The sequence below is a fragment of the Arthrobacter sp. 10T44 genome (assembly GCF_056393885.1).
In genome coordinates, this window is sequence record NZ_JBFTGT010000001.1 from 510,078 (window position 1) to 566,009 (window position 55,932).

The window sequence follows — 55,932 nt, forward strand, 5'->3', positions numbered from 1 at the left end:
TGCTTTCCAGCCGCTCCCGCACCGGGCCGGCCGGCAGGGTCGACCCGTCCAGGTCCTTGTAGCTGAACCCGCTCCCGGCGGGAACCCGGCGGTAGCCGCGGCCGGACGCGTTGCTGTGACGGAGCCTCATCGGCCGGATCCTGGGTGCCTGGCAGTGTCCATGACGGTAAGCCTACTGACTACCCGCAGGGAATGCGCCGTTAACAACCAACGCGGGGTCACTTCGCGCCCGTCCCGGAGGGGATTTTGGGCGCGATGTGACCCCGCGTTGCAGTTGTGAGGCGGCCGCTCAGACCTCCGCAGCGACTCCGCCGCGGGAGATCTCCACCATGTCCTCGCGCGGGACCACCTTGATGCGTTCGCGCTGGACGCTGCCCGCGCCGGCGCTTGCCTTTTCGCCGAGGGACCGCTCGTGCGCGTCCAGGGCCAGCCAGCCCTCCCAGCTGGTGTACTGCACGCCCCGGTCTTCCAGCAGTCCGACGATCGCCTCCGGCGCGGGTGCCGCCGCCGGCGGCAGGCTGCCGCGGTCCTCCAGCAGGTAGGTCACGGTTTCCAGGGCGTCACCCTTGGTGTGCCCGATCAGGCCCACCGGGCCGCGCTTGATCCAGCCGGTCGCGTAGATGCCGGGCACGTGGGCTCCGGAGGCGTCCAGCACGCGGCCGCCGTCGTTCGGGACAACGCCCTTGCTGTGGTCGAACTCGACCTCGGGCAGGGCCGAACCGAAGTAGCCGATGGCGCGGTAGACGGCCTGGACCGGGTAGTCGATGAACTCGCCGGTGCCGCGGGCGTTGCCCGTGCCGTCCAGTTCGGTGCGCTCAAACTTGATGCCGGCGACGCGGCCGGGGGCGGCGGCGTCGTCGAAGATCTCGACCGGGCTGTGCAGGAAGTGCAAGTGCAGGCAGCGGGACGCGGTGAGCTCGGAGAGATCCTCCGGCTGCTCGGCGATCCAGTTGGTGAGCGTGCCCACCATGGTCTTGGTCTGGTTGTTGCTTTGGATCTGGCGGTCAGATTCGGCGTCGAACTCGAAGTCCTCCGGGTAGAGGACAATATCGACGTCCTTAGAGTGGGAGAGTTCGCGCAATTCCAGCGGGGTGAACTTCACCTGCGCCGGGCCGCGGCGGCCGAAGACGTGGACGTCGGTGACCGGGGAGTCCTTCAGCGCTCGGTAGACGTTGTCCGGGATCTCGGAGACCAGCAGGTCATCGGCGTGCTTGGAGAGCATCCGGGCGACGTCCAGGGCCACGTTGCCGTTGCCGATCACGGCGATTTCCTTGGCCTCCAGCGGCCAGTCGCGGGACACGTCCGGGTGCCCGTCGTACCAGGAGACGAAGTCGGCCCCGCCGTAGGATCCCTCAAGCTCGATGCCCGGGATGTTCAGGTCCGCGTCCTTGATGGCGCCGGTGGCGAAGATGACGGCGTCGTAGTGGGTCCGGAGGTCCTCGAGCGTGAGGTCCGTGCCGTAGTCCACGTTGCCGAAGAATCGGATGTCGCCGCGGTCCAGGACCTTGTGCAGGGCGTTCACGATCCCCTTGATCCGCGGGTGGTCCGGCGCCACACCGTAGCGGATGAGCCCGTAGGGCGCCGGGTAGCGGTCGAAGAGGTCGATGCTGACGGTGAGCTCGCCGCTCTTGACGGCCTCGCTTTTGGTCAGGATGTCCGCGGCGTAGACGCCGGCGGGGCCGGAGCCGACGACGGCGACGCGCAGCGGGCGGGCGGCGGTTCCTACAGGGGTGTTCGTTGACACGGCTGTGTTCCTTTGGTTCGATCCGGGTGCTGCGGGTGAAACTAGCGGGCGGCGACGCGCGGGGCGTTCGGGGAGGTGGTGCTGTAGTCCGCGGTCTTAAAGTGCGACGGCGCGAACGGGCTGACGCGGACCACGTCGCCGATCACGATCACGGCAGGATTCGCGACGCCTGCTGCCTCCGCCTGGTCCGCGATGGTTTCGAGCGTTCCGATGGTCACCCGCTGGTTGGGCAGGTATCCATTCTCTACGATGCCAACAGGCGTCCCGGCTGGCAAACCGGCGCGTCCCAGCGAGGCCGCGGAATCGCGCAGTTGTGCTACGCCCATGAGCAGAATCACGGTGTGGTCGGAGCGGGCGGGCACCTCGGAAAGCTCCTCGTGGCCGGTGACTACGCTGAAGCCCTTGGCGAGTCCCCGGTGGGTGACCGGGATGCCGGCGGCGGCGGGGACGGAGATCGCCGAGGTGACGCCGGGCACCACTTCAACCTCGACGCCGTGCTGCCGGCAGAATTCGGCTTCCTCGCCGCCGCGGCCGAGGACATAGGGGTCGCCGCCCTTGAGCCGGACCACCCGGTGGCCGGCGAGGGCTTCGTCGACGAGGATCCGGTTGATTTCGGACTGCGGGACCGGGTGGTGGCCGGGGGTCTTGCCGACCTCGATCACGCGGACGTCGGGGGCCAGTTCGGCCAGGAGCTCACGCGGGCCGAGCCGGTCGGCGACGACGACGTCGGCCTGGCCCAGGAGCCGCCGGCCGCGGACGGTGATGAGTCCGGGTTCGCCCGGCCCGCCGCCCACGAGCGCCACCGTGCCGTCCCCGGCGCCTGGGCCCGTGCCCGAAGCGCGGTGTCGGCGCAGCGGCAGGTCTCCCGCGGCCAGGGCGGTGGCGACGGCGTCGCGCAGGGCCATCGCCCGGCGCGGGTCTCCCCCGGCGTTGACGGCGATCTTGACGTCATCCACGACGGCGACGGCCGGCGTCCAGGCGGCGGAGGCCTCGTGGTCGGAGGCGTTGACGCACCAGATCCGCTGCGCCTCGGCGTCGGCGGCGACCTGCGCGTCCACGTCGGCGTCACCGGTGGCGGTCTGGACGAACCAGACGCCGTCGACGTCGGAGCTGCGGTAAGGGCGGGGCTGCCAGCTGAGGAGCCCGGCGTCGACCAGGTCGTTTAGGGCCGGGCAGGCAAGCGGCGCCACGACGGTGACTCGGGCGCCGGCGTCGAGCAGTCCCCTGGCGCGGCGTGCGGCGACGGGTCCGCCGCCTACGACCAGCACGGGCCGGCCGAGCAGGCGCAGCGCGGTGGGGTAAATGTCCTGAATTGCCATGCATCGACGATAGGGCGGCGTCCGAGAGCGGAACAACGGTGCGGAAACACCCGTTCACGCAGGGTAACGGGGCGTAACCTGGGGCTCCGCCGGCTGGCAGTCCGGCCGATGTTTGGGTGAGGCGACGAGTTCTGAATAGCCCTCGTCCCTACTTCACCGCAATGACTTCGACCAGTTTGATGTCAGGATCCTTGGCCAGCAGCTCCGGGCCGTGTTGGCCGAGGGCAGCAGGAATGGCCCCGTTGAGGTGGGCCTGCCGGTCCTCCTCGGTGTCAAAAGTGTCGAAAATGCCGAAGGTGTTCTCGTTGACCCGGAACGCGTACCAGGTCCTAGTGCCCGGCTCGGTGAGCACGATCTCCCTGCCGCCGTTGAGGAAGTCCCAGACTTCCTGTTCCTTCCCCGCTTTCGCTTCGACCAGTGCCAGCACTCCAAATTTCGGTGCCACGGCTACCTCCTTGGAATTGGGATGGTTTGGCCGGCAGCCCGGCCTATAGCCGTGAGTGTAGGCACGCGGTCGGGGCGGAGCAAGGGGGTGGCGGCGTTAGAGCGATGTATCGGTCCAGGGCAGGCAGTGGCTGCCCTCTGCGGGTGCATCCGCTCATTGTCGCCACTCCCCAATACAATTGCTCCGACCGGGCTAGCCGGTCCCGAAATGGGGGAAGGGGACTTAGTTGTCTCTGCGCGAAAACGTCCGTACTCGGACGCGCCCTGGCCGAATGACCAGGGCAGTAGCCACAGCCGGGAGCATCGCACTGCTTGCCGGTCTTCTGATGGCTCCGGCAGCGCAGGCGCTGCCGATGGAAACTGACATCATCGCCGAACAGCCGACACCCGCACCGGCACCAGCGGACACGCCTGCCGAAACACCGCCGGCGGAAATAACACCCGTCGAAACACCGCCGGCGGAAGTAACGCCCGCCGCTCCGCAAAACGTCAGCCCGCCGGTTATCGAGGGTGACCCTGTCGCGGGAGGCACACTCACCTCGACAGGCGGCCAGTGGAACGGCGCCGGCTGGATCAAGTACAGCTGGATCGTCGAAGGTGTCACAGTTCAAGCCGCCGACCACGCGGTTGGTGAAGCTGACGTGCTGCACCTTGATCCGTCCATGGCAGGCAAATCGGTCCAACTGACGGTGCTGGCCTCACTGGAGGCCCAGGGACCCGGCACCGAGCTGGCGGCGACGCCGGTAACGGTTCGTCCGGGAGCTTTCGCGGGGGTCAGCTGGAACAACGCCGTAGCCGGCAAACCCGTCGTCGGGCAAGCGCTGTCGCTGAGCGCACCGACGTGGAGCGACGCCGTCCAAGGTGCAGCAATCGGCTACCAGTGGTACCGCGGACTTGACCCCATCACTGGTGCGACGGGGCCGAGCTACACTGTCGCGGCCGCCGATGTCGCACAGAAGCTGTGGGCCAAGGTGATGCTCTCCGCACCGGGCCTCACCTCAGTGGAACTCACTTCCGCCCAAGTCACCGCCGGCAAGGGAAGCTTTGTGGCCGCGCCGGTTCCGACAGTCAGCGGTGTAGCGAAAGTGGGCCAGTTGCAGAGCGCCAATGCCGGCACGTGGGCGCCGACCGGGGCCACGCTGTCCTATCAGTGGTATCGCGGAACGGGAGCCATCGTTGGCGCAGTCGGCCGCACCTACGCCACAACTGCACTCGACTACAGGAAGACGCTCAAGGTCAGGGTGCGTGCAGCCAAGCCTGGCTTCACAACGCTGGACCGCTACTCCGCCGCCCGGTCGATTGCTGCCGGAACCATCGCGGCCACCCGGTCGCTCACGGTAACCGGAACCCACCGCTATGGGCAGACGGTGAGAGTTTCTCAGGGTTGGACTGCCGGTTCGACCATCCGATACCAGTGGTACCGGAACGGCGTCGCTCTCAGGGGAGCTACGGGGTCCGCCCTGCGACTCGGCGGCGGCCACGTCGGCGCTCGGGTCGCTGTGAAGGTGACCGTCACGAAACCGGGCTATGCCGCCCGCGCCGCCGTCACCAAATCCGTGGTGGTTGGTAAGGCGCTCATGACGGTCAGGTCCGTCCCGAGAATCAGTGGCGGGCGCGGGCTGGGCGGCACGCTGACAGCGGCGCCTGGTAGCTTTGCTCCGGCTCCGACGTCCTTCGCATACCAGTGGTACCGCAATGGAGCTTCCATCCCCGGCGCCAGGTACCGCACCTACAGGGTGGCTGCAGCGGACAACGGTCGGTCCATTTCCGTGAAAGTCTGGGCGGCCAGGCCTTATTACGAAACCCGGGCCGCCTCTAGTGCAGCAATAAAGCTTCCCGTCTGGGCTGTCACCGTGCTTCGCGGCGACGGCACGTACCGTGTCGGAGTCAACATCAGGCCAGGCCTGTACAAAGCTACGGGGACGGGCAGTGGATGCTACTGGGAGAGGCTCAGCGGCTTCTCCGGAAAACTCAGCCAGATCAAGGCCAACAACTATGGATCGGCGCGGACTTACGTCCAGATCGTTCCAGGAGATGTTGGATTCAGCTCGGACGGCTGCGGCTCCTGGACGACCGTCCCGTCCACCGGCGCCAGGTCCAGCCGGATCACTACCGACGGCACCTACCGCGTCGGCATCGATATCCTGCCGGGCACCTACTACGGCTACGGGGCAGGGAAGTCCTGCTACTGGGCCACGCTCCGCGGTTTCCGGGGTACGTTGAGCGATATCATCGACAATTACTACGGTGCGGCCAGAACGATCGTCACCGTCCCCGCCGGAACTAGTGGCTTCGAAGTCAGCGGCTGCGGCACGTTGACGCGCGGCTGACAAACGGAAACCAGAAAGCCCGACGGCGATAATCGCCGTCGGGCTTTCTTGTTCAGTCTGGGGCGCCAGAGACCTAACGGGTGCTACCGGCGAGGAGGCCGCGGCGGCGGAGCAGGCGCTTCTCGATCGGGGCGAACACCAGCAGTTCGATCAGGATCCCGACGCCGAGGATCAGCAGGATGGCGGACATGACGATGGTCATGTCGGAGAGAACGCGGCCCTGGTCCAGCATCGAGCCGAGGCCGAAGCCGATGGTGCCGCCAACGGCGATGATTTCCGCGGCCATGAGCGAGCGCCAGGAGAACGCCCATCCCTGTTTGAGGCCGCCGAGGTAGCCCGGCAGGGCCGCCGGCAGGATGATCTGCAGGGCCAACTGGAGTCGGGAAGCGCCCAGTACTTTTCCGACGCTGCGGTACTGCGGTGGAATCTGGTCGACGCCCGAGACCAGCCCGTTGATGATCGACGGGATGGCACCCATGAACACCACGAAATACACTGTGGCATCAGTGATCCCAAACCAAAGAATGGCGGCCGGCACCCAGGCCACAGACGGCAGGACTTGCAGGCCCGAGATCAGCGGCCCGAAGGCGCGCCGCAAGGGTGCCACCTGCGCCAGCACGAGCCCCACCGGCGTGGCAATGACCACGCTGATCAGGAAGCCCAGCACGCCGCGCTGCAGCGAGGTCCAGACAGCCTCCTGCAGCTTGCCTTCGCTCCAGAGGGTGCCGACCTGGCCGATGACATCCAGCGGCCCGGGCACGACGTCGCGCCGCTTGAAACCGAGGGATACGTACAACTGCCAGAGGATCACCAGCACCGCGAGCGCAGCCACCGGCAGCAGGATCCGGCCCCAGTCGATGCGGGCCCTGCGGAGGGCGTCGGACTGCAGGGAATCGAGGCCTGCTTCGAGCTCGCGCAGGTCTTCCTTTCCGCTGGAGGAACGGGTCAGGGCGGCGGTGACCTTGCGGGTCTCGGCCGGAGCTACCGCCACGGGAAGTTGGCTATTTGGCATGGCGACGGATTTCCTCTCGCAGCCGGGCGGTGATTTCGCCGGTGAGCTGGCCGGCCAGGCCGGCGTCGGTGCGGTGTTCCTCGCTGACCTGCCATTCGCGCACCACGCGGCCAGGCCGGGAGGAGAGCAGCAGCACGCGCTGGCCCAGGCGGACGGCTTCCCGGACGTTGTGCGTGACAAAGACGATGGTGCGGCCGGTTTCCTTCCAGATCCGTTCCAGTTCGTCGTGGAGCAGGTCGCGGGTTATCGCGTCCAGGGCCGCAAAGGGCTCGTCCATGAGGAGCAATTGCCGGTCTTGGGCCAGGGAACGGGCCAGGGATACCCGCTGGCGCATCCCGCCGGAGAGTTCGTGGGGCCGTTTGTCGCCGGCGCCGCCCAGGTGCACCAGGTCCAGCAGCTCCCCCGCCCGGATCCTGCGCTCGGCTTTCCCGATGCCTCGCAGCTTCAGGGCCAGCTCGATGTTTTCCCGGGCGGTCAGCCACGGGAAGAGTGCCGCGTCCTGGAACATGAACGCCGCGCCGTCGCTGGGCACTTCGAGCGCGCCCGACGTCGGGGCTTCCAGTCCCGCCATGATGTTGAGCAGGGTGGACTTGCCGCAGCCGGACGCACCGAGCAGGGCGACGAATTCGCCCTGCCCGATGGCGGCATTGACGTCGTCCAGTACCGGGGCGCCGTCGCCGAAGCGCTTGCCCAGGTTTTCCAGTACGACTGGCATGGTCGGGTCCTTACTGTTGTGGCGGGTGGCTGGAGGCTAGGGAGCTAGTCCTTGCCTAGCCCTCCGGCGGAGATCTTTTTGCCGGCCGCAGTCTCGCCCAGGACACTGTTGAGCGACGTGAGGTCGAAGATGCCGTTGATGTCGGCCTGCTTGGTGGTTCCGGCGTCGACGCCGTCCTGGAGCAGTTTCTTGTAGGTCCCGGCGAGCGGGTCGGTGGTGAAGACGATGTTTTTCAGGGACCGGTCGATGACGTCGGCCGGCAGCGCCTTGCCGGCGGCTGCCTTGAGTGCGTCGTTGAGGACGGTGGCTTTCTCGGCGGCGGGAGCCGCGTTCAGCCAGTCGACGGATTCAACATGGCCCTTGAGGAGCGCCTGCACGGTGGCCGGGTGCTCGGCCGCGAACGTCTTGTTGACGATCAGGACGGTGGTGACGAACTCGCCCTTCTCCCACAGGTCCTTCTCATCGACCAGGACCTTCGCGCCGGCCTGGAGCACCAGGCGTGACGCCCACGGCTCCGGCAGCCAGGCGCCGTCGAGCTTGCCGTCCTGGAAGAGTTTGAGGGTCTGGGCGTTCTCGGTTGGGTTGATCGTGACGTCGCCGCTGCCGTCTGTGGAGGTCTTGAACCCCTGATGGCCGAGCCAGGCGCGCAGGGCCACGTCCTGGGTGCCGCCGAGCTGCGGCGAGGCGAGCGTCTTGCCTTTGAGGTCGGCGGCCGAGTTGATGCCGGGTTTGACCACCAGTTGCGCACCGCCGGCCGTGGCGCCGGCGATGATGCTGATGGATTCGCCTTTGCTCTTCACGTAGGAGTTGATCGCCGGGTTGGGGCCGATGTAGGTCGCGTCGATCGCGCCGGCGTTGAGCGCTTCGATCGCGGCGGGGCCGGCGTTGAAGACCTGTGTGCTGAGTTTGGTTTGGCCCAGTTCCTTGGCGATGAACCCCTTGGTGACGCCAATCAGGGCCGGGCCGTGGGTGATGTTGCCGAAGTAGCCGAGCCGCAGTTCCGCCGCCGGGGCGGTGCCGGCGGCCGGTGCTGCACCGGCGTCGTTGGTGCGGGACACCGTCGAGGCGACGGCTGCGCCGGCGCCGATCAGCAGGGCGAGGCCGACGGCGACGCCGATTTCGACTGTGCGCCGGCGTTTCGGCTTGGCCGATTCGCCGGCGACGATCCGGGTGGTGCCGGGGGTGGGGTTCTTGGGCGTGGATGACATGGGAGGATCCTGTTCGTGGGGTGCGGGTGGGCCGGGCGGGTGGTCAGCGCCGGCGACATCGCCCCTGGAGTGCCCTGAGGGAGGGGCTGTTGAACCGTTCCGGAGTAGTCATGGACTCACCCTAGGGAGGGTCACGAACCGGGTTCAATGGTGCGGAAACCCGGGGTCACGCAAGTTCATGCAGCGTCATATGCGGACCCTGCATTCGCACCCGGCCGGGGGCTCAGTCGCCTTTGATGTTCACGAGCTGCCGGAGCTTGTGCCGCACGCTGACCAGGTCAGCAGAGTCGCGCATCACCAGGTCGATGGGCTTGTATGCGGCCGGGATCTCGTCGATGAAGGCCTCGCGGGGCCGGAATTCGATGCCCTGCATGGCGGTCTTCAGCTGCGCGAGCGAAAACGCTTTCCGCGCGGCGGTGCGGGAATACTCCCGGCCGGCGCCGTGCGGTGCGGAGTTCAGCGACGCCTGGTTCCCCCGCCCGACGACGATGTAGGACGCCGTGCCCATGGACCCGGGAATCAGCCCGGGATCCCCGGCCTGGGCCCTGATCGCGCCCTTGCGCGAGACCCAGACGGACTTACCGTAATGCATTTCCTGCGCGGTGAAGTTGTGGTGGCAGTTGATCCGTTCGAGTTCCCGGACCGGGCCGCCGACCCAGGACTCGAATTGCTGGACCACCCGGTCCATCATTTCCTCACGGTTCAGCAAGGCGAAGTGCTGCGCCCAACGCAGTTCCCGGAGGTACCGGAGGAATTCGGGGGTGCCTTCCTCGAGGTAGGCCAGGTCCCGGTCCGGCAGGGCGATGTGCCGGCGCAGGGCCATGCTCCGGGCTTCGGCGATGTGCCGCTGCGCGATCTTGTTGCCCACCCCGCGGGAGCCCGAATGCAGGAACAGCCACACCGCGGCGTTCTCATCCACGCACACCTCGATGAAGTGGTTGCCCGAGCCCAGCGAGCCAAGCTGCAGCTCCCAGTTCGCCGCGTACTTGGCCGGGTCAAAGCCCGCTTTCGCCGCCAGCCGCCGCAACTCGGCGAGCCGGGGTCCGGCGGTGGCAGAGATCCTGCGGTTGAAGTGGCCGGCGGACAAGGGAATGGCGCGCTCGATTGCCTCGCGCAGCCGCTGCAGGTCCCGGGGCAGCTCCTTGTGCGCGTACTGGGTGCGGACGGCGATCATGCCGCAACCGATGTCCACGCCCACGGCGGCCGGGATGATCGCGCCCACGGTGGGGATGACGGAGCCCACAGTGGCCCCCTTGCCCAGGTGGGCGTCCGGCATCAGCGCCAGGTGCGGGTAGATGATGGGCAACTGGGCCGTGGCGAGGGCCTGCCTGCGGGTCTCGTCGTCCAGGATCGATGCCCAGCTGAAGAGACGGCTGTTGATGGCTTCCAACGCTCTGCCCTCCCACGACGATGATGGTCCGCCGGGGGCCGGGTGGCAAGGGACGACCGTTGCGGCGACTTGGCCGGCTTTGACGAGCCCCGCGGCCATTGCTGGCCACGCAGCCGACTGCCATTCTTACTGAACCGGGACACGCAGGAAAGGACGAGACGATGCCCCTCTATCTGTCGAAGTTCAGCTACACACCCGAGACGTGGGCGAGACTGATCAGCAAACCGGAGGACCGCAGGAAGGCCGCCCAGGCCTACATCGAATCGGTGGGCGGGAAGCTCCACGGCTTCTGGTATGCCTTTGGCTCCCACGACGGCTACAACCTGTGGGAGGCGCCGGACAACGTATCCATGGCTGCCGTTGCACTCGCAATCAGCGGAGGCGGCGCACTTAGCTCCTTCGAGACGACCGTGCTCCTGACGGTCGACGAAACAATGGAAGCACTGGCCAAGGCCGAGCAGATCAAGTACCGGCCGCCGGGCACCTGATTGTTTCGGGTGCGGCAGGCTCAGTCCTGCATCCGCTCCAGCCGGTACGTCAGCTTCGCCTCCCGTTTGGGGTCGCCGCCCAGGGACTTGGTCCGCGCAATGTAGTCCGTTCCCCACGTCTTGAGCAGGAAGTCGTCGGCAATCCGGACGTGGCCGGCGGGGAATTTATAGTCCATCCGCTTCGCCACGACGGACCAGTCGGCGGCACCGAACAGCTTCTCGGCGTCGGCCACGGTCCGCACACCGTTGGCCGCCAGCACGTCCCCCAGCCAGCCGTACTGCCGGGCCTGGCTTCGGGGGTGTTCGGGGAGCAGCCGCGCAAGCATGTCATGGAGGATGTCCCCGGTGAGCTCGGTGGCGGGATTCGCGGCGAACTCGGCCGTGCTTTCGGCCTGGCGGCGTTTGACGATGTCGTTGATTGCCGAGAACTGGGCGTCGGCGAGTTCGATCAGGGTCGACGCCATGGTGAACGCCCGGTCCACTTCCGCGTTGGCCTCCGCGAGTCCCTTGTACCGGATGTCATGCTCGAAGGCCGCCCAGGCGTGCTGCAGCACCGTCCGGATCTGGACTTCGAAGCGCTCCCCGATGAACGTGTGGCAGCCCACCGGCACGTTGCCGGCAGGGACTTCGAGGATGAGGTGCCGGCCGGCGTAACCGATCTGGCCGTTCCGCCGCTGGGAGCTGGTCTTGTCGTCGTCCTCGCGGCAGTCGAATTGCCCCTTCAGCGCCGTGGCAACGTCCGCGATGTCGGGTTCCAGGAACATGATGATCCGGACACCGATGAGGTCATCGAGCTGCTCGAGCCCGCGCTCGTATTTGAATCTGCCGTCGGCGGTGAGGCGGTCCAGCTTTTCCTTGACCGAGCCTGGGTCCTTGACCCGGGCCTGCACGGTGTGGTGGTTGAGACCATCGTCGCGGAGCCGGGCGCGGATGGCATCCCCGATCGCGTCCGAAGCCGCATTCAGCCGGGGCAGCAGAACACTGTATTGCTCCAGGGACCTGGCAACAACGGAATCATGGTCTTCCAACCGCTCCCCCTCGGATCAACGCGCAGCGCCTCTACTCAGCAGGGTATCCAAGGGCGCCGGTTTGAGCTATCGCAAAGCCTAGGACAGCAGGACGGCGTCCCGGACCGGTGCGCGCCTCAGATCGAGTAGCGCTCGTCCTCGTGGTCGCCCGGGTAGTCCTTGACGAGGCCGGCGGCAAGCGTGTTGCCGTCCTGCGGGTCGATCACCAGGAAGGCCCCGGTCCGCCGGTGGTGCAGATAGTTTTCCAGCGGCAGCGGCGCTGCGAGCCGGAGCTGGGCGTGGCCGATGTCATTGAGCTCCAGCGTGCTGGTGGGCTCAAGCTGGAAGTTGGCGAGGTCCAGCTTGCCCGTCACGTTGCGGACCAAGGCCTGGACCGTGCGGGTTCCGTGCTTCACCAAGACCTTCGCGCCCTCGCGGAGCGGCTTGGGCGAGAGCCAGCACAGCGCCGCGTACAGGTCGGCGGAGGAGCCCGGTATTTCGCCCCCGGCGGGCCCCGCGGCCGCGATCGTGTCGCCGCGGGCGACGTCGAACTCGTCCGCGAGCCGGAGCGCTACGGACTGCGGTGCCACGGCCTCGGTAAGTCCGCGGCCCGCAAAGTCGATCCCGGTGACGGTGGTGGTGCGCGGCGCCTGGCCCGGGGTCAGGACACTGACCTGATCCCCCACCTGTACCGAGCCTTCGGTGACTTGTCCGGCGTAGGCCCGGTAGTCACGGTAATTCTCGACGTCGAGTCCGCCGGCGACGGCGTCGGGCGCCAGTGCACCCTGCGGCCGAATGACCAGCTGGACCGGGAAACGGAAGCTCTCCAGGTGGCTTTCGAGTTCGTCGGCGGCGGGCAGCGTCTCGAGGACCTCCAGCAGCGCCGGGCCCCGGTACCAGGGGGTGCGGTCCGAGCGGTCGACGACGTTGTCGCCGTCGAGCGCGGAAACGGGGATGACCAGGAGGTCGGTGATGCCATCGGCGCCGAGCCCCAGTTCGCGGCCGACCATCTGCACGTCGGCCTCGATCCCGCGGAACACGTCCTCGCTGAAATCCACCAGGTCGATCTTGTTCACGGCCACGACCACGTGGGCCACACGCAGCAGTTGCAGCACTGACAGATGCCGCCGGGTCTGCTCCAGGACACCCTTGCGGGCGTCGATGAGCACGACGACGGCGTCCGCGGTGGACGCGCCCGTGACGGTGTTCTTGGTGTACTGCACGTGCCCGGGGCAGTCCGCGAGGATAAAGCTGCGCCGGTCTGTGGCGAAATAGCGGTAGGCGACGTCGATGGTGATGCCCTGTTCCCGTTCGGCACGCAGGCCGTCGGTCAGGAGCGCGAGGTCAATCGCTTGAACACCGGCTGCGCCGGCCCCGCCGAAGCCACGGTCCGCGGAGGTGCGGGCAACGGCGTCGAGCTGGTCGGAAAGGATCGCCTTCGAGTCGTGCAGCAGCCGGCCCACCAGGGTGGACTTGCCGTCGTCGACCGAGCCGGCAGTCGCGAACCTGAACAGTGAAGCGGATGAGAGCCCGAGGCTTGCTGCGGCGGATTCAGGCACAGTTGCGGTGGTGCTCATTAGAAATAGCCGTCCTTCTTGCGGTCTTCCATGGCGGCCTCGGAGATCCGGTCATCGGCCCGGGTGGCCCCACGTTCGGTGATGGTGGAGGCTGCGACTTCAATGACGACGTCGCGAACGGTGGCGGCCGCGGATTCCACGGCGCCGGTGCAGGACATGTCGCCGACGGTCCGGTAGCGGACCGTCTTGGTGATGACTTGCTCATTCTCGCGCGGCCGGGAGACCTCACCGACCGCGCGCCACATGCCGTCTCGGGCGAAGACCTCGCGCTGGTGGGCATAGTACAGGCCCGGCAGCTCGATGTTCTCGCGCTCGATGTAGCGCCACACATCCAGTTCGGTCCAGTTGCTGATCGGGAACGCGCGGACGTGCTGGCCCACGGTGTGCCGGCCGTTATAGAGGTTCCACAGCTCGGGGCGCTGGTTGCGGGGGTCCCACTGGCCGAACTCGTCGCGCAGGCTCAGGATCCGTTCCTTGGCCCGGGCCTTGTCCTCGTCCCGGCGGCCGCCGCCGAAGACGGCGTCGAACTTGTTGCGCTGGATCGCGTCCAGCAGCGGCACGGTCTGCAGCGGGTTGCGGGTTCCGTCCGCGCGTTCGGCCAGCTCGCCCGAGTCGATGAACTCCTGGACACTGCCGACGACGAGCCTGAGGCCCAGCCGTTCCACCGTCCGGTCACGGAACGCGATCACCTCCGGGAAGTTATGCCCGGTGTCCACATGCAGCACCGGGAACGGCACCTTCCCGGGCCAAAACGCCTTCGTAGCCAGGTGCAGCATCACCACAGAATCCTTGCCGCCGGAGAAAAGCAGCGCCGGCTTCTCAAACTCGGCAACCACCTCGCGGATGATGTGAATGGCCTCGGACTCGAGCGTGTCCAGGGACGAGAGGCGGGCCGGCGCTGCGACGCCGATTGCCGCCCCCGCCCCTGCGCCGCGCGGCTGATCTTCGATCAGCCCAGCGCGCGGCTCCGACAGGCCCGATGCCACTCCCGGGGCGGCAATCGGCGTCTCAGTAGCGTCATGGTCCGTCCCGGACAGCTCCAGGTCCTCGTTGGTGATTTGAGTGCTCATACGTGTAGTCCGCATTCTGTCTTGTCGGTTCCTGCCCAGCGTCCGGCGCGGGGGTCCTCGCCGGGCGCCACCTTGCGGGTGCAGGGCCGGCAGCCAATGGACGGGTAGCCCTGGGTAAGCAGCGGGTTGACGGGCAGGAGATTGTCATCGGAGTACTGCACCAGCTGGTCGAAGCTCCAGGCCGCCACCGGGTTGACCTTGACCAGGCCGTTGGCTTCGTCCCAGGTGACCAGCGGGGTGTTGGTGCGGGTGGGGGCCTCGTCGCGGCGGACTCCGGTGAACCAGAGCTCGTAGCCGGCGAGGGTGCGGCGCAGCGGCGCCACCTTGCGCAGGGCGCAGCACTGGGCGGGGTCGCGGGCGAAGAGGTCCTTGCCCAGGAGCCGGTCCTGCTGCTCCACGGTGGTCTCCGGCAGCACGTCGACGACGTTGACGCGCAGGCTCGCGGCCACTTCGTCGCGGGTGGCGTGGGTTTCCGGGAAGTGGTAGCCGGTTTCGAGGAACAGTACGTCGACGCCGGGGAGCTGGTCCGCGACCAGCGCCGGGAGGACCGCGTCCGCCATGGAGCAGGCGACGGCGACAGCTGGCAGCTCGAAGTTGCGGGCCACCCAGGCGATGACCTCGCCGGCCGGGGCGTCCCAGCCGAGCTCGGCGGCGCCGGTCTTGGCGAGGGCCTTGAGCTCGTCGCGGGAACGGAGGGCGGCCGTCATTGCAGATCACCTTCATCGGCGGCGAAGGCCCACTCGGCGAAGGTCTGGCCCTCGACGTGGTCGGCCACGAATTTGCGGACCACACGTTCCACATAGTCGGGCAGCTCTTCGGCTGTGACCTTGAGACCGCGCACCGTGCGTCCCAGACCCGCTTCCTCGCGGCTGTCCGAAGCCAGCCCGCCGCCCAGGTGGACCTGGAAACCCGGGGTGGGGTCGCCGTCGGGCGTGGGAAGCATCATGCCCTTGAGGCCGATGTCCGCGGTCTGGATCCGGGCGCAGGAGTTGGGGCAGCCGTTGATGTGGAGCGACAGGGCCTGCGGAAGCTGCTTAGTCTCAACCAGGTCGGCGAGGCGGTGTTCCAGCTCGGCCACGGCGGTGGCGGCGGTGACCTTGGTTTCCACGATGGCGAGCTTGCAGAACTCGATGCCGGTGCAGGCGATGGTGCCACGGCGGAACACCGACGGCCGGGCGGAGAGGCCGAGGGCGTCTAGTTCGGCCACGAGCGGTTCCACCTCGTCCTTGGGCACGTCGAGGACCACGAGCTTCTGGTGCGGCGTGGTGCGCAGCCGCTGCGAGCCGCGGGCCTCCAGGGTGTCGGCGAGTCTCACAAGCTGGCTGCCGGAGAGCCGGCCGGCCACCGGGGTGGCACCGATGAAGAACTTGCCGTCCTTCTGCTCGTGCACACCGACGTGGTCGCCGGGGGTGGCGGGCTTAGGCGCCGCGGGACCGTCGGAGAGTTTGTAGCCGAGGTATTCGTCTTCGAGGACCCGGCGGAACTTCTCCGTCCCCCAGTCGGCCAGCAGGAACTTCAGCCGGGCCTTGGTGCGCATCCGCCGGTACCCGTAGTCGCGGAAGATGCTGGTGACTCCGAGCCAGACGTCGGCGGCCTGGTCCGGCCGGACGAAGGCGCCGAGCCGCTTGCCCAGCATCGGATTGGTGGAGAGGGCGCCGCCCACCCAGAGGTCGTAGCCGGCACCGAGCTCGGGGTGGACCAGTCCCACCAGGGCGACGTCGTTGATCTCATGGACGACGTCCTGGCTGGGGTGGCCGGTGATGGCGGTTTTGAATTTGCGCGGCAGGTTGGCGAGCTCCGGGTCGCCAATGAACCGTTCGGCGAGCTCGTGGATCAGCGGCGTCGGGTCGATGATCTCGTCCTTGGCGATGCCGGCGACCGGGGAGCCAAGGATGACGCGGGGCACGTCACCGCAGGCCTCCGTGGTGGACAGACCCACGGATTCGAGGCGGCGCCAGATTTCCGGCACGTCCTCGACCCGGATCCAGTGCAGCTGGATGTTCTGCCGGTCGGTGAGGTCGGCCGAGCCGCGGGCGAAGTCCACGGAGATCTGGCCGATAACGCGCAGCTGTTCGGTGCTGAGGGCGCCGCCGTCGATCCTGACGCGGAGCATGAAGTACTTGTCCTCGAGCTCGTGCGGCTCGAGCGTGGCGGTCTTGCCGCCGTCGATCCCGGGTTTGCGCTGGGTGTAGAGGCCCCACCAGCGGAAGCGCCCGTGCAGGTCGGTGCCGTCGATCGAGTCGAAGCCGTGCTTGGCGTAGACGGACTCGATACGCTCGCGGACGTTGAGGCCGTTGTCTTCCTGTTTCCAGGTTTCGTTGGCATTCAGTGGGGCGGTGCCGTCCACTTTCCACTGCCCGTGCGGCTTGGCCGCGGGGCGGGCGGGTCGTCTGGCGCGGCCTGCGTCAGCCTGGTCCGGGGACGCTCCGGCTAGAGCTGTATCAGTCATGGATCGACTGTAGGGGTGGCCGCAATGGCGTCACAAAGGGTCAGAAACGCGGGGTCACCTAGGGCAACATTTCGTCATGAAGCGCTGCCGGCGACCGCCGCGTCATAACGCGCCAGAGCAATCTCGGCGAGCACCGGGGAGGGCAGCAGCGGTGCGGTGATCAGGTCGGCACCGGCCTTGGCGAGCTGGTCGTGGAAGAACCCCGGGGCGAGCAGGTAGGAGGCGATGACCACGCGGCCGCCCAGGTCCACCGCTCCGGCGGACAGCCCCGCGCCGGCGCCTCCCGCCGCCTCCTCGCGGAGCATGGCGACGGCGTCCGGCACCGACGGCGTCGCCGAGGCGCCGTATGCGGCCACGATCCGGTTGGAACGGAGCGAGCGCAGTTGGCCCGCGAGTTCCTCGACGTTTTCCGCGGCGGTGGCGTCGGAAGATCCCGCGGCAGCGAGGATCACGGCGTCGTTGTCGGTCACTCCGGCCTCGCGCAGCCGCTGGTCCAGTAGCGCCGCGAGCCTCGGGTCGGGGCCCAGCGGCGCCGCGGCGAGGGTGCCCGGCCGGCTCTTCACGGCCCGGGCGATGTCCACCTTGACGTGGTACCCCACGCTCAGCAGCAGCGGCACGACGACGGCGGCTTCCCCCGCCGGGAGCCCCGCCACCACGGCCGGCAGCTCGGGGTCCTGAACATCGACGTAGGCTTCGCGGACGTCGAGCCCGGGGCGCAGCGCGGCGATCCCGGCCCGCAGGGCATTGACCTCCGCGGCCCCCTGGGTGCTGGAGGTGCCGTGGGCGCAGGCGATCATGATGGGGCTATTCATAGCCGTTAGCGTAACCTTGGAGCCGCCCCATCCGCCCCCTGCAACCGACCGGGACGCTCCATGACCTTCTCCTTTAGCCTCGTTATGGTCTGGCTGGACCTGGCCGGCGTCTTCTTCTTCGCGGTCTCCGGTTCGCTGCTCGCGGCGCGGAAGCAGTTCGACATTGTCGGGTCCCTGCTGCTGGCCTCCGTGGTGAGCCTGGGCGGCGGCGTCATCCGCGACATCATCATCAACGCAGGCCCGCCGGCCGCCTTTACCAACCCGGCGTACCTCGCTCCCCCGCTGCTGGCCACGGTGCTGGTGTATTTCCTGTTCTCCAGTGTCCAGCGCTTCACCTCGCTGCTGGTCCTGTTCGACGCCGGCGGGCTGGCCCTGTTCTGCATCACCGGAAGCCTGAAGGCCCTCGCCGCGGGCATGCACCCGGTGGCGGCGGTGCTCCTGGGGGTCACGACGGCGGTTGGCGGAGGCTTGCTGCGGGACATCACCGCCAACGAAGTGCCGCAGCTCTTCGACCCCAAGGACATCTACGCCCTGCCGGCGTTTGCGGGGGCCGCGCTTACGGTGGCGTTGTCCGTCTCCGGGGTGTTCACCGCGGTGACGGCGAGTGCGGTGGCGGCCGTGGTTTTCGCCTTCCGCGTAACCGCCTGGCGGCGCCACTGGTACGTGCCGCTGGCGGTCCGCGGCTGGCACCGTCTGGGCCTGGACGCGGCCGAAAGTGGACCCCGGGATTAGCTAGGATAAGAGCATGACTGACATGTTCCTCGAGAAGTTCCGCGCGCTTGTTCCGAAGTATCTCGAAGACGAATGGCAGGAAGAGGACGGGCTGCCGGCAGACGAGCTGGATGCGGCCCTGGCCGAGCACCAGTTCCAGGTCCCGCTGGTCCTCCGGGAGTTCTACCTGGCCCTCGGCGGCTGCGAGGACCTGATGGAGGCCTACCACTACTTCTGGGACCCCGAGGAACTTGAGGTCGACGACGAGGGCTTCCTGATGTTCCTCGAGGATGAGGAAGAACAATTCACCTGGGGCTTCCGTGTGGGCGATCTCAGCGTCCCGGACCCGATCGTGTACCGCCGCAACAACGCCCGCGGCCAGTGGAAGAGCGAGGAAGGCACCTTCTCCGAGTTTGTCTTCGACATGTTCGAGTGGGCCTTCAACGAAGAGGACGAGGACTAGACACCCCCTCCCGGCTGCCCCGACCTTCCGGGGCGCCGAGTTTCCCCAGGTTTGAGCCGGCCGGCCGGCGTGTTGCGCAGAACCGCCGGTCCATTGCGGCCCTTGCTGATCAAACATGGGGAGATTCAGCGGACGACCCTGCCGCGCAGCACCTGCCACACTTCCGCGACGATCTTCTCCGGGTTGAAAACGACGTCCTGGTAGCCATACCTCAACACCGCGTACCCGGTAAGGGTGCTGGCGTTGTTGCGCCGACGGTCTTTCTTGACCTGTGCCGGCTCCAAATGCGTGCCGCCATCGATCTCCACAATGAGGAACCCTTCCAGCAGGAAGTCCACGATCCCGATCCCCGGGAGATCGACCTGGGTCTGCGTGAAGATCCCTTCGCTCCGGAACAGGAGCCTGGCTACAACTTCGATCGCGGATCCTGCCGAACCGTCCACCAATTCCAGCGCCGCCCGGGCCGAACCGTTGCGGTTGCCGGGAAGATGCCCTCTGAGATATTCGAGAGTGGTTCGACCCTGCAGGAGGGCGCTTTCCACCATGACCACGGATTCCATGGGCGGCCGACATCGCAGGGCGTGCAGCAGAGTATCCGTCAGCCCAGCCACGGGCCGCGGGAACTCCGGCGGGACCACACTGCCCCGGTGGACAACCACCCCGAAGGCCGAACCATGGCGGCAGAAAAGGTGCAGCTGCGCCGGTTCGTGGAGTCTCCAGATCCTGTGGTGTCCCGCCGCCGAGACACAGGACAGCAAGCCATTGGCCAAGACTGCGGCCACCAGGTCCGGCGCCGCACCCGGCAACGCAACGACACCATGGCGCAACCGCAGTATTTCCCCGGAGGTAAGCGAGTTGCGGATACTCCGTTCCGAGAACCCAGCCTGAAGCAGCGTTCCGGTCCGTGCGACCGAGCCGGCAAATTTCATGTAGGTCGTGACATCCATGCGTCCAGCAGACCTGCCCACACCCACAGCGGGGAGGCTGCCCGGCTGCTATGTGGACAACTGGCGGGCTGCTTCTCCCCAACTTCGGAGACGCCCGACGGCGGGTCGTCGCGACTTGCCGGTAATCCGACGTCCGCGGCGACCAAAACCGGGGAGAGTCCCCCGCCCCGGCCGCCCAGCAAATCCGTGACAGGCAATTTACAGAATCACTAGACAACATGACACGACTGTCATAAGGTTGTTCATGGGTTCACCAAATGCCTCCGGTGAATCTGATGCGAACGGAGAAATGGCCCCGGTTCCGCACAACGGACGACTCGTAACGTTGTGAGGAACCGGGGCCATTCCGGTTTAAGACTCAGGCGGGATACCGCTAGCTGCTGCGGTCCACCACGGCGTGCGCGAAGCTGGTCAGCGAATCCTTGACCACGCCCGCGGGCAGCGGCGTCAGGGCGGCAATGGCCTCGTCGGCCCAGGACCGCGCCACTACCCAGGACTCGGCGGTGACGGGGTGTTCGCGCAGCCCGGCGACGGCGGCGGCGAGGGCCTCGTCGGAGCTGAGGTCGCCATCGATGAGCTGCAGCAGCTCCACGGCGGACTGGTCGCCGTCGGCCGCGGCCTTGCGCAGCAGCAGGACCGGCAGAGTCGGCACGCCCTCGCGCAGGTCAGTACCCGGGGACTTGCCGGACTTGACCTTGACGCCGGTGACGTCGATGACGTCGTCGGCGAGCTGGAAGGCGACGCCGACCTTTTCGCCATACTCCACCAGCAGCGCCTCGTAGGCAGGATCGGCGTTGGCGAAGATCGCACCGAGCTGGCCGGAGGCCGCCACCAGCGAACCGGTCTTGTCCGCGATCACGGAGAGGTAGTGCGCCACCGGGTCCTCGTCCGGGCGCGGCCCCACGGTCTCGTGCAACTGGCCCAGGCAGAGCCGCTCGAAGGTGCGGGCCTGGATGCCGAGCGCCCGCGAACCGAGCTCGGAGACCAGGATGGAGGCCCGGGCGAAGATGAGGTCGCCGGTCAGCACGGCAACGGAGTTGCCCCAGACCTCGTGCGCGGTGGGGGCGCCGCGGCGGAACGGGGCGGAGTCCATCACGTCGTCGTGGTACAGGGTGGCCAGGTGCGTCAGTTCGACGACGACGGCGGCCTGCACCACGGCCGGCAGCGAGGCATCACCCAGGTGGGCGCAGAGCAGGGTCAGCAGCGGCCGGATGCGTTTGCCGCCGGCTTCCACGAGGTGGCGCGACGTTGCGTCAGCCAGCGGATCCGAGTTGGCGATGGCCTCGCGCAGTTTCTTCTCCACGCGCGCGAGGTTCGTGGTGATGGCCGGGCCGAGTTCCGGGTCCCCGGCGATGGCCGCAAAACCGGCCGGCAGCTGCAGTCCGGTGGCGATGGCGGTGGTGTTAAGGCTGGGTTCGGAGCCCGGCAGGCCGTGTCCGGCGTGCGTCCAGCTTTGGTCTGCAGAGTTGGTCACGGGTTAACCCTAACTTTTTGTTGCGGAATCCGCGGATTTGAGTCTGGAACGGGCCGGGTATTGGAGGTGGCCGGGACCAGGGCTTCCAGGACCCGGATCATCCGGTCCTCGATCCCCTTGGCCGAGGGGTCGGTCAGGTTGGCCAGCAGCCGGACGACGAACTTCATCAGCACCGGAAGGGGCATGCCCGTCCGGAGCGCCAGTTTCATCACGGCCGGCCTGCCGATCACGGCAGCAAAGGCCCGGCCCAGGGTGAAGTGCGAACCCCACTGATCCCTTACGAAGTCGGCGTAGCCGGCGAGGTGGGCGTCGGCGTCGGCCCCGTTCCAGGCCGCCGAGGCGGAGCGCGCCGCGGTGTCGATGATGAACTCGGCCGCGAAACGGGCCGATTCCATGGCGTAGGAGATGCCCTCGCCGTTGAACGGGGAGACCATGCCGCCTGCGTCGCCCAACAGCAGCAGGCCCGGCGAATAGTGCGGGGTGCGGTTGAAGCCCATCGGCAGCGCGGCGCCGCGGATCTCGCCCACCTGGTTCTCCGGCGTGAAACCCCAGTCCGCGGGCATCGCGGCGGTCCACTCGCGCAGCACCTGCTTGTAGTCCAGCTTGCCGAATTCCTTGGACGAGTTCAGGATGCCCAGGCCCACGTTGGAGGTGCCGTCGCCGACGCCGAACACCCAGCCGTAGCCGGGCAGCAGCTCGCCGTCGCGGCCCGGAAGCTCCAGCCAGCCTTCCATCCAGTCGTCGTCGTGCCGCGGGCTCGTAAAGTAGGTGCGGACGGCCACACCCAGGGGCCGGTCATCGCGCTTGTGGATGCCGAGCGAGACGGCGGTGCGGGTCGAGTTCCCGTCCGCGGCGAGGACGACGTCCGCGGTAAAGTCCCGCTTTTCGCCGGTCTTGCGGCCAGCGTCGTCAAGCAGCGCGGCGCGGACGCCGGTGACCCGGCCGTCCTCGGAGCGCAGCGCCTCCGTGACGCTGTGGCGTTCCAGCACGACGGCGCCGGCCGACTGCGCGTGCCGGGCCAGCTCCTCGTCGAAGCCGAGGCGGGTGCGGATCAGGCCGTACTGCGGGAAGTCGGAGACCTCGGGCCAGGGAAGTTCGATGGTGCGGCCGCCGGCAATGAGCCGCAGGCCCTTGTTCCGCCGCCAGCCCTCGCTTTCGGGGTGCGGCAGGCCAAGCTTCTGGATCTCCCGGACCGCGCGTGGGGTCAGCCCGTCGCCGCAGACTTTTTCCCGCGGAAAGCTCGTCTTCTCCAGCACCGTGACGTCGAGGCCGGCCTGGGCAAGGTAGAACGCGGCGGTGGATCCTGCCGGACCAGCGCCGACGATCAGTACTTTCACGGCAGCTGTCGGCTAACGTTCGGGCCGGGTGATGTTGCGGCGCAGCTTGGCCACGGGGCCGGTGTGGTTGGCAAGCGCGGCGGCGCCCGCAGCGGGTCCGGCAGCCGGGCCCGCGGGCTTCTGGGCGCGGTGGACGGCGACGATGCCGCCGCTGAGGTTGCGGTACGTGACGGACTCCCAGCCGGCTTCCTGCAGCCAGGCGGCGAGGTGGTCCTGGTCCGGCCAGGCGCGGATGGATTCGGCAAGGTAGACGTAGGCGTCCGGGTTGGAGGAGACCTTGACGGCGATCGCGGGCAGCGCGCGCATCAGGTACTCGGTGTACATGGTGCGCCAGAGCGGCACCACCGGCTGGGAGAACTCGGCGATGACCAGGCGGCCGCCGGGCTTGGTGACCCGGAGCATCTCGGCAAGGGCCTTCTTGGGCTCGTTGACGTTGCGCAGGCCGAAGGAGATGGTGCTGGCGTCGAAGGTGTTGTCCGCGAACGGCAGTCGGGTGGCATCACCGGCGATGAAATCGATGTCCGGGCGGCGGCGCTTGCCGACCTTGAGCATGCCGAGGGAGAAATCGCAGGCGATCACGTCGATGCCGGCGTCGGCGTACGGCTCGCTGGACGTGCCGGTTCCGGCGGCCAGGTCCAGCACGCGCTGGCCGGGCTTCACATCCATGGCTTCAACGACGACCCGGCGCCAACGGCGCGTCTGTCCCATGGACAGGACGTCATTGACGACGTCGTATTTGGGGGCGACGTCGTCAAACATCGTGGCTACTTCGTCCGGACGCTTATCCAAGGATGCTCGGTTCACCCCGTTATTGTCTCAAATCTTCGACGCACCCCCTAACCACGGGCCGGGCCGGGGCGCGGCGCGAGGCGGGAGTAGTGTTATCTCATCATGACGAGCGCGTTCCATACCAGAATTATCAGGACCCTGACAGTCCCCCTCGATGCCGATTCGTTCCCCGGGGGGCTGCCGTCGTTTCTGGTCCGTGACGACGTACTCTGCTGGACGCGACGCGAGGCCGGCCTGGTCGGCTTCGGCGAGGTGGCCCGGTTCAGCGCCACCGGACCCGAGCGGTTCCTCGAGGCGGACATCTGGTGGCGGCACCTGGTCCTCGAGGCGGACATCACCGACGCCGTCGGCTGCCCCGGCACCGGCCCGGTCGCCTTCGGCTCCTTCGCCTTCTCCAAAGTTTCCGAACACGCCTCCCGGCTGATCGTCCCCGAAATCGTGGTGGGCCTGCGCGACGGGAAAGCCTGGCTCACCCAGCTCACGTTCGACGACGGCGAGCTCACCGAGGCGGGCGCCCGCGCCGCCCTGCGGCGCTGGCTCGACGTGGACGGCGCAGCGGCGCCGGGGCAGACGCCGTCGCGGGAAGCCAAGCTCAGCACCGGGTCCCTCACCGAGGCCGACTGGATGGCCGCCGTTGCCGAGGGCGTCGCCGAAATCCGCACCGGGGCGCTGGAGAAGCTGGTCCTGGCGAGGGACATTGTGGCCACCCTGCCCGACGGCGTGGACGCCGCCGAGATCCTGCGCCAGCTCGCGGTCCGGTACCGCGAATGCTGGACCTATGGCGTGGACGGGCTGGTGGGATCCACCCCCGAAATGCTGATCCAGGTCGAGGGCCGCACGGCTCAGGCGCGCGTCCTGGCCGGGACCCTGGACCGGCGCGACGCCGAGGGGATGGCCGGCTCGCCGATGGAGTTTGCCGAGCGCGTGCTGGCCGGGTCCGAGAAGCAGCGGCATGAGCACGACATTGCCATCCAGTCGCTCACCACGCAGCTGGCACCGTTCTCCGAGGCCATGAACGCGCACAGCGAGCCGTTCATCCTGGAACTGCCGAACGTCTGGCATCTGGCCTCGGACGTGAAGGCCGAACTGACCGAGGTGGAAGGCCATGTGCCCACCTGCCTGGCCCTGATCAACGCCCTGCACCCCACGGCCGCGGTCTGCGGCACCCCCACCACCGTGGCCGGAGCCCTCATCCGCAAACTTGAGCACCTGGACCGCGGCCCGTACGCCGGCCCAGTCGGCTGGCTCGACGCCGCCGGCAACGGCGAGTGGGGCATCGCGCTGCGCGGCGCGGTCATCGAGGGGCCGGACACCGTCCGGCTCTATGCCGGCTGCGGCGTCGTCGAGGGCTCCGTCCCCGAGGCCGAACTGGCAGAGACGTGGGCCAAGTTCCGGCCGATGCTGGAATCCCTCGGCATCAGCAGCTAGCCATCAGCAGCTGGCCCTGGGCCCCGACGGGCCGCTTGGCCCGCTTGGGCCGCCTCGGCGGGGCCGCCCCGGCCCGCTTGGGCCGCCTCGGCGGGGCCGCCCCGGCCCGCGCGGGAATCCGTAATCACAGACAACCGCCGGGTGCGGCCCCTTGATATTTGGCGGCAATTAGTTATCCAATAGTGAAACTAAGTTTCCTGTGATGCACATCTCTTATTCGGCGATAGACTACAAGTCGTTTTGGACTCGCATGCCCCTGCAACAAAAGGTAAAGAAATGCTGATCTCCCGTTCCTTCCTGGCCGGCTCCGCGGCCAAGGCGGCTGCCCTCGTGGCCGTCGGCGCCCTTGCCCTGACCGGCTGCAGCTCTTCCGGCGGCTCGACGACCACCGATTCCGGCGTCAAGCTGATTGAATCCGGCAAGCTCACGGTCTGCTCGGACATCCCCTACGAGCCGTTCGAGTTCGTCAAGGACGGCAAGAACGTCGGCTTCGACATGGATCTGGCATCCGAGATCGCCAAGGATCTCAAGGTTGAGCCGAACGTCCTGACCGTGGCCTTCGAGGGCATCCAGTCGGGCCAGGCCTTGAACACCAACCAGTGCGACGTCGCCATCTCGGGCATCTCCATCACCGATGCTCGCAAGACCGTCATGGACTTCTCCACCCCGTACCTCGACGACGACCTCTCGCTGCTCGTGACCAAGGCGTCCGGGCTCAAGACCCTGGCCGACCTCAAGGGTAAGAAAGTCGGCGTCCAGCAGGGCACCACCGGCGAAGAATACGCCAAGTCCAAGGGTCTGGAGACCATCCAGTACGAGAACACCGGCCTGCTGATCCAGGCGATCAAGACCGGCGGCGTGGACGCTGCCATCAACAACCAGTCCGTTCTGGGCTTCGCCGCCAAGGGCGACAACAGCCTGGTCTTCGCAGAGACCTACAAGACCGGCGAGAAGCTGGGCGTCGCGATCAAGAAGGACAACAAGGCCATGACCGAGTCCGTGGACAAGACGCTCAAGCGCCTTGCCGACGACGGCACCATGACCAAGCTCAAGACCACCTGGTTCGGCGAAGCCGCCAAGTAACCCACCCGCCCGGACCGACCACAGCAGGGCGGTTCCGGATCAGTCGTTGGCTCCGGCCGACTCCTGGCCCGGAACCGCCCCGCAACATGTAAAAGGCAAATCACATGGCAATGACTGTTCGCCAACGGGCCCGCGTCAGCCGGTCCGTTCAGTACGGACTGCTGGCACTCGCCGTCGTCCTGTTCATCCTCTTCGCCGACTGGGCCTCCATCGGCAAGGCGTTCTTCAACTGGGATTCCGCGGTCAAGCAGTTCCCGGAGATCATCACCCTGGCGCTGAAGAACACGCTGATCTACACCGCCTTGAGCTTTGTGGTGGGTCTCTCCGGCGGCCTGCTGCTGGCGCTGATGAAGCTCTCCTCGGTGGCCGTTTGGCGCTGGATCGCCACGCTGTACATCGAGTTCTTCCGCGGCGTCCCGGCCCTGCTGGTCTTCATTGCCTTCGGCTTCGGCATTCCGACGGCGTTCGGCGTCCGCTTCGACATCTACGTCACCGTGATGCTCGCACTGGGCATGGTCGCCGCGGCGTACATCGCCGAAACCCTGCGGGCCGGGCTGCAGGCCGTGCCGAAGGGGCAGCTCGAGGCCGCCCGCTCGCTGGGCATGCCCCACTGGCGCGCCATGGTTTCGATTGTCATCCCGCAGGCGTTCAAGATCGTCCTGCCGCCGCTGACCAACGAGGTCATCCTGCTCACCAAGGACTCCTCCCTGGTCTACCTCCTGGGCCTGGCAGCGTCGCAGTACGAACTCACCAAGTTCGGCCGCGACGGCATCACGCAGCCCAACGCCGGCCTGACCCCGCTGGTGATCGCCGGCGCCTGCTACCTGATCATCACCGTTCCGCTCGGAATTCTGGCCCGCCGCTTTGAATCCCGCACCGCCAAGACGAAGGGCTAGGACCATGACTGAATCAACGTCATCGGCTGCCGCGAAGCAGATCCAGGCCGCCGGGGTCTCCATCAAGGACCTCCGCAAGTCGTACGGCGCCAACGAGGTCCTGAAGGGCATCGACCTCGAGGTCGCTCCCGGCGAAGTCGTGTGCCTGATCGGGCCTTCGGGTTCCGGCAAGTCCACCCTGCTGCGCTGTGTCAACCTGCTGGAGAAGCCCAACGTGGGCACCATCCACGTCGGCGGATTCGAGTCGACCGACCCGGACGTGGACATCGACAAGATGCGCCGCAAGGTCGGCATGGTGTTCCAGCAGTTCAACCTCTTCCCGCACCTGAGCGCGCTGCAGAACTGCACGATCGCGCAGACCAAGGTGCTCAAGCGCAGCCAGGCCGACGCCTCCGACGTGGCCCGGAAGAACCTGGCCCGCGTAGGCCTGGACCACCTCGCGGACCGGTTCCCGGACCAACTTTCCGGCGGCCAGCAGCAGCGCGTGGCCATTGCCCGGGCGCTGAGCATGGACCCCGAACTGATGCTGTTCGACGAGCCCACCTCGGCCCTGGACCCGGAGACCGTGGGCGACGTGCTCGCCGTCATGCGGAACCTGGCCAAGGAAGGCATGACCATGCTGGTGGTGACCCACGAGATGGGCTTCGCCCGCGAAGTCGCCGACCGGGTGGTCTTCATGGACGGCGGCGTTGTGGTGGAGGAAGGCGCAGCCGAGCAGGTCGTCAGTGCCCCCACCCAGCCGCGCACCAAGGAATTCCTCCGGCGCGTGCTCGACCCGACGCACATCGACATCGCGGAGTAAAGCGGCGGAATCCGCTGGGCGACGCGCAAAAGCCCCTGCGCTACCGGAATTCGGTAGCGCAGGGGCTTTTGCGCGTCGTGGAATGGTTTGCGCATCACCTTCAGCATGCGGAGCGCGCACGACGGCGGGGCACGCCGGCGGCTGCCAGCTTTCGTTCCAGCCGGGCTGGCTCCATCAGGTCCGACCAGACCCACCGGACCACGCCGTTTCCCTGTGCCCGGATCCGGTTCTCCCTGTCTTTCTCGGCGACGACGGCCTGCGACGGGGTCCGGCCCAACAGAAACTCGGGCTTGACGTACTTCTCGACGCCGTCGAACTCGCCGGCAACCCGGACTCCGCCCCAGAAGTAGTCCGAGTAGCCCACGAGGCCCGCACCATCGCGAATCGCATACTGGAGTTCCGGCGCCTGGAACCCGGCTATCCGCATGAGCGCCCGGCTATATGATTCGCCTGCGGATCCGGATCTCGGATCCGCAAAATCCAGTGCCGTCAGGATCCGCCGCCGTGCCGCGGCCGAGTAATTTCCCTCGATTCCGGCCGAAAGCTGCTCCTTCGTCAAGGCTGGCAGGCGCTGCTCGACGTCAGGCCTAAGCACGTGGTCAAGCGGCACCACTGCCTCGGCAAACGGTGTAAAGGCGGCAATGTCCAGCACTGTGCGCACCCTTCCGGTCACCAATAGCCCGTCCCGTTCGACGTACTCCAATCCGGCCGGCGGCGCATAGTGCCGCAGCACGCCGGCCCGGGAGCGGCCGCCGTCGTTCTGCAGGGTTAAGGCGTGAACGGGGTGCCGGTGTCCAATAGTCGGAATCCTCCATACTGAAGCGGCGGAATGCCGGGCAAAGATCGTCGGCGCAATAAACGTCTCCGCGGCCGCACTGACCCGGACCCGGTATTGGTCCCAGGGACTCAACGCCCGCCAGGCACCCCCATCGACGTAAACGCCTTGGCGCACCCGGACCAAAGCACCCGACCGGCAGCGGCTAGCCAACTCCTTGGGAGCCATTCCCCGCTGGATGTGATCGCGGGTGAGGATCAGCCTGGGCAATTCATTCATGGATCGACGGTCCCAGTCCCGCGGCGGCCGCACCATCCCGCGGCGCCAGCATGTGGACAACACGACGCGCTTCTCGTTCCGCGCTGCGCAAAGCAGCTGGCGCTGCTGGCATTCGGGCCTCGCAAGGTATTTCGCGCGTCGCCAGGCTCGGTGCGCGTCGCCAGGCTCGGGGCGCCGCGCCGGGCCGACGGCGTTTCGTAGCGAAAACCGGGTGCTACCGGCCCAGGACCCCGGCCACGGCGGCGGAGACGGCAGTGCGGATGCGCCCGTGCAGCTCGCGGAGGCCGTGGCGGTCCGTCCGCACTTCGATGATGCTGCGGCCCACCACGGGCTCCCCGAGTGCCGCCGCAAGGTCCGCCGTCGTACTGACCGCGCGGTGCGCTACACCGTACGCGGCGGCGAGGGCGGCAAGGTCAACCGTGTGCGGGGTGCCAAAAAGGCGCTCGACGGCGGTGCCGTAGCGGCCGGTCCGTTCGACGGCGCCGTGCTCCAGGAGCCCAAAGATGGCCCCGCCGGCGTCGTTCAGGACCACGATCCGCAGCGCCGGCACGGTCTCCCCCGCGCCCAGCAGCAGCCCGCCGGCGTCGTGCAGGAAGGTCACATCGCCCAGCAGCACGGTGGTTTCCTGCCGGCCGCCGACGGCGATGCCGGTGGCTGTGGCGAGGGTGCCGTCAATTCCGGCCAGGCCCCGGTTGGCGAACACCGTGGCCTGGGGCTCCTGGGGCGGCGCGCCTGCGAGGTCGACGTCGCGGATCCCGTTGGAGGAGCCCAGCACGAGCTGCCCGCGGACGTGTTCCCAGACCAGGGCGCCGACCGCCGGGCCGGTGGCGGCGGGACCGTTGAGCACCAGGTCCAGGGTGTGCTGGGCGGCGGCGCCGGCCAGCAGCCAGGCATCGAGCCAGGACGCCGGGCCCCGGCCGGCGAAGTCGGCCAGGTCGGCGAGGGTCTCCAGCGGCAGTTCGGTGCGGCGGCCGGGCTCGTACCAGGCCACCGGAACGGGCTGGTAGAGGGCGGACGGGACGTCGGCGCGGGCGAGCAGGGCCGACACCGGCCGGGACAGCGTGGGGCGCCCGAACAGTACAACCCGTTCGATCGGCTGGGCGGACTCCGGGCCGAAGTGCTCCAGCAGCAGCCGGTAGGGGCCCACCGCGTTCGGACCAAACCTGGCGTTGGAGGAGGGCTCGGCGAGCAGCGGCAGGCCATGGGCGCGGGCGAACGCCTCGGCGACCGGGCCGGCGTCGTGCCCGGCCAGGACCACGGTGCGCCGCTCGGGCAGCGCCGCGGACGCGGCCGGGAAATCCAGGGCGAGCGGATGCCGCGCGGCCTGGTGGATCCTGCGGCCGGACGCTTCCCCCAGGCCGTCGCCGGCGGCCGGGACCAGCGGGTCACGGAACGCCAGGTTCAGCTGCACCGGCCCGGGCGGGATGTCCTCGAAGGCTCCGGTGGCGGCGCTCAGCGCGGTCTCGACGGCGCGGAGCGGATTGTCGCCCGCGGGCACGTCGGCGGCGAAGCGCACATGCTCGCCGAAGAGGTCCGGCTGGACGGTGGTCTGGTTGGCCCCGGTGCCGCGGAGTTCCTCGGGCCGGTCGGCGGAAAGGACCACCAGGGGCACGGCGGCGTGGTTGGCCTCCATCACGGCCGGCAGCAGGTTCCCGACCGCCGTGCCGGAGGTGGTCAGCACGGCCGCGGGGGCGCCGGTGGACAGGGCCAGGCCCAACGCGGTGAAGCCTGCGTCGCGTTCGTCGATCCGGACCAGCAGCTCCACCCGGCCGGCGGCATCGGCCTCTGCCAGGGCATAGGCCATCGGCGCCGACCGGGACCCCGGGGCCACCACGACGTAGCGCACCCCCGAGCCGATCAGGGCCGCGACGGCCACCCGTGCAGCCTCGACCGCCCCCAGCCCGCCGCCCGCAGGCACGGCCGGTTCCCCGGCCGGGCTCACATGTTCTCCGGCGTCTCGATGCCCAGCAGCTCCAGGCCGCTGGAGAGCCGCCGCAGGACCAGTCCGCACAGGGCCAGCCGCGATTCCCGGACCGTTTCGTCGGCCTTGAGCACGGGGCATTGGTCGTAGAAAGAGGTGAAAAGCTGCGCGAGCTCGAACAGGTAGGCGCACAGCCGGTGCGGTTCGAGCAGTTCGCCGACTTTCTGCAGCGTCGCGTCGTATTCGAGCAGGTGCAGGGCCAGGGCGCGTTCGGCGGGTTCGACGACGGCGATCGCCGCCGCGGGCGCCGCGGACGCGGCGGCGGCGCCGTCGAGGTGCTGGTCCAGGGCCCCGGCCTTGCGCAGGATCGAGCGGATCCGGGCGGCCGCGTACTGGACGTACGGGCCGGTGTTTCCGGTCAGCGCGAGCATCCGGTCGAAGTCAAAAACGTACTCGGTGTCGTGCCCGGTGGAGAGGTCGGCGTACTTGACGGCGCCGATGCCCACCTGCCGCGCCGTGACCGCCCGTTCGGCGTCGCTGAGCTCGGGCCGGCTGGCGTCGATGACGGCGCGGGCCCGGTCCACGGCCTCCTGCAGCAGCGCCATCAGCTTGACCGGGTTGCCGGCGCGGGACTTGAGGATTTTGCCGTCCTCGCCGAGCACGTTGCCGATCTGGACGTGGGTGGCTTCCACCGTGTCCGGCAGCCAGCCGGCGTCGCGCGCGGTGGCCATGACCATCCGCAGGTGGACGTTCTGCGGCGCGCCCACGACGTACAGCACCCGGTCCGCCTCCAGTTCGCGGACCCGGTACCGGATCGTGGCGAGGTCGGTGGTGCCGTAGCCGTAACCGCCGTCGGACTTGCGAATGATGAGCGGCAGCGGATCGCCGTCCCGCCCGGTGAAGCCGGCCGGGAAGGTGCAGAGCGCGCCCTCGCTGATCCGGGCGATGCCGCGCTCCTCGAGTTCCCGGCACAGCTGTGCCAGGTGCGCGTCGTAGGAGCTTTCGCCGGCAATGTGGTCGTCGGTGAGGCTGATGCCGAGCATCGCGTAGATCGCGTTGAAGTAGCGCTTCGACTGGGCCACGAGCCGTTGCCAGACCGCGAACGTCTCAGGGTCCCCGCCTTGCAGTGCCACCACACGGAGCCGGGCGCGGGTGGCGAAGCCGTCCGGGTCCGTGGCGGAGGCGTCGAACTTCGCCCGCGCGGCCTGGTAGAAGGCGCTCGGGTCATCGACCAGCAGGGCGGCCTCGGGCGAGTCCTCGCCCACCTCGAGCCAGTGCTCGATCAACATGCCGAAGGGGGTGCCCCAGTCGCCGATATGGTTCTGCCGGATCACGGTGTGCCCCAGCGCCTCGAGCACGCGCACGATGCTGTCCCCCACCACGGTGGTGCGCAGGTGCCCGACGTGCATTTCCTTGGCCACGTTCGGGGAGGAATAGTCGACGACGACGCGGTGCAGTGGCGCGGGCTGCGCACCCCCGCCGGTGGGGGCCGGAGCGTTGAGCAGCTCCTCGATCCAGGTGCCGTCGAAGGTGAGGTTGATGAAGCCTGGCCCGGAGATCTCCACCAGGCTGCAGACGCCGTCGAGGTCCAGGGCCTCCACGATCCTCGCCGCGGCGTCGCGGGGCGGCAAGCCGACTTTCTTGGCAAGGGCCATGGCGGCGTTGATCTGGATGTCCGCGAACTGCGAGGGCCGGATCACCGGGTCCGTCTGGCGGAACTCCTCGCCGAACGCGTGGGCAATAGCTGCCTGGACTCTGGGGACAACCATTTCGGCCGGATTATTCACACTGTTCAAATTATCAGTTCCCGCCATGCCCGGACGCTCCCGCAGAAGCAACGCGGGGTCACTTCGCGCCCATCAGGACCCCCGGAATGGGCGCGAAGTGACCCCGCGTTGCTTTGAGGGGCTAGTCGTCGGCGCGGAAGACCTGGACGACTGAGGGACGCGGGATCCGGGCCTGGCCGGGCTTCGGCGTCGCACCGGCGGCGACGTAGTCCGGGAAGCGGGAGTTCTGCGCCTCGAAGCTGCCGTCCTCGCCCGGGTGCTGCACGGCGACGAAGACGTGCCGTTCCTCATCGTGGATGATGGGTCCGCAGGTCTCGGCGTCGCGCGGCACGGCAAGGAACTGCTCCACGCGGCCGCGCTCCGGGCCGGCCAGGGTGACCTTGAAGAGACCGTCGGCGTAGCCGGTGGTCGAGGGCGCGCCGTCGGTGGAAATCCACAGGTTGCCGACCGAGTCGAAGGCCAGGTTGTCCGGGCAGGAGATCGGCGAGACCTGGCTGGCCGGGAAGCCGGCGAAGTACGCGGACGTGTTCTTGGCCGGATCGCCGCAGACCATCAGCAGGTTCCAGTTGAACTTTGTGGACGTCTGGTCGCCGGTCTCGGTGATTTCCACGATGTGGCCGTCACGGTTCAAGGTGCGCGGGTTGACCTCGGTGGCGCCCTCCTTGCCGGTCTTGCCGCGGTCCGTGTTGTTGGTGCACGCCACGTAGACCTTGCCGGTATGCAGGCTCGGCTGGACGTCCTCGCAGCGGTCCATCTTGGTGGGGCCGACCTTGTCCGCGGCGAGGCGGGTGTAGACCAGGACTTCCTCGACCGACATCCCGGACACCGTGGACTTGCCGCCCACCACCAGCGGGAGCCATTCCCCGGCACCGTCGAAGGCGCCGTCCGCGGGCAGCTTGCCGGAGCCGTCGATCTCGGCCGCCGGGGAGTCGCCGCTGAATTTGGCGACGAAGAGGTCGCCCTCGGAGAGCAGGGTCATGTTGTGCCGGCGGTCGGCCGCGGTCGTCCCGGGACGGTACTTGTCCTTGGAGACGAACTTGTAGAGGTAGTCGAAGCGCTCGTCGTCGCCCATGTAGGCGACGACGTGCCCGGAGGCGGCCACGATCACGTTGGCGCCTTCGTGCTTGAAGCGGCCCATCGCGGAGTGCTTCTTCGGCGTCGACGTCGGGTCCTGCGGGTCCACCTCCACGATCCAGCCGAAGCGGTTGCTTTCGTTGGCGTAGCCGGGGTTGCGGGTATCAAAGCGGGGGTCATCGAGCTCCCACTGGCGGGCCGTGGGCTTGCTGGTCAGGCCGTAGCGCTTGTCCGCGGCGGACGTTCCGGCGGAGACGAAGTAGCCGTTGAAGTTCTCCTCGCCGGAGAGGATGGTGCCCCACGGAGTGGTGCCGCCGGAGCAGTTGCCCAGGGTGCCCTTGATGGTCCGCCCGCCCGGGTCGGCAACGGTGGTGACGAGCGCGGAGCCGGCAGCGGGGCCGGTGAGTTCGTAGCTGGTGTCACTCAGGAAACGGCGGTTCAGCGGGGCGCCCTGGACGTAGCGCCACGGCTGGTTCTTGTTCTTGCGCTCCAGCTCGACGACGGTGAGGCCGTGGGCGGCGCGCCCGATGGCCCGGGTCTCGGCGGCGTCGAAGCCGGCCGGGAGCATGATGCTCTCGTTGGTGTACTCGTGGTTGGTGAAAAGCACGGCACGGCGGCCCTTGGCGTCGAGCGGCAGGATGTCCGTGTAGTCGTTGTTGTAGCCGAACTGGCGGACCTGCGCCGCGGCGCTCTGGCGGTCCACGTCGAAGGCGGGCGAGTCGTTAAAGAGCGGGTCGCCCCAGCGGATGATCGGCTGCCAGCTGAAGCCTGCCGGCACCGTGAACGCGTCGACGGCGGCGTCCACCGGGGCAATGGCGGTGAACTGCAGCTTGGACTTGCCGAAGCCGGACTTGGCGGCCGCGGCCAGGCCGGGGCCACCGGCGGCGGCCGGTTCCGCAGAGGTCACGGCGTTGCCGAAGACGACGGCGAGCGCGCCGGCGGCGCCGAAGCCGAGGGCGGCGCGGCGGGACATCGTGGCGGAGGCAATGTCGCGGAAGTAGCCGTTCGAGCTGCTGTTGCAGACCTCGCCGGAGCAGGCGTTGTCGCACTTGAGTGCACAGGTCACGGGGCTGCGCTTGCCCTTGGTGTGGCCCAGCATGGGCAACAGGGAGAACTTGCGTCCGGAGGAGACAGACATGGGTGGGACCTTCCAGGGCAGAGGGATGCGTCCCCCCACCCTGCCAGCGCCGGACAACGCGGAGCAGTCCCCAAGGTGAAAATCGGGTGAACGCTCTCGGTTCCCGCGAAGCCCGCCGGTTGCGTCGTAAACGCCCTTTTCGGCGCCGATAAGGGCCGTTACGGAGCAGTCGTTGTTGCCAGGAGGGCGTAGACGCGCCGGAGCCGGTCCAGCCACCAGTCCCTCCGCTCCGGCGCTGCGGCGTATTCCGACAGCAGGCCCGGGTCGACGGCGACGTCGCGGAGGCGGATGGCGCCGTCGTCGGGGACCAGGGAGTCACGGGTGACATCGGCGGCGAGCAGCGACACGGTCCCCAGCCCGCAGGCGTAGGGCAGTTCAGGCAGGGCGGCGGCGAGCGCCAGCCCGGCGCGGATCCCCACGGAGGTGTCCAGGGCGGAGCTGACGACGGCGGGCAGGCCGGCCCGTGCCACGATGTCGAGGGCACGCCGCACTCCCCCCAGGGGTGCCACCTTCACCACAACCAGGTCCGCGGCGCCGGCGCGGGCCACCTTGAGCGGGTCTTCCTCCTTGCGCACGCTCTCGTCCGCGGCGATCAGCACCGGAACGCCGGCGGCCCTGAGCCGGCGGCGCACCTCCGCGAGGCCGGCGATGTCCGGCACCGGCTGCTCGGCATATTCCAGTCCGACGGCGGCCAGCCGGGTCAGTGCCTCGACGGCCGCGGGGACGTCCCAGCCCCCGTTCGCGTCGACCCGGATCGCGGCGTCCGGCAGCGCGGCGCGGACGGCGGCCACCCGGGCGGCGTCGTCGTCGAGCGTCTGGCCGGTCTCGGCGACCTTGACCTTGACGGCGTCCACCCGGCCGAAGCGGGCCAGGATGTCCGGCACCCGGTCGGCAGCGACCGCGGGAACGGTGGCGTTGACCGGGATGCTGTCCCGCAGGGGTTCCGGGAAGCCCTGCCAGCCGGCCTCGACGGCGGCGTAAAGCCAGCGGGAGGCCTCGGCGTCGCCGTACTCGGGGAACGGGCAGAACTCCCCCCAGCCGAGCGGGCCCGGGAGCAGCAGGGCCTCGCGCTCCATGATGCCGCGGAATTTCACCCGCATCGGAAGGGTCACCACCCGGGCCAGGTCCAGGAGCTCCTCCACGCCGCCGGGATTCAGGACGGAAGGGGTGGGGCGGTCGGCAGTGATGGGCATGGCTGTACTCTACCCGCGGCTCCAGCTGCCGCCCTCGCGCCGGACGGTTCCGGGCTGCTCGAGGTCCCAGATGTCGGCAGCCGCCCCGTGCGGCAGTTCCAGGCGCCATTCCTCCCCCGGCGCCGGGTAGGCGCGCACCGTCGCCGGAACCGAGCCGTGACGGTAGACCTCCACGATCGATCCGTCCACGAAGATCCGCAGTTCGTCCCCGCCGGCCACGGTGTCCGCGAAGACTGCCCGGACCTGCTCGGTCGAGGCCAGGACCAGCCGGATCCGGCCCTCCCCGCCGGTGACCGCGGTTTCCGTCTGGCCGGGCAATCGCAGGGTTCCCGCGGCACCCTTGGCGCGCTGGCGGCCCCGGTAGCCGCGCAGCTCCGGTGCCGGTTCGACGGCGAGTGCGTCCCCGTGCACCGCCAGTTGCCGGGGGAAGGTCAGCAGGCCGGCCCAGCCCGCGGCGTCCGCGGCCGGCTGGCCGCGGCCCGTGCGGCCGTCCGGGCCCGACACCTCGTCGGACCAGCCCCACAGCAGGGCACGGTCCGGCAGGGCCAGGATCTGCGGGGCGTAGAAGTCCGGCCCCAGGTCCGCCTTGCCGCCCCGCGCCGGGGTGAAGACCGGCAATCCGCTGGCGGTGTCCTCGGCGAGCGATCCCAGCAGGTAGCCCACGCCGCCGGCATGGTGGCGTTCGTCCGGGGCGGGCCGGAGCGAGGCCATCAGGAGCCAGGTCTCGGCTCCGGAGGAGTCCGGCACGCGGACCAGCTGCGGGCACTCCCAGATTTCGGCCGGCAGGTGCCTGGCGGCCAGGGTGTCCTCGGTGGTGAACCAGATGCCCTCATACCGCCAGTCGTGCAGCTCGTCGGCGCGGTAGAGCAGCACGGCCGCGTGCCCCGAGGCCAGGCCCGCCCCCTGCAGGGCAAAGCGCAGGCCCAGGAAGGTGAAGAAGGACGGACCGCGCACCGCGGTGACGTGGGGATCCGGCGGCACCCGCGCCGCGTTCTGCCCGTCCTGCCGCCAGTCGTCCGTTCCCGGGAGCCGGGGCCGGAGCGCGACCGGGTGTTCCTCCCAGCGGAGCAGGTCCGGGGAACTCAGGTGCCCCCAGCAGACCAGGCGGGGCAGCGCCGAGTCCGGGTTGAACTGGAAGAACACGTGGTACCGGCCGTCGAGGAAACACAGGCCGGCGGGACCGCCGACCCAGCCCTGCGCCGGCCGCGGATGGAAGCGGGGAAAAGCAGCGTCCGGATGGCGTGCCGCAACCTCCGCGGCGGTGGGTCCGCGGCGCTCCTGGTTGTTCATGGCATGACTCTCGTACCGTTCGCGGCGCCGGTCAATCCTCCCCGACACCGCCAGCTTCCGCTCAGAAGCCTCGCAGCGTTCTGTGGGAACCTGTAGGGGTGAGTTTTCGGCAGACACGCAGCAATCAACCCATGTCAGCGGGTGGACCGGACGTGAATCCCGCGCCCGGCCCGGCGCCCCGCGGACCGGGCAGGGCCACCGGATTCCTCTTCCTGCTGGGCACCCTTGGCTGCGTGGCTGCCCTCGCCGCCACCTACTACTTCTTCGTGCGCACCACCACCGGCCAGTTCATCGACGAATCCGCGCTCGTCGAAGCCGTGGAAATCCACGGCGCGGCCGGGAAAGCGAGCAACAAACTCCTGGACTGGCTGCCCGCGCTTTCGGCGCTGATCGCCTCCGTGGTGGTCATCTTCGTGACCGTGGCACGCCGCCGCTGGGCGGCCGCGGGCATCGCCATCGCCGCCGCTGCGGGCGCGAACGTCGCCACCCAGGTCCTGAAGGACCTGGTCCCGGTGCGGCCGTTCCGCGGGATCGAAACTCTGGAATTCAATTCCCTTCCGTCCGGACACACCACCCTGGCCGCCTCGGCCGCGGCCGCGGTGTTCCTGATGGTCTCGCCGCGCTGGCGGCCGCTGGCCGGCTTCCTGGGCGGCAGCTTCGCCGTCGCCACCGGGGTCTCCACGCTCATCAACCAGTGGCACCGGCCCGCCGACGTGGTGGCGGCTTTCCTGGTGGTCGGGGCGTTCATGCTGCCGGCTGGCTGGCTGATCATGCGCAAGGGTCCCAGGTGGAACGTGTGGGACGGCTACAACGGTCACTGGGCCTCCGCCCGGCTGTGGGTTGCCGTCCCGGTGCTGGCGGGGCTTACCTCCGCAGCGGTGGCCACGTACTCGCTGCTGAAGATCGCCCCGGGACCGGGGCAGGAGGGCAGCACAACGAACTACTTCTGGGCCGGCACCTCGCTGATCGTCATCACCGGCTACCTCGCCACGGTCGCCGGTGTGTGGCTGTTTGGCCACGCCGCACGACGCCGACGCGCGGCCTCCGGCGCCTGAGCGCCCGCCCCACGCCGGGGCCGTACCGGCCGGCAGGCCCGGTGCTGCCGCCGTCGTTCCCTTTACAACCGTCCGGGGCAGGCCCAGAATGATCACCTCCGGAGTCTCCGCGGGCTCAGCAGCGCCCTGACTCCTTTCGGTTTTGCTTGCCTTCATCCTGCCCAGACCAAGGGGACGCGCCATGAGCGACAGTGATGCATCACCGGCATCCCGGCGGGCCACACGGCTGGCCTCTGTACCCTCCCAACTGCGGATCAACGCCTACCTCACAGGCTCCGTGTACGCCCGGCGCCAGGACGACCCGGGGGTCTGCGACTTCACCTTCGGCAACCCCCACGAGATGCCCGATGAAAGCTACGTGGACGCGCTCCGGGAGGTCATCACCCCGCGCAATGAGAAGTGGTTTGCCTACAAAACCAACGAAACCGCGGCCCGGGCCGCCGCGGCCGACTCGCTGCGGACGCATGTGGGGGTGGACTTCGGAACGGAAGACATCTTCCTTACCACCGGCGGGTTCTCCGCCATCAGCGTGGCCCTGAAAGCCGTCGGCGATCCCGGTGACGAGGTGATCTTCAGCCTGCCGCCGTGGTTCTTCTACGAACCCCTCGCCGTGGAGGCCGGGCTGGTGCCGGTGAAGGTCCCGATCGACGCGGACAGCCTGGACCTGGACCTGGCGGCCATCCGCTCGGCCGTCACGGAGCGCACCCGCGCGGTGATCGTGAACTCCCCGAACAACCCCACCGGACGGATCTATCCGCCGTCCCTCCTGGCGCAGCTGGCCGAGCTGCTGGAGGCCGAGTCGTCCCGCATCGGGCGCCGCATCTACCTCGTGTCGGACGAGGCTTACAACCGCATCATCTTCGACGGAGCCCGCTTCCACAGCCCGGCCGAATACTATCCCCACACCCTGCTGGCCTACACCTACGGCAAGACCCATCTGGCCCCGGGGCAGCGGATCGGCTACCTCGCGGTGTCCCCCGCCATGCCGGACAGCGCCGCGTTGCGCGGGGCCATCGCGGCCCTGCAGATGGCCGGCGGCTGGGTCTTTCCGAACGCCGACATGCAGTACGTCCTGCCGCGGCTAGAGCAGTTTTCAATCGACATCGGCCGGCTCCAGCGCAAGCGGGACGTGTTTGTGGACGCGCTCACCGCGATGGGCTACCGGCTCCGGCCGCCCGAAGGCACGTTCTACCTTTTCGTGCGCACCCCCGGCGGGGGCGACGACGACGCATTCGCCGACGCGCTCGCGGAGGACGGGGTTTTTGTGCTGCCCGGCACGCTGTTCGAGACGCCGGGGTTCTTCCGGATCTCGCTCACCGCGAGCGAGGAAATGATCGAGCGCAGCCTGCCGCTCTTTGCCGCCGCGTTCCGGCGCGCAGGCGGCGCCAGCCCCCTGCCGGCGTCCCCGGCGAGTGCCTGACACCTCAGTAGTTGCGGCGGTGTTTGAGCCGCGGAATGGTGATGGCGAAGACGGCGGCCGCGGCGAAGCCGAGCACGCCGGTGGCGCCCACGCCGGCGCCCAGCGACGCCGCGGCCGTGACGCCGGAGAGCAGCACCGGCCCGCCGGTGGCGCCGGCGTCGGCCATGAACCGCCAGATACCCAAGAACTGCCCGCGGCCGTTGTCCGGCGAAAAGTCGGCTCCGAGCGTCATGTTCAGCCCGGAGCTGATGCCGTTGCCGAAACCGATCAGGAGTGCGGCGAGCAGCAGGCCCACGAATCCGGTGCTGAGGGGGATCAGCAGCATGGCCGTGCCCATGATGAGCGTGGAGGGCACCGCCACCCATTGGCGGCCCTTGCGGTCCATCAGCTTTCCGGCAGGGTAGAAGACCAGCATGTCGATGGCCCCGGAGATGCCATAAATCAGCGAGGCCTGGGTGGCGTCCATGCCCAGGTGTTCGGCCCACAGCGGGATGACCACTTGGCGGGACGCGCGCAACGCGCTGAGCAGCAGGACCCCGACGCCGACGCTCAGGAACACACCGGCGTGGGAGGCCGCGACGCTGCGCAGCGTGGGTTGCGGGACCGGGGTGCCGGCCGTCGGCCCGGCCGCCACAACGAGGTCCGGGATGGTGACGGACAGGCATGCCGCCGCGGCCATTGCCACGACGCCGGCCCAGTAGGCGGCCGTGATGCCGCCGAACTGCATCACCGCGGCGCCGATGAAGGGGCCAATGAAGATGCCGATCCGGTTGACCCCGCCGAGGGTCGAAAGCGCCCGGGCGCGGAGGATGACCGGAACGGCTTCGGTCAGGTATTTCTGCCGGGCCAGGCTGAAGACGCTGGCGGCCATGCCGACCACCACCATCGCCGCGGCCAGCAGCCAGATCCCGGCCGGCACCAGCGGGGAAACAGCGGCGGCGGCGAGGGCGACGGCGCTCGCGGCTGCCGCCCCGACGATCGCCCAGCGCTCGCCGAACTTCAGGGTGATCAGTGACGCCGGCAGGTTAAAGAACCACGAACCGAGTCCAATGAGCGTGACGACCAGGGCCGCGACCGCGACCGAGGCGCCCAGGTCCCGGGCAGACAAGGCCACCACGGGCAGGATCGCGCCTTCGCCGATGCTGAACAGCAGTGCCGGGCCGAAGGCGGGGACGGCGATGCTGCGGAGGCTGAAGTCGGCGGGGCGTGTCGTGGTCATCCCTTCCATCCTAGGTCCGGCTGTGCCCAGCCGGCCGGAGGTTCAGCCGGACGGAGGTTCAGCTGTCGAAGTGGGTGTGGATTTCGCCGCCCGTGACGTTCTTCAGCACATCCGCCGCGACGTCGCGCAGTTTCTGGTTCCGGTTGCTGGAAACCCGGGTAAGGATGGCCATCGCCTCGTCCTGCGAGCAGCGGTTCTGCGCCATCACGACGCCGCAGGCCAGGTCGATGGAGGTGCGGTGTTCCATGGCTGCCTGCAGGTCCTCGGCTCGGGCCTGGGCGGTGCCGATCCGGACGGCCAGGCGCAGCGCCCGGCCGGCGAGGTCCGCGAACCCCGAGGCCTCGGCCACGATTGCCGCGGTGAAGACTCCGGTCGAGGACGCGAAGAAGTTCAGCGCGGCCGCCGAGTCCTCGCCGATTTCCAGGGGTACGCCGAGGGTGCTGCGGCAGCCGTGGGCGGCGAGCTGCTGCTGGTATTCGGGCCAGCGCGGGTCCGTGTCCACATTGGCCAGGAGCACGATGCCCCGGGTCCGCAGCGCCTCGATGCAGGGGCCGTCGCCCAGGCTTTGCTCGATCCGGTCGAGCATGACGGCGTTGCTGCTGCTGCCGGCCACGGTCATGGTTTTCTTCCGCCGCTGCAGCGTCACGCCGCATTCGATGTCCGCCCCGACCGAGTGGCTCAGGGTGGACGCGGAAAATTCCGCGAGGCGGTCGAGGAAGTCCTCGACGTTCTCGGTGCCCACAATGAGGTCCTGCAGCTGGATGGCGGCGTCGTTCCCGGCGTACTTGCTCATGGCCTAAATGTAGCGGCTAAACGTAGCCGTCGACGATCGCGGCGGCAATCTCCCGGTATGCCCGGCGGGTCTCGGGCCGGAGGGAATCGAGCGTGACGAGGTCGCCGTCGGCCACGCCGCGGTCGTGCGGGACGGCGATCAGCTGGCGGCAGATGCCGGAGAGGTGGTCCTCGATGGCGTCCTTGTCCACGCGCGAGGAGACTTCGTCCTTGTCCGTGATGACCACGACGGCGTTCCGTGCAAGGTCCTCGTAGCCGTGGCTGGCGAGCCAGTGCAGGGTGCTACGTGCGCGCTTGGCGCCGCTGACGGCGTAGCCAGCGGCGATGATCAGGTTGTCCGCGGACTGCAGGATCCCGCTCATCGCGTTGTGCGTGACGCCGGTGCCGCAGTCGGTCAGGGCCACGGAGTAGTAGCCGGAGATGAGCTTGCGGATCCGCAGGTACTCCTCCGCGGTGAGCGAATCGGACACCTCCGGATCCTGTTCCCCGGCGATCAGGTGCAGGCGGCCGGCATGGTGCATGTAGCGGGCCAGGGCCGTCAGCGAGTCGATGGATTCGACGTTGCGGAGCAGGTCGCTGATGGTCCGCGGGGCCTGCTGCTGGTAGATCCCCTCGCCGAGGGCGCGCTCCACGAGGTCGCCCGAGTCCGGGTTGGCGTCGATCGCGCAGGGCGGATCGCCGCGGTATTCGGCCAGGGTCAGTCCGACGCCCACCGTGGTGGAGGTCTTGCCGATACCGCCCTTGAGGCTCAGCACGGCGGTGTTGTAGCTGCCCTGGAGCTGGCGGGAAATCCGGCGCGCGAGCTCGTCCTCCTCGCGTTGCCGGGCACTCGGTCCGAGGTTCAGGCTGCCGCCCGTGAGGTTGTAGAGGGCGCCGCGGAAGCCGCCGACCGGACGGGGCTTCTGTTCGCGGACAAAGAGGCCTGGCGAGCTGATGAAGTCCGGCATCGGCGCGTCGGCCAGGGCGGCGGCACGGCTGGCCGAGCGGGTGGCGCGGGTGGGCTGCGGCGGCACGGAGGCGGCTGCGGCGTCAGGGACGGCCAACTCTTCCGGCTCCTGCGGCACTGCCGGCGCCGCCGACGTCGGCGGGGCGACGGGCGGCCGCGGCGCCGCCGGGACCTGGCTGATCACCGGAGTGGCTCCGGTAGCAGGGTTTCCAAAGCGTTCATCGGCGGCCTCGGCGGCCTGGGCCCAGGAGCTGCTGCGCGGCGGGGCCGGACGGGCAGGGGCTTCCGAGGGCTCCGCGGGGATGCTGCGGGGGTTGACGACCGGCATGGTTCCTGTCCGGACAGCTGGATTCTCACCATCGGCACGACGCAGGTCGCGGCGACGGCGAAGTTCAGGCTGTCCTGAGTTTTCAGCAGTGGCAGCTGAGTTGTCTTCCACCGATTCGGGCATCTTTTGGTTTCTCCCCCAGGACTCACAGCGGAGCACGCTGCGGCGCTTGTTGTGACTTCTTTCAAAGAGCCAGTCTAGGCGCAGTCGCCAGCACGCTTAGCTTCGGCCGGATCCGTGGCCCGTCTTGGGGCCCGCCTCAGTGGTGGGCGCGGGTCTCCTGCAGACGCCGGATGAACCACCGGGACTGCTCCGGTCCGTACGGAAGGATCGGTACGGCTTTGGTGGCGTCGTTCGGCGTCTCGCGGGTGGCCTGGGTGGCCTGCCGCACGGCGGTGCTCATGGTGTTGGCCATGGTTTTGACGAACTGGTCGCTGCACGGTTCGCCGTGGCCCGGGATCAGGAATTCGTAGCGGTGCCGCAACGCGGACAGGTGCCGCAGGGCATCGGCCCACTCCTCCGGGAAGGAATCCTCGAAGGACGGGTGTGCGCCCTGTTCCACCAGGTCACCGGCGAACAGCGTGGTGCCCGTCCCCACGAGCAGGTCGCCGTCGGTGTGCCCGCGTCCCAGGTAGAACAGTGTTGCCGTCTGGCCGCCCAAGTCCACCAGGACGGGCTGGTCCTTGACGATCGCGTTCGGCACCACCAGCTCCACCGAGCTGCCCTCGCCGGCAGCCATTTCCGGTTCCGCCGCCGCGACGAAGTGCCGCTGGGCGTCGCCGTTCTCTTCGATGTCCGCCGCGCAGTTTTCGTGCCCCCAGAACTCGGTCACGCCGTCGTCAGCGAAAATGGCGTTGCCGAAGAAGTGGTCGTAGTGGGCATGCGTGTTGACGACCACCAGCGGCAGCTGCGTCTTTTCGCGCACGGCATCGAGGATCTCCCGGCCCTGCCGGGGCCCGCCGCCGGTGTCGATCACCATGGCTCGTTCGGTGCCCACAACCAGGCCGGTGTTGAGCAGGGATCCTTGGGTGGTCAGTACGTAGTTGTCCTGACCGACCTCGAGCCATCGTGACATGAAATCTCCGTATTCCGGCGGTGCGCCGGCATGGTTGGTGCGATGTTCTGGCCTCGATTCTACCCGCGGGGCAAACGGAAAGCCCGGAAGCGGCACCCGTCCGCGTCCGGCAACTTGCCCCCTGGGATCCAGCTGTCTAGGCCGGCAGGATGCCCGAGCGGCTGAGGAGCGCCCGTGTTTTCGGATGCTGCGGCGCGGTAAAAATCCGGCTGGGCGGCCCCTCTTCCACGATGACTCCCTGATCCATGACAACGATCCGGTCTGCTATGTCCCGGGCGAACTGCATCTCGTGGGTGACGATCACCATGGTTGTGCCCTGCTGGGCGATTTTCTTGATTACGGACAGAACCTCGCCCACCAGCTCCGGATCCAGGGCGGAGGTCGGCTCGTCGAACAGCATGACGCTCGGCTCCATGGCCAGGGCCCGGGCAATGGCCACCCGCTGCTTCTGGCCTCCGGAGAGCTTGCTGGGGTAGTTGTCCATCTTGTCGCCCAGGCCCACCATTTCGAGGTTGGGGACAGCCACTTTCCTCGCTTCCGCCGCTGAAAGCTTCTTGACGTCGCGTAACGGCGCCATGACATTCCCCAGCGCCGTCTTGTTCAGGAACAGGTTGAAGTGCTGGAATACGAAGCCGATGTCCGTTCGCTTCTGCGCGGTGATGGACGCCTTCTCGGCGATGAGTTCGCCACCGCGCTCCTCGTAGCCGATCAGGTGGCCGTTGACGTAGATGCGTCCCGCGTCGATGGTTTCAAGCTTGTTGATGCAGCGCAGCAGGGTGCTTTTGCCGGATCCGCTGGAGCCCAATATGGCGATGGTTTCGCCGCGGTGCACCACGAGGTCCACGCCTTTGAGGACTTCCACCCGTTTCTGCACGTGCGGTTTGCCGGAAAGCCTTCTCCACAAGGTCGGTTTCGTCTCGGAAACGAACGTCTTGTGGACGTCGCGGACGTCGATGATGGTCTCGTCAGCCATTGGCCCGTGCCTTTCGTTCAAGCACCACCACGACGCGTGAGAGTGGGAGGCTGATGATCAGATAAAGAAGGGCCGCGGCGGTATAGATGGCCGTGGTCTGGAATGTCTGGCTGTTGAGGATGTTGGCGGTCTTCAGGATCTCCGTCACGGCGATCACCGACGTCAGTGCGGTGTCCTTGATCATCGCTATGAAGTAGTTGCCAATCGGCCCCATGGAGACCACGAAGGACTGCGGAATAACCACCTTCCACAGCGTCTTGGAGGGCGTGTAGCCCAGGGACAGCGCGGCTTCGGTCTGGCCATGCTCCACGGAGAGGATCGCGGAGCGGAAGACCTCGGACAGGTAGGCCGCGTAGTTGAGGCCCAGGCCCAGGATGCCGGCCGGGACAGGTTCGATGCTCACGCCGATGCTGGGAAGGACGAAGAAGATGTAGACAAGCTGCACCAGCAGCGGAGTCCCCCGGATCACTTCCAGGTACACCGTGGCGATGCCGCGGAGGATTTTGATCGAGGAGATCCGGGCCAGGGCAATCAGGAGGCCCAGCACGAGGGCCAGCGCCATGGCGCCAAGCGCCAGTTGCACGACGACGGGAACGGCCTGCAGGAGTGCCGGGAACACGGCCATGGTGTTGGTAATAAAGTCCACTGAAAATCCCTAGGTTAGGGTCGGGCGGGGCCGGCGTGCTCCGCGGTTGCGGATCGCACGCCCGCCGGCCCCGCATGAAGCTGGAACTTATTTGACGGCGTTGGCTTCGGTCAGCCCGTATTTCTTGAGGATCTCCAGGTACTTGGGGGTCTTCTTGAGGTCAGCCAGCCCGGAGTTCAGGTCCTGCAGCAGCTGCGAATCCTCTTTGCGGACGCCGGCCCCGATGATGCCCGGGTAGAACGGCCTATAGGGTGAGACGAGCTTCAGCTTGGGGTTCGGCTTCTGGACCAGGCTGTAGCCGATCACGGCGCTGTCGGTGAAGACCGCATCAACCTGCTTATTTTCCACGGCCGCAAGCAGTGAAGCCTGCGAGTCGAACAGCTTGACCTGGCTGCCGCCAAGGCTGTCAACGAGGTCCTTGAACACGGTGCCCGTCTGGGCGCCAAGAACCTTGCCCTTCACGTCGTCGCGTGAGGCCAGCGTTGAGTCTGCCGGGACCACCATCGCTTCACCTTCTGTGTACCAGGGGTCGGTGAAGTTGATCTGCTTCTTGCGGTCGTCGGTGATATACATGGCGTCCACGATCACGTCGGCTTTTTTGGCGTTGAGCGCGGCGATCAGGGTCGCGTATTCGGAGGTGAAGACTTTGATCTTCCAGCCCTTGGCCTGGGCGATGGCGTTGATCATTTCCCCGTCAATGCCCTTGAGCTCGCCGGAGGCTTGGTCTGTGAAGGAGAAGGGGGCGTCGTTGGACGTGGCGATGGTGATGGTCTTCTGCTCACCGCCGCCGCTGGCCCCGCCCCCGCCGCCTCCGGAGCCACAGGCGGTCATGGCGAGGGCCACAGCAACGCCCATGGGCACCAATGCAGCGAAACGCTTGCGGAGGATTTTTGTATTCATCATGAGGCGCCTTTTGCTAGTGATGGATTTCTACCGGTTGAAGCGGTCGAGCCGCAGAGTGGCAGTGGCCTTATGGGCTGCCATTCCCTCGGTGTCGGAGATCGTGGTGACGTAGTTGGCCAGCCGCGGGGTTGCACTTTTTTCGACCCGCTGGAAGGTAAGGGGTTTGAGGAACCGGGACACGGAGAGCCCGGCGGAGGACCGGGCGCCGCCTCCGGTCGGAAGCACATGGTTCGTGCCGGAGGAGCCCTTGTCCGAGTAGGCCACCGTGGACCACGGGCCCAGGAAGATGGAGCCGTAGTTCTGCAGGTTCTGGTGGTAGTAGACGTCGTCCGAGGTCTGGATTTCCAGATGTTCCGGTGCCAGCAGGTCCATGATCCGCACTGCCGTTTCCCGGTCCTCGGCCACATACACGGTGCCGTAGTCCCGCCAGGCCGGCCCTGCAATGTCCCGTGTGGCCAGCGTCCGCAGCTGCTTGCTGATGTGCCTGATGACCTCTTCTCCCAGCTCGTGGGAGGTGGTTACGAGGGAAGCCGGCGACTGCGGGCCGTGTTCGGCCTGGCCGAGGAGATCAGCGGCCACGAGCTCCGCATCGGCAGATTCGTCGGCGATCACGGCGACCTCGGATGGACCCGCCAGCAGGTCGATGCCGACACGTCCGAACAGCTGCCGCTTGGCCTCGGTCACGTACGCGTTGCCGGCGCCGACCAGAATGTCGACCGGTTGCTCCCCCAGGAGCCCAAAGGCCATGGCGGCCAGGGCCTGCACCCCGCCGAGGGCAAACGCCCTGTCCACGCCGGCCAGGTACGCGGCGTACAGCACTGCGGGGTTGCCCCCGCCCTGGGCGGTTGGCGGCGTGCAGGCCAGGACGTTGGGAACGCCGGCGGCCTTGGCGACCCCCACCGTCATGAAGGCGCTGGCAAGGATCGGAAACCGGCCTGCCGGGAGGTAGGCGCCGACGCGCGCCACCGGCACGTACTTTTGTCCGGTAAAGACTCCCGGGATGAGCTCGACTTCAAAATCGGTGAGGTGTTCGCGTTGCTCTACCGCGAACAGCCTGGTCCGTTCGGCGCTGGCCAGCAGGGCCTCCCGAAGCTCCGGGGAGAGCGACTCACCGGTCTTTGCCAGCTCGTTTTGGCTGATCTCCAGGTTCGTGCCCTGCCACCCGTCCAGGTCCCGGGCGTACTCGGTGACCGCGTCCATTCCGCGGGCCTCGATCTCGCCGAGCATCGCGGATACTGTTGCCACCACTTCGGGAAGCCTTTGCGCTGGCACGTCCTCGATGGCGGGCGCCTTGAGGGTGGTGAAGTTTCCCGGAATGTGAGCCTTGTCACGCTGGGTGATGTGCATGGCCTAAAGCTACTGACGCGTGTGCCATCGCACAACGGGACCCAAACATGTGCCTCATACAGGGTGGCCCTATGCTTAAGCCAGCTGATTTTGCCCGCGCCACCCGAGCGGTCCACCCCGCATCATTGTCTGCAAACCTGCCGAATGTCTTACTGAGAGCCAGGGTTAGCCATGACACTCGCGCAACTCCGGGCCTTCTTAGCGGCCTACGAACTCGGTTCCTTCACCGCTGCGGCACGAAAGCTGGAAACAAGCCAGGCCTCTGTCTCCGAACTCATCAGCCGGCTCGAACATGAGCTGCAGCACAGCCTGTTCACCCGCGGCGGGCGGCGGCTCATTCCTACCACGGCGGCTGTGGAACTGCGGGTCCACGCGCTGCAATCGGTCACCTCGTTCGACAACGGAGTCGAGGCGCTGAGGTCCATGTCGGCGCTGGAGGGAGGCGTCTGCACTTTTGGAGTGCTGCGGTACGGAGCCCACTACGACCTCGCCGACCTGGTGCAGCGCTTCCACCGCCGGTACCCCAAGGTCAGGGTGCGCCTCGTCGGGTTGAACTCGGTGACCGTGGCCGAGTCCGTGGCGTCGGGCGAAATCGAGGCCGGGCTGATCGTGCTGCCGGTGGCGGAAACGGGCCTTCAGGTTCGGCCGCTCTTCCGGGACGAAGTCTTCTTCGTGTCGGCCACCCGGCATCCTTCACGCGGCCCGGTCACCATTGAGGAGCTCGCTGAGTCGAAACTGGTCCTCTATGACGCCTTCGCCGGCTGGCGTGACCCCACCCGCCGGCAGATTCTGGAACGCGCCCATCTCAAGGGGCTGAAAATCGATCCGGCCATCGAGGTGGAACATGTCGACACCGCCCTGGGCCTGGTCGCCGCAGGGGCGGCTGACTCTTTTGTCCCCCAGGCGATTGTCAGAGGACCCGGTTTTCCGAAAAACGTCCATGCCGTCCCTTTCGCCGAGCCCTTGTTCGACACGATCGCCCTCATCCAGCGGGAGGGCGCCTACTTGTCGCCGGCGACCCGGAAGATGGCCCAGATGGCAGCGCGGACGTTGCTGTCCAAAGTGCCGCCGGGCCAGGTCCCGGGCCGCGGCACCGTGCACTAGCCGGCAGTCTCAGAGATCGGCCAGCACGGCCCCCGGGTTCTCGATCGCATCGGCGACGTAGCGCAGGAAACCGCCGGCGGTTCCGCCGTCGCACACACGGTGGTCGAAGGTGAGCGTCAGCTCGGTGACCTTGCGGACGGCAAGCTCCCCGTTGACCACCCACGGCTTGTCGATGATGCGTCCGACGCCGAGGATGCCCACCTCGGGGTGGTTGATGATTGCCGCGGAACCGTCCACGCCGAAGACGCCGTAGTTGTTCAGCGTGAAAGTGCCGCTGCCCAGCTCCGCAGGCGTGGCTTTACCGTCGCGGACGACGGCGGTGAGCCGCCGGATCTCCGCATCCAGTTCCCGGGCGCTGAGTTTGTCCGCATTCCGCACGGAGGGGACCATCAAACCCCGGTCCGTCTGCGCCGCAAACCCCAGGTTGACGCCGTCGAAGGCCACGATTTCCTGGCTGGCCCCGCCCGTGGTGTCCTCGGTGGTGACGATCCGGGTGTTCAGCTCCGGGAACTTCTTGAGCCCGGCGGTGACGAACCGGGCAATGAACGCCAGCAGCCCCGGGGCGTGGTGCGGATCCGTCTTCTTCAACGCGGCACGAAGCTCCACGAGCGCCGTGGCGTCCACGTCCACCCACACGGTGGCTTCGGGAATCTCGGAACGGCTGCGGCTCATGTTCGCGGCCACGGCCTTGCGCACGCCCCGGACCGGGGTGCGCCCGGAAATGCCCAGCCCGGTCCGCGCATCGGTGCCACCGGCGGCGGGGTGCGCCGTTTCCGCCGGCTGCGCCGCGGGTCGCCCAGCTGCCGGAGCCGGCTTGATCAGGGCCTCGACGTCGCGGCGCATGATCAGCCCGCTCGTCCCGGAACCCTGCAGCTCCCCTAAATCAACCCCATGGTCCCGCGCCATCCGCCGGACCAGCGGAGAAATCACGGCCCCCAGCTTCCCCGGAACCCGCGTCCGCATCAGCAAGAGATCGTCCGCAGCCTTCTCCGCCGCAGACACCTGAGCCACAGGCTCGGCCAATACGGCCCGCTTAGGTGCCCGCGTCCGCCGAGCAACCCCGTGCCCGCCCGGAGTCCCATACCCAATCAGCACATTCCCGGACCCGGCTTTCTCCTCCTCGCGGTAAACCTCGGCAGCTACTGCGGCCGGCGAGTCGGCAACAACGGCCGGTGAGTCGACAGCGCTACCAGCCGACGCAGGCAATGCCGCCCCGGGAGTGGCATCGGGCCTGTCGGAGCCGGACGGCATGCTGCTTGCAGCAATGCCGTCCGGCGAAGGGGCGGGGGCGGCATTGCCTGTGGCGGCGCCACTGGCGGCATCATCCGCGCCGGCCTCCCGGGCACCCGTACCGGGGGCCCCACCGCCGGACACGGAGACACCAACAGGAGTCACAGAAATCAGCGGCTTGCCGACGTCGAGCGTCTGGCCGGGCTCGCCGTGCAGCACGGCGACGGTGCCGGCATACGGCGAGGGGACCTCGACCATGGACTTGGCCGTCTCCACCTCGGCGATCGGCTGGTCAACGCGGATCTCGTCACCCACGGCTACGAGCCAGCTGACGAGCTCGGCTTCGGTGAGGCCTTCGCCGAGGTCCGGCAGGAGGAATACTTTCGGTTCGGTCATGGTCAGTCTTCCCACTGGAGGTCGTCAACGGCGTCGAGGATGCGGTCCACGCCGGGCAGGTAGTAGTGCTCGAGTTTCGGCGCCGGGTACGGCACGTCGAAGCCGGTGACGCGGCGGATCGGCGCGGCCAGGTGGTGGAAGCAGCGTTCCTGGACCCGGGCCACGATCTCGGAGGCCACCGAGGCGAAGCCGTGGGCTTCGGCGATGACAACGGCGCGGCCGGTTTTGCGGACCGAGGCGCAGACGGTCTCGTCGTCGAACGGCACGATCGAGCGGACGTCGATCACCTCAAGTGAGCGGCCCTCCTCGGCGGCGGCGGCCGCGGCGGCGAGCGCCGTCGGGACGGACGGGCCGTAGGCGATCAGCGTGGCGTCGGTGCCGGGACGGGCGACGGCGGCGCGGCCCTCGGAGGAGGTCCCGCGTTCGGCGTTCGCGGCGTGCTCGGCCCGCAGCGCGTCCAGGTCCACCTGGTCCTTGGACCAATACAGCTTCTTGGGCTCCATGAACATCACCGGGTCATCCGAGTCGATGGCTTCGCGGAGCATCCGGTAGCCGTCGGCCACGGTGGCCGGGGTGAAAACCTTGAGGCCAGCGGTGTGGGCGTAATAGGCCTCGGAGGAGTCGCAGTGGTGCTCCACTCCCCCGATGCCGCCGGCGTACGGGACGCGGATGACGATCGGCAGCTTCACGGTGCCTTTGGTGCGGTTGTGCATCTTGGCGACGTGGCTGACGATCTGTTCGAACGCCGGGTAGGCGAAGGCGTCGAACTGCATCTCGATGACCGGGCGCATGCCGTTCATGGCCATGCCCACGGCCATGCCGACAATGCCGGATTCGGCCAGCGGGGTGTCGAAGCAGCGGCTCTGCCCGAAGGTCTTGGTGAGCCCGTCGGTGATGCGGAAGACGCCGCCAAGCATGCCGACGTCCTCACCGAAGACCAGGACCGAGGCATCGGCGTGCATGGCGTCGGCCATGGCGGTGTTCAGCGCCTTGGCCAGGGTGATGGTCTGCGGGCCGGTCTTTTCGGCTTCAACGGCGGCCTTGGCTGCGGCCCGGGCCGTGGCGGCACTGACGTTGTTGTTCGCCTCGGAGGAGGTGGTGACGGTGGGGCTCATTGTGCGGACTCCTCGGAAGTCGTGGCGGAGGCGGCGTCGCGTGCCAGTTCGTCGGCGAGCATGGCGGACTGTTCCTTCAGCTGCGGGGTCGGGGCGGAGAAGACGTACTTGAAGAGGTCCTGGGGATCTACGGGGACATCCTCGCCCAGGCCCTCGCGCAGCTGCGCGGCTACGGTTTCGGCCTTTTCCGCGATCCGGGCGGCGCCGTCGTCGTCGAGCAGTCCGCGCTCCGTCAGGTAGGTCTTCATCCGGCTCAGCGGATCCTTGGCGACCCATTCGGCCACCTCGCTGTCCTGCCGGTAACGGGTGGCGTCGTCGGCGTTGGTGTGGGCCTGCATCCGGTAGGTGTGCGCTTCCACCAGGAGCGGGCCGGAACCGTCGCGGGCCAGTTTCACGGCCCGGCCGAGTACGGCCAGGAGCGCAACAATGTCGTTGCCGTCCACGCGTTCGCCGGCCATGCCATAGCCGACGGCCTTGTGCGCGAGCGACGGCGCGACCGACTGGTGCGCGAGCGGCACGGAGATGGCGTACTGGTTGTTCTGGACGAAGAAGACCACCGGGAGGTGGAACACGGCGGCAAAGTTCAGTGCCTCGTGGAAGTCGCCCTCGCTGGTGGCGCCGTCGCCGCACATGGCCAGGACAACGGTGTCCTCGCCGCGGAGTTTGGCCGCGTGGGCGACGCCGACGGCGTGGAGCAGTTGGGTGGTCAGCGGCGTGCACTGGATGCCGACCTTGTGCTTGGCGGGGTCGTAGCCGCCGTGCCAGTCGCCACGGAACAGCGTCATGGTCTGGACCGGGTCCACGCCGCGGGCCATCACGGCCACCGAGTCGCGGTAGGTGGGGAACATCCAGTCCCCGTCGGAGAGGCAGAGCGCCGCCGCGACCTGGCAGGCCTCCTGGCCGTGGCTGGAGGGGTAGACGGCCATCCGGCCCTGGCGGACCAGCGCGGAGTTTTGGTCGTTGACGCGGCGGCCGACGACTAGCTGCTCGTAGGCGGCCATCAGTTCCGCGTCCCCCGGGAGGCCGTATTCGTGGCCAGGCTGGGCGCCCTGCTCCGTGTGCGCGTTCGGCGCGCCGTCGGGTCCCACGATCTGGATCGGGTGCCGGGCGGGAAGCATGTAGTCCTCGACCGTGATGCCGAACTTGCGCACGGCCTCGCTGGCGGGATTTTCCGTCGCGGCGGAGGCCGCTTGCCCGGGGGCCGGCTGCTGCGCGGCCACAGGCTGCTGCGCAGGGTGGTCTGCGGAGATCGTCATTGGTCCGTCTTTCTGTAGCCACTATTCGCTCCCAGTATGGTCCCGGGGACCGTTTCGTATCCACCCCCGGGCGGAATCATGGAGAAGTCCCGGATTTTGCCCTAACCTGAAAGACAAAACGTAAATGTGAGCTGGATTACCGGCGGAGGTTGTGGACAAATGGCAGAGGCGGAAGCGGACCAGGCGGTACCGCTCGACGACGTGGACCGGAACATCATCGCCGAGCTGACCCGTGACGGCCGGATGTCCGTGACCCAGGTGGCCGAGAATGTCCACATTTCCCGCGCCCACGCGTACACCCGGATTGCCCGGCTGACCGGCGAGGGGGTCCTTACCAAGTTCACGGCGCTCGTGGATCCGATCAAGGCCGGGCTGAAGTCATCCGCCTACGTGACGCTGAAGGTGCGCCAGCATTCCTGGCGGGAGCTTCGGGAACTGCTCCGCGCGATTCCCGAGGTGCACCACATCGCCCTGGTGGGCGGTGACTTCGACGTCATTCTGCTGGTCCGCGCCGTGGACAACGTGGACCTGCGCCGGGTGATCTTCGACCAGCTGCAGTCCATGCCCGGGGTCCTGGACACGCAGACGTTCCTGGTGTTCGAGGACCTGGATACGAGATAGCCGCCCCGGGCCGCAAGGTACTCCGGTCAGTTCACGAAACCCTTGAGCCAGATCTTGAGTTCTTCGCCGAACTCAACGCGCTCGCAGGCGATGGTGATGACGGCCTTCAGGTAGCTGAGCTTGTCTCCGGTGTCGTAGCGCCGGCCTTTGAAGACCACGCCGTAGACGCCGGAGCCTTCGCCCTCACCGACGGCCAGGGACTGCAGCGCATCCGTCAGCTGGATCTCGCCGCCGCGCCCCGGCGGGGTGTCCTCCAGGACGCCGAAAACAGACGGGTGCAGCACGTAGCGGCCGATCACGGCAAGGTTCGAGGGCGCCTCGCCGGCGGCCGGCTTCTCAACCAGGCTGTTCACCCGGACGAACTCCTCGCCCTCGATGGCCGTAATGTCCGCGCATCCGTAAGCGCTGATCTGCGAAGGATCCACCTCGATCAGGGCAATCACCGATCCACCCGTCTTCTGCTGCACCTCCATCATGGTGGTGAGCAGGTCCTCGGCTTCATCTATCAGGTCATCGCCCAAGAGGACGGCAAACGGCTCGTCGCCCACATGCTGGCTGGCGCACAGCACAGCGTGCCCCAGGCCCTTGGCCTCTCCCTGCCGGACGTAGTGGATGGGTCCGAGGGCGGAGGCCTCGTGAACCGCGGCCAGGCGCTCCGTGTCGCCCTTGAGCTCCAGCGTCCGCTCGAGCCCGGGCGCCCGGTCAAAGTGGTCCTCCAACGCGCGCTTCTGCCGCCCCGTAATCATCAGCAGGTCCGTGAGCCCGGCCCTGACAGCCTCTTCGACCACGTACTGGATGGCCGGCTGGTCCACCACAGGCAGCATTTCCTTAGGCATCGCCTTCGTTGCCGGCAGGAAGCGGGTGCCCAGTCCAGCGGCAGGAATGACAGCCTTAGTTACGGATTTCCCCAAAGTCATAACCGAACATTACAAGCGCGTTCCGGAAATGAGAATGCTTCGTAGCAAAGACGAGTACTAGCGCAGCCAGGGCTCGGTAAGGCGCAGGAGCGGCTATCTGCCCTTGAAAACCGGGGCGCGCTTCTCTTGGAAGGCCAGGAAACCCTCGGCGTAGTCCTCGCTCTTGCAGAGGCGGGCCTGCTCGGCGTTCTCCTCCTCCATAGCCTCCCAGAGGCCAAGGCGCTGGTCGCGGATATGTGCCACCAGTTCCTTGCTGGCGTTGAACGCTCCGGTCGCGCCGGTGGCCACCCTGGCGACGATGGCCCGGGTGTTCTCCAGCAGCTCCTCCGCTGGCATGGCGCGGCTGAACAGTCCCTGCGCCACCGCCTCGGCGCCGCTCATGAGCTCCGCGGTGTAGATCAAATCGAGGGTGCGGTGCATCCCAAGCCGTTCGGTGAAGTACCAATGGCCGCCGGAGTCCAGCGTGGCGCCGAGCTTGGCGAAAGGGGAACCGAACTTGGCCGTGTCCGCGACGTAGACCACGTCCGTGGCCAGCAGCAGCCCGAGCCCCACCCCCAGGCAGGCGCCCTGCGCTGCGGCGAAGGTGGGTGCCGGGAAGGAGCTCATCTTCTTTAGCAGCGGCTGGACGAGTCCGCCCAGGTAGGCCTGGGCGTCGTCGCTCTCCGGAGTCACGCCTGCGATGTCCCTGCCCGCGCAGAAGGCACGGCCCTCGCCGCGCAGCAGCAGTGCCCGCACCTCCCCGCGCGCGGCGGCGTCGGCGGCGTCGTCGTACGCCTGTGCCAAATCCTGCAGCGCCTGCTCGTCCAGCGAGTTCAGCTTCTGCGGCGCGTCCAGGACAACCTCGGCGATGCCGTCGGCGATGGTCAGGGAAATCATGCGGCTCCTTGGATGGGTGAAGGCTTAGACGTCGAAGTCGACGGTGACTTCGGCGGTGGTGGGATGGGACTGGCAGGTCAGCACGTAGCCCTTGTCCAGTTCGTCCTGCTCCAGCGCGTAGTTCTCGTCCATCGTGACCGAGCCGCTGACCACCTTGGCGCGGCAGGTGCCGCAGACGCCGCCGGCGCACGCGAAGGGGACGTCCGGCCGGACCCGCAGGGCCGCGTTGAGGATCGATTCGCGGGCGTGGGTGGGGCTGGCGACCTCGCCCTGCAGTCCGTCGAGCTTGAAGGTGATCTTGTACGTCTCTTTGGACTCGTCCGCGATCACCGGCCGGCCGATGTTGCCCTCGGGGCGGTCCGGCTTGCCGGAGCTGAACAGCTCGTAGCGGACGTGTTCCGGCTCCACGCCCCGGGCCGCAAGGGTGTCGCGGCACAGCTGGACGAGCTCGAACGGTCCGCAGAGGAACCATTCGTCGACGTCGTCGGCGTGGATCGCGGTGCCCAGCAGCGCCTGGAGCTTTTCGGCGTCGATCCGGCCGCTGAGCAGCGGCGCGATCCGCTGTTCGCGCGAGAGCACGTGGTGCAGCGCCAGGCGCGACGGGTACTTGTCCTTGAGGTCCGCGAGTTCCTCAAGGAACATCACGTCCATGGCGGCCTTGTTGGCGTAGATCAAGTCGAAGCGGGTATCCGGGTGGGCAGCGAGCAGCGTCCGGGCGATCGCGATCACGGGAGTGATGCCGGATCCGGCGGCGATCGCGA

General features: G+C 68.1%; 50 protein-coding genes (2 of these 50 running past the window's edge). 12 read left to right on the forward strand and 38 right to left on the reverse strand.

Annotation, left to right across the window (positions count from 1 at the left end):
- The 4 genes from AC1DBL_RS02380 to AC1DBL_RS02395 all read right to left on the reverse strand — a co-directional run.
- Positions 1–130: the start of a DNA topoisomerase IB gene (locus tag AC1DBL_RS02380; protein WP_441416925.1), read on the reverse strand. Its footprint begins 860 nt before the window's first position; only the first 130 of its 990 coding nucleotides appear in the window; it begins with the start codon at positions 128–130; the stop codon falls past the left edge of the window.
- Between the two features lie 159 nt (positions 131–289).
- A complete protein-coding gene (locus tag AC1DBL_RS02385) occupies positions 290–1,744 on the reverse strand; it encodes an FAD-dependent oxidoreductase (protein WP_476892061.1) in 1,455 nt (484 codons plus the stop codon).
- Between the two features lie 41 nt (positions 1,745–1,785).
- Entirely contained in the window at positions 1,786–3,063 is a 1,278-nt protein-coding gene (cobA, locus tag AC1DBL_RS02390; RefSeq protein WP_476892060.1) for a uroporphyrinogen-III C-methyltransferase, read from the reverse strand.
- A gap of 148 nt (positions 3,064–3,211) precedes the next feature.
- The gene (locus AC1DBL_RS02395) at positions 3,212–3,508 is read right to left on the reverse strand and encodes a putative quinol monooxygenase (RefSeq protein ID WP_476892059.1); all 297 of its coding nucleotides are present in this window, start codon (positions 3,506–3,508) and stop codon (positions 3,212–3,214) included.
- Positions 3,509–3,779: 271 nt separating this feature from the next.
- Between AC1DBL_RS02395 and AC1DBL_RS02400 the strand changes: the two genes are divergently transcribed.
- A complete protein-coding gene (locus AC1DBL_RS02400; protein WP_476925386.1) occupies positions 3,780–5,837 on the forward strand; it encodes a hypothetical protein in 2,058 nt (685 codons plus the stop codon).
- Positions 5,838–5,910: 73 nt separating this feature from the next.
- On the opposite strand, the gene AC1DBL_RS02405 is transcribed toward AC1DBL_RS02400, so the two are convergent.
- The 4 genes from AC1DBL_RS02405 to AC1DBL_RS02420 all read right to left on the reverse strand — a co-directional run bounded on the left by AC1DBL_RS02405 (position 5,911) and on the right by AC1DBL_RS02420 (position 10,162).
- Positions 5,911–6,849, reverse strand: a complete 939-nt coding sequence (locus AC1DBL_RS02405; RefSeq protein WP_441416921.1) for an ABC transporter permease — start codon at positions 6,847–6,849, stop codon at positions 5,911–5,913.
- Complete coding sequence (locus AC1DBL_RS02410) at positions 6,839–7,564, reverse strand: ABC transporter ATP-binding protein (RefSeq protein ID WP_476917026.1); 726 nt, start codon at positions 7,562–7,564, stop codon at positions 6,839–6,841. Before AC1DBL_RS02410 ends, AC1DBL_RS02405 begins: the two co-directional genes overlap by 11 nt.
- A 44-nt stretch (positions 7,565–7,608) precedes the next feature.
- Positions 7,609–8,772, reverse strand: coding sequence for an ABC transporter substrate-binding protein (locus AC1DBL_RS02415; protein ID WP_476925387.1), 1,164 nt, complete (start codon positions 8,770–8,772; stop codon positions 7,609–7,611).
- Positions 8,773–8,995: 223 nt separating this feature from the next.
- Positions 8,996–10,162: an RtcB family protein gene (locus AC1DBL_RS02420; RefSeq protein WP_476925388.1), complete on the reverse strand. Its 1,167-nt coding sequence runs from the start codon at positions 10,160–10,162 to the stop codon at positions 8,996–8,998.
- 161 nt (positions 10,163–10,323) lie between these two features.
- Here AC1DBL_RS02420 and AC1DBL_RS02425 point away from each other — a divergent pair, with 161 nt between their 5' ends.
- Positions 10,324–10,650, forward strand: coding sequence for a GYD domain-containing protein (locus tag AC1DBL_RS02425; protein ID WP_441416917.1), 327 nt, complete (start codon positions 10,324–10,326; stop codon positions 10,648–10,650).
- Positions 10,651–10,670: 20 nt separating this feature from the next.
- On the opposite strand, the gene AC1DBL_RS02430 is transcribed toward AC1DBL_RS02425, so the two are convergent.
- The 6 genes from AC1DBL_RS02430 to AC1DBL_RS02455 all read right to left on the reverse strand — a co-directional run bounded on the left by AC1DBL_RS02430 (position 10,671) and on the right by AC1DBL_RS02455 (position 17,565).
- A complete protein-coding gene (locus tag AC1DBL_RS02430) occupies positions 10,671–11,678 on the reverse strand; it encodes a GTP pyrophosphokinase (RefSeq protein ID WP_476925389.1) in 1,008 nt (335 codons plus the stop codon).
- 116 nt (positions 11,679–11,794) lie between these two features.
- Complete coding sequence (locus tag AC1DBL_RS02435; protein ID WP_476925390.1) at positions 11,795–13,234, reverse strand: sulfate adenylyltransferase subunit 1; 1,440 nt, start codon at positions 13,232–13,234, stop codon at positions 11,795–11,797.
- A complete protein-coding gene (cysD, locus tag AC1DBL_RS02440) occupies positions 13,234–14,304 on the reverse strand; it encodes a sulfate adenylyltransferase subunit CysD (RefSeq protein WP_441416914.1) in 1,071 nt (356 codons plus the stop codon). Before cysD ends, AC1DBL_RS02435 begins: the two co-directional genes overlap by 1 nt.
- Entirely contained in the window at positions 14,301–15,011 is a 711-nt protein-coding gene (locus AC1DBL_RS02445) for a phosphoadenylyl-sulfate reductase (protein WP_441416913.1), read from the reverse strand. Before AC1DBL_RS02445 ends, cysD begins: the two co-directional genes overlap by 4 nt.
- Positions 15,008–16,753 (reverse strand): nitrite/sulfite reductase, encoded by a 1,746-nt coding sequence (locus AC1DBL_RS02450; RefSeq protein ID WP_441416912.1) that lies wholly within the window; start codon positions 16,751–16,753, stop codon positions 15,008–15,010. Before AC1DBL_RS02450 ends, AC1DBL_RS02445 begins: the two co-directional genes overlap by 4 nt.
- 74 nt (positions 16,754–16,827) lie before the next feature.
- On the reverse strand, positions 16,828–17,565 hold the full coding sequence (locus AC1DBL_RS02455) for a sirohydrochlorin chelatase (RefSeq protein WP_441416911.1): 738 nt from the start codon (positions 17,563–17,565) through the stop codon (positions 16,828–16,830).
- Positions 17,566–17,625: 60 nt separating this feature from the next.
- Between AC1DBL_RS02455 and AC1DBL_RS02460 the strand changes: the two genes are divergently transcribed.
- Entirely contained in the window at positions 17,626–18,297 is a 672-nt protein-coding gene (locus AC1DBL_RS02460; RefSeq protein ID WP_441416910.1) for a trimeric intracellular cation channel family protein, read from the forward strand.
- A gap of 13 nt (positions 18,298–18,310) precedes the next feature.
- A complete protein-coding gene (locus AC1DBL_RS02465; RefSeq protein WP_175321387.1) occupies positions 18,311–18,739 on the forward strand; it encodes a hypothetical protein in 429 nt (142 codons plus the stop codon).
- 125 nt (positions 18,740–18,864) lie between these two features.
- Here the strand turns inward: AC1DBL_RS02465 and AC1DBL_RS02470 are convergent, their stop codons facing one another.
- The 4 genes from AC1DBL_RS02470 to AC1DBL_RS02485 all read right to left on the reverse strand — a co-directional run bounded on the left by AC1DBL_RS02470 (position 18,865) and on the right by AC1DBL_RS02485 (position 23,301).
- A complete protein-coding gene (locus tag AC1DBL_RS02470) occupies positions 18,865–19,299 on the reverse strand; it encodes an endonuclease domain-containing protein (RefSeq protein WP_476925391.1) in 435 nt (144 codons plus the stop codon).
- A 760-nt stretch (positions 19,300–20,059) separates the two neighbouring features.
- Positions 20,060–21,160 carry a polyprenyl synthetase family protein gene (locus tag AC1DBL_RS02475; RefSeq protein ID WP_476925392.1) on the reverse strand — a complete coding sequence of 367 codons (1,101 nt, stop codon included), beginning with the start codon at positions 21,158–21,160 and terminating at the stop codon, positions 20,060–20,062.
- Positions 21,157–22,497: a geranylgeranyl reductase family protein gene (locus tag AC1DBL_RS02480; protein ID WP_476925393.1), complete on the reverse strand. Its 1,341-nt coding sequence runs from the start codon at positions 22,495–22,497 to the stop codon at positions 21,157–21,159. The genes AC1DBL_RS02475 and AC1DBL_RS02480 overlap by 4 nt, the downstream gene beginning before the upstream one ends.
- A 12-nt stretch (positions 22,498–22,509) precedes the next feature.
- A complete protein-coding gene (locus tag AC1DBL_RS02485) occupies positions 22,510–23,301 on the reverse strand; it encodes a demethylmenaquinone methyltransferase (protein WP_441416907.1) in 792 nt (263 codons plus the stop codon).
- 87 nt (positions 23,302–23,388) lie between these two features.
- Between AC1DBL_RS02485 and AC1DBL_RS02490 the strand changes: the two genes are divergently transcribed.
- The 4 genes from AC1DBL_RS02490 (at position 23,389) to AC1DBL_RS02505 (ending at position 27,495) form a co-directional block, all read left to right on the forward strand.
- Positions 23,389–24,714 (forward strand): isochorismate synthase, encoded by a 1,326-nt coding sequence (locus AC1DBL_RS02490; RefSeq protein WP_441416906.1) that lies wholly within the window; start codon positions 23,389–23,391, stop codon positions 24,712–24,714.
- A gap of 276 nt (positions 24,715–24,990) precedes the next feature.
- Positions 24,991–25,797: an ABC transporter substrate-binding protein gene (locus AC1DBL_RS02495; RefSeq protein WP_441416905.1), complete on the forward strand. Its 807-nt coding sequence runs from the start codon at positions 24,991–24,993 to the stop codon at positions 25,795–25,797.
- A gap of 104 nt (positions 25,798–25,901) precedes the next feature.
- The gene (locus tag AC1DBL_RS02500; protein WP_056737689.1) at positions 25,902–26,693 is read left to right on the forward strand and encodes an amino acid ABC transporter permease; all 792 of its coding nucleotides are present in this window, start codon (positions 25,902–25,904) and stop codon (positions 26,691–26,693) included.
- A 4-nt stretch (positions 26,694–26,697) separates the two neighbouring features.
- Positions 26,698–27,495 (forward strand): amino acid ABC transporter ATP-binding protein, encoded by a 798-nt coding sequence (locus AC1DBL_RS02505; RefSeq protein ID WP_175321393.1) that lies wholly within the window; start codon positions 26,698–26,700, stop codon positions 27,493–27,495.
- A 100-nt stretch (positions 27,496–27,595) separates the two neighbouring features.
- Here AC1DBL_RS02505 and AC1DBL_RS02510 read toward each other — a convergent pair whose 3' ends face one another.
- From AC1DBL_RS02510 to AC1DBL_RS02535, 6 genes are all read right to left on the reverse strand, one after another.
- Positions 27,596–28,549: a hypothetical protein gene (locus tag AC1DBL_RS02510; RefSeq protein WP_476925394.1), complete on the reverse strand. Its 954-nt coding sequence runs from the start codon at positions 28,547–28,549 to the stop codon at positions 27,596–27,598.
- Positions 28,550–28,763: 214 nt separating this feature from the next.
- Complete coding sequence (menD, locus tag AC1DBL_RS02515) at positions 28,764–30,467, reverse strand: 2-succinyl-5-enolpyruvyl-6-hydroxy-3-cyclohexene-1-carboxylic-acid synthase (RefSeq protein WP_476925395.1); 1,704 nt, start codon at positions 30,465–30,467, stop codon at positions 28,764–28,766.
- A gap of 20 nt (positions 30,468–30,487) precedes the next feature.
- The gene (argS, locus tag AC1DBL_RS02520; RefSeq protein ID WP_476925396.1) at positions 30,488–32,239 is read right to left on the reverse strand and encodes an arginine--tRNA ligase; all 1,752 of its coding nucleotides are present in this window, start codon (positions 32,237–32,239) and stop codon (positions 30,488–30,490) included.
- 139 nt (positions 32,240–32,378) lie between these two features.
- Entirely contained in the window at positions 32,379–34,469 is a 2,091-nt protein-coding gene (locus tag AC1DBL_RS02525) for a PhoX family protein (protein ID WP_476925397.1), read from the reverse strand.
- 158 nt (positions 34,470–34,627) lie between these two features.
- Positions 34,628–35,662 (reverse strand): o-succinylbenzoate synthase, encoded by a 1,035-nt coding sequence (locus AC1DBL_RS02530; RefSeq protein ID WP_476925398.1) that lies wholly within the window; start codon positions 35,660–35,662, stop codon positions 34,628–34,630.
- 9 nt (positions 35,663–35,671) lie between these two features.
- Positions 35,672–36,952 (reverse strand): glycoside hydrolase family 32 protein, encoded by a 1,281-nt coding sequence (locus AC1DBL_RS02535; RefSeq protein WP_476925399.1) that lies wholly within the window; start codon positions 36,950–36,952, stop codon positions 35,672–35,674.
- Between the two features lie 131 nt (positions 36,953–37,083).
- On the opposite strand from AC1DBL_RS02535, the gene AC1DBL_RS02540 reads away from it, so the two are divergent.
- The gene (locus tag AC1DBL_RS02540) at positions 37,084–38,007 is read left to right on the forward strand and encodes a phosphatase PAP2 family protein (RefSeq protein WP_441416897.1); all 924 of its coding nucleotides are present in this window, start codon (positions 37,084–37,086) and stop codon (positions 38,005–38,007) included.
- A 181-nt stretch (positions 38,008–38,188) separates the two neighbouring features.
- Positions 38,189–39,427 carry an aminotransferase class I/II-fold pyridoxal phosphate-dependent enzyme gene (locus AC1DBL_RS02545; protein ID WP_476925400.1) on the forward strand — a complete coding sequence of 413 codons (1,239 nt, stop codon included), beginning with the start codon at positions 38,189–38,191 and terminating at the stop codon, positions 39,425–39,427.
- A gap of 4 nt (positions 39,428–39,431) precedes the next feature.
- On the opposite strand, the gene AC1DBL_RS02550 is transcribed toward AC1DBL_RS02545, so the two are convergent.
- From AC1DBL_RS02550 to hisD, 8 genes are all read right to left on the reverse strand, one after another.
- On the reverse strand, positions 39,432–40,646 hold the full coding sequence (locus tag AC1DBL_RS02550; RefSeq protein WP_476925401.1) for an MFS transporter: 1,215 nt from the start codon (positions 40,644–40,646) through the stop codon (positions 39,432–39,434).
- A gap of 58 nt (positions 40,647–40,704) precedes the next feature.
- Positions 40,705–41,439: a GAF and ANTAR domain-containing protein gene (locus AC1DBL_RS02555; RefSeq protein ID WP_441416894.1), complete on the reverse strand. Its 735-nt coding sequence runs from the start codon at positions 41,437–41,439 to the stop codon at positions 40,705–40,707.
- Positions 41,440–41,455: 16 nt separating this feature from the next.
- Positions 41,456–42,835 carry a MinD/ParA family ATP-binding protein gene (locus AC1DBL_RS02560; RefSeq protein ID WP_441416893.1) on the reverse strand — a complete coding sequence of 460 codons (1,380 nt, stop codon included), beginning with the start codon at positions 42,833–42,835 and terminating at the stop codon, positions 41,456–41,458.
- A gap of 136 nt (positions 42,836–42,971) precedes the next feature.
- A complete protein-coding gene (locus AC1DBL_RS02565) occupies positions 42,972–43,787 on the reverse strand; it encodes an MBL fold metallo-hydrolase (RefSeq protein ID WP_441416892.1) in 816 nt (271 codons plus the stop codon).
- A gap of 136 nt (positions 43,788–43,923) precedes the next feature.
- On the reverse strand, positions 43,924–44,760 hold the full coding sequence (locus tag AC1DBL_RS02570; RefSeq protein ID WP_441416891.1) for an amino acid ABC transporter ATP-binding protein: 837 nt from the start codon (positions 44,758–44,760) through the stop codon (positions 43,924–43,926).
- Positions 44,753–45,406, reverse strand: a complete 654-nt coding sequence (locus tag AC1DBL_RS02575) for an amino acid ABC transporter permease (RefSeq protein WP_476892036.1) — start codon at positions 45,404–45,406, stop codon at positions 44,753–44,755. The genes AC1DBL_RS02570 and AC1DBL_RS02575 overlap by 8 nt, the downstream gene beginning before the upstream one ends.
- Positions 45,407–45,493: 87 nt before the next feature.
- Positions 45,494–46,309, reverse strand: coding sequence for an ABC transporter substrate-binding protein (locus tag AC1DBL_RS02580; RefSeq protein WP_476925402.1), 816 nt, complete (start codon positions 46,307–46,309; stop codon positions 45,494–45,496).
- Positions 46,310–46,336: 27 nt separating this feature from the next.
- The gene (gene hisD, locus AC1DBL_RS02585; RefSeq protein WP_441416888.1) at positions 46,337–47,656 is read right to left on the reverse strand and encodes a histidinol dehydrogenase; all 1,320 of its coding nucleotides are present in this window, start codon (positions 47,654–47,656) and stop codon (positions 46,337–46,339) included.
- 171 nt (positions 47,657–47,827) lie between these two features.
- On the opposite strand from hisD, the gene AC1DBL_RS02590 reads away from it, so the two are divergent.
- The gene (locus tag AC1DBL_RS02590) at positions 47,828–48,760 is read left to right on the forward strand and encodes a LysR family transcriptional regulator (RefSeq protein WP_441416887.1); all 933 of its coding nucleotides are present in this window, start codon (positions 47,828–47,830) and stop codon (positions 48,758–48,760) included.
- Between the two features lie 9 nt (positions 48,761–48,769).
- Here AC1DBL_RS02590 and AC1DBL_RS02595 read toward each other — a convergent pair whose 3' ends face one another.
- The 3 genes from AC1DBL_RS02595 to pdhA are packed head-to-tail and all read right to left on the reverse strand — an operon-like array spanning position 48,770 to position 52,757.
- Positions 48,770–50,386 carry a dihydrolipoamide acetyltransferase family protein gene (locus AC1DBL_RS02595; protein ID WP_476925403.1) on the reverse strand — a complete coding sequence of 539 codons (1,617 nt, stop codon included), beginning with the start codon at positions 50,384–50,386 and terminating at the stop codon, positions 48,770–48,772.
- A gap of 2 nt (positions 50,387–50,388) precedes the next feature.
- The gene (locus AC1DBL_RS02600) at positions 50,389–51,501 is read right to left on the reverse strand and encodes an alpha-ketoacid dehydrogenase subunit beta (protein ID WP_441416885.1); all 1,113 of its coding nucleotides are present in this window, start codon (positions 51,499–51,501) and stop codon (positions 50,389–50,391) included.
- Positions 51,498–52,757 carry a pyruvate dehydrogenase (acetyl-transferring) E1 component subunit alpha gene (gene pdhA / locus AC1DBL_RS02605; protein WP_441416884.1) on the reverse strand — a complete coding sequence of 420 codons (1,260 nt, stop codon included), beginning with the start codon at positions 52,755–52,757 and terminating at the stop codon, positions 51,498–51,500. The genes AC1DBL_RS02600 and pdhA overlap by 4 nt, the downstream gene beginning before the upstream one ends.
- Positions 52,758–52,916: 159 nt before the next feature.
- On the opposite strand from pdhA, the gene AC1DBL_RS02610 reads away from it, so the two are divergent.
- Positions 52,917–53,378, forward strand: a complete 462-nt coding sequence (locus AC1DBL_RS02610; RefSeq protein WP_441416883.1) for an Lrp/AsnC family transcriptional regulator — start codon at positions 52,917–52,919, stop codon at positions 53,376–53,378.
- Positions 53,379–53,404: 26 nt separating this feature from the next.
- Here AC1DBL_RS02610 and galU read toward each other — a convergent pair whose 3' ends face one another.
- From galU to paaE, 3 genes are all read right to left on the reverse strand, one after another.
- On the reverse strand, positions 53,405–54,295 hold the full coding sequence (galU, locus tag AC1DBL_RS02615; RefSeq protein WP_441416882.1) for a UTP--glucose-1-phosphate uridylyltransferase GalU: 891 nt from the start codon (positions 54,293–54,295) through the stop codon (positions 53,405–53,407).
- Between the two features lie 93 nt (positions 54,296–54,388).
- Positions 54,389–55,171, reverse strand: coding sequence for an enoyl-CoA hydratase/isomerase family protein (locus AC1DBL_RS02620; RefSeq protein WP_476925404.1), 783 nt, complete (start codon positions 55,169–55,171; stop codon positions 54,389–54,391).
- Between the two features lie 24 nt (positions 55,172–55,195).
- On the reverse strand, positions 55,196–55,932 hold the 3' portion of the coding sequence (gene paaE, locus AC1DBL_RS02625) for a 1,2-phenylacetyl-CoA epoxidase subunit PaaE (protein ID WP_476925405.1). It continues 490 nt past the right edge of the window; only the last 737 of its 1,227 coding nucleotides appear in the window; the start codon falls outside the window, past its right edge; its stop codon occupies positions 55,196–55,198.

What these genes read in the sequence shown, in the direction of transcription:
- AC1DBL_RS02545 (WP_476925400.1), top strand. Translation starts at nt 38,189, where the DNA reads ATGAGCGACAGTGATGCATCACCGGCATCCCGGCGGGCCACACGGCTG.
- AC1DBL_RS02410 (WP_476917026.1), bottom strand. Translation starts at nt 7,564, where the DNA reads ATGCCAGTCGTACTGGAAAACCTGGGCAAGCGCTTCGGCGACGGCGCC.
- AC1DBL_RS02595 (WP_476925403.1), bottom strand. Translation starts at nt 50,386, where the DNA reads ATGACCGAACCGAAAGTATTCCTCCTGCCGGACCTCGGCGAAGGCCTC.
- AC1DBL_RS02465 (WP_175321387.1), top strand. Translation starts at nt 18,311, where the DNA reads ATGACTGACATGTTCCTCGAGAAGTTCCGCGCGCTTGTTCCGAAGTAT.
- AC1DBL_RS02555 (WP_441416894.1), bottom strand. Translation starts at nt 41,439, where the DNA reads ATGAGCAAGTACGCCGGGAACGACGCCGCCATCCAGCTGCAGGACCTC.
- AC1DBL_RS02580 (WP_476925402.1), bottom strand. Translation starts at nt 46,309, where the DNA reads ATGATGAATACAAAAATCCTCCGCAAGCGTTTCGCTGCATTGGTGCCC.
- AC1DBL_RS02470 (WP_476925391.1), bottom strand. Translation starts at nt 19,299, where the DNA reads ATGGAATCCGTGGTCATGGTGGAAAGCGCCCTCCTGCAGGGTCGAACC.
- AC1DBL_RS02490 (WP_441416906.1), top strand. Translation starts at nt 23,389, where the DNA reads ATGACGAGCGCGTTCCATACCAGAATTATCAGGACCCTGACAGTCCCC.
- cobA (WP_476892060.1), bottom strand. Translation starts at nt 3,063, where the DNA reads ATGGCAATTCAGGACATTTACCCCACCGCGCTGCGCCTGCTCGGCCGG.
- AC1DBL_RS02435 (WP_476925390.1), bottom strand. Translation starts at nt 13,234, where the DNA reads ATGAGCACCACCGCAACTGTGCCTGAATCCGCCGCAGCAAGCCTCGGG.
- AC1DBL_RS02425 (WP_441416917.1), top strand. Translation starts at nt 10,324, where the DNA reads ATGCCCCTCTATCTGTCGAAGTTCAGCTACACACCCGAGACGTGGGCG.
- AC1DBL_RS02505 (WP_175321393.1), top strand. Translation starts at nt 26,698, where the DNA reads ATGACTGAATCAACGTCATCGGCTGCCGCGAAGCAGATCCAGGCCGCC.
- AC1DBL_RS02450 (WP_441416912.1), bottom strand. Translation starts at nt 16,753, where the DNA reads ATGACTGATACAGCTCTAGCCGGAGCGTCCCCGGACCAGGCTGACGCA.
- cysD (WP_441416914.1), bottom strand. Translation starts at nt 14,304, where the DNA reads ATGAGCACTCAAATCACCAACGAGGACCTGGAGCTGTCCGGGACGGAC.
- AC1DBL_RS02445 (WP_441416913.1), bottom strand. Translation starts at nt 15,011, where the DNA reads ATGACGGCCGCCCTCCGTTCCCGCGACGAGCTCAAGGCCCTCGCCAAG.
- AC1DBL_RS02560 (WP_441416893.1), bottom strand. Translation starts at nt 42,835, where the DNA reads ATGCCCGAATCGGTGGAAGACAACTCAGCTGCCACTGCTGAAAACTCA.
- AC1DBL_RS02455 (WP_441416911.1), bottom strand. Translation starts at nt 17,565, where the DNA reads ATGAATAGCCCCATCATGATCGCCTGCGCCCACGGCACCTCCAGCACC.
- AC1DBL_RS02495 (WP_441416905.1), top strand. Translation starts at nt 24,991, where the DNA reads ATGCTGATCTCCCGTTCCTTCCTGGCCGGCTCCGCGGCCAAGGCGGCT.
- AC1DBL_RS02570 (WP_441416891.1), bottom strand. Translation starts at nt 44,760, where the DNA reads ATGGCTGACGAGACCATCATCGACGTCCGCGACGTCCACAAGACGTTC.
- AC1DBL_RS02415 (WP_476925387.1), bottom strand. Translation starts at nt 8,772, where the DNA reads ATGTCATCCACGCCCAAGAACCCCACCCCCGGCACCACCCGGATCGTC.
- AC1DBL_RS02525 (WP_476925397.1), bottom strand. Translation starts at nt 34,469, where the DNA reads ATGTCTGTCTCCTCCGGACGCAAGTTCTCCCTGTTGCCCATGCTGGGC.
- AC1DBL_RS02620 (WP_476925404.1), bottom strand. Translation starts at nt 55,171, where the DNA reads ATGATTTCCCTGACCATCGCCGACGGCATCGCCGAGGTTGTCCTGGAC.
- AC1DBL_RS02600 (WP_441416885.1), bottom strand. Translation starts at nt 51,501, where the DNA reads ATGAGCCCCACCGTCACCACCTCCTCCGAGGCGAACAACAACGTCAGT.
- AC1DBL_RS02460 (WP_441416910.1), top strand. Translation starts at nt 17,626, where the DNA reads ATGACCTTCTCCTTTAGCCTCGTTATGGTCTGGCTGGACCTGGCCGGC.
- AC1DBL_RS02535 (WP_476925399.1), bottom strand. Translation starts at nt 36,952, where the DNA reads ATGAACAACCAGGAGCGCCGCGGACCCACCGCCGCGGAGGTTGCGGCA.
- AC1DBL_RS02565 (WP_441416892.1), bottom strand. Translation starts at nt 43,787, where the DNA reads ATGTCACGATGGCTCGAGGTCGGTCAGGACAACTACGTACTGACCACC.
- AC1DBL_RS02400 (WP_476925386.1), top strand. Translation starts at nt 3,780, where the DNA reads ATGACCAGGGCAGTAGCCACAGCCGGGAGCATCGCACTGCTTGCCGGT.
- AC1DBL_RS02610 (WP_441416883.1), top strand. Translation starts at nt 52,917, where the DNA reads ATGGCAGAGGCGGAAGCGGACCAGGCGGTACCGCTCGACGACGTGGAC.
- AC1DBL_RS02510 (WP_476925394.1), bottom strand. Translation starts at nt 28,549, where the DNA reads ATGAATGAATTGCCCAGGCTGATCCTCACCCGCGATCACATCCAGCGG.
- AC1DBL_RS02500 (WP_056737689.1), top strand. Translation starts at nt 25,902, where the DNA reads ATGGCAATGACTGTTCGCCAACGGGCCCGCGTCAGCCGGTCCGTTCAG.
- pdhA (WP_441416884.1), bottom strand. Translation starts at nt 52,757, where the DNA reads ATGACGATCTCCGCAGACCACCCTGCGCAGCAGCCTGTGGCCGCGCAG.
- argS (WP_476925396.1), bottom strand. Translation starts at nt 32,239, where the DNA reads ATGGTTGTCCCCAGAGTCCAGGCAGCTATTGCCCACGCGTTCGGCGAG.
- galU (WP_441416882.1), bottom strand. Translation starts at nt 54,295, where the DNA reads ATGACTTTGGGGAAATCCGTAACTAAGGCTGTCATTCCTGCCGCTGGA.
- hisD (WP_441416888.1), bottom strand. Translation starts at nt 47,656, where the DNA reads ATGCACATCACCCAGCGTGACAAGGCTCACATTCCGGGAAACTTCACC.
- AC1DBL_RS02405 (WP_441416921.1), bottom strand. Translation starts at nt 6,849, where the DNA reads ATGCCAAATAGCCAACTTCCCGTGGCGGTAGCTCCGGCCGAGACCCGC.
- AC1DBL_RS02530 (WP_476925398.1), bottom strand. Translation starts at nt 35,662, where the DNA reads ATGCCCATCACTGCCGACCGCCCCACCCCTTCCGTCCTGAATCCCGGC.
- AC1DBL_RS02540 (WP_441416897.1), top strand. Translation starts at nt 37,084, where the DNA reads ATGTCAGCGGGTGGACCGGACGTGAATCCCGCGCCCGGCCCGGCGCCC.
- AC1DBL_RS02590 (WP_441416887.1), top strand. Translation starts at nt 47,828, where the DNA reads ATGACACTCGCGCAACTCCGGGCCTTCTTAGCGGCCTACGAACTCGGT.
- AC1DBL_RS02550 (WP_476925401.1), bottom strand. Translation starts at nt 40,646, where the DNA reads ATGACCACGACACGCCCCGCCGACTTCAGCCTCCGCAGCATCGCCGTC.